Origin of the sequence: Algoriphagus sp. oki45 (assembly GCF_036245605.1) — a bacterium.
Lineage (GTDB): Bacteria > Bacteroidota > Bacteroidia > Cytophagales > Cyclobacteriaceae > Algoriphagus.
Map to the genome: position 1 here is coordinate 711323 of NZ_BTPC01000002.1, position 57671 is coordinate 768993.

Here is a 57671-nt window from a genome sequence, read left to right on the forward strand (position 1 = left end):
CTTGGAATCAATCCCGCAGTTTTCCAGCACGTTTGGATCGACCATTCCAGATCCTCCGATTTCTACCCAACCGCTTCCTTTGCAGACATTGCAGCCTTTTCCTCCGCAGATCAGGCAGGAAATATCGATCTCTGCGCTTGGTTCTGTAAAAGGGAAGAAAGAAGGTCGGAACCTTACTTTGGTCTCCTTGCCAAACATCTCCTTGGCGAAGTGGTACAAGGTGTTTTTCAAATCGGCGAAACCCACATTTTCATCCACATAGAGTCCTTCTACCTGATGGAAGATGCAGTGCGCACGTGCAGAAATGGCTTCGTTTCGGTAAACCCTTCCCGGCGAAAGTGTACGTATTGGAGGTTTTTGGTTTTCCATCACGCGCACCTGCACAGAGGAGGTATGCGTACGAAGCGCGATATCCGGATTCTTCTCGATGAAAAAGGTATCCTGCATTTCGCGTGCAGGGTGATTTTCAGGGAAGTTTAGCGCGGTAAAGTTATGCCAGTCATCCTCGATCTCTGGTCCTTCGGATAGGTTGAACCCGATGCGCTCAAAGATCTCGATGATGTGCTGACGTGTCGCTGTAAGCGGATGAATACCTCCCAAAGACTGATTGGACGGGGGCAAAGTCAAGTCCAAATCCGCACTTTTCGCCTTTTTGTTTGCAGAATTGACTTTTTCAATCAACTCTTGAAACTTGGCTTCAGCAAGCTGCTTGACACCATTGATCAGCTGTCCATAGGCTCGCTTTTCCTCATTGGGGATTTGTCCCATGACAGCAAATAGCTCTCCTACCACACTTTTCTTGGAAATATATTCCATTCGGTAGGCTTCCAGTTCATCCGGGGTAGTAGCATCCGCAGCGGCAATGGCGGCTTTGATCGCGTCGATTCTTTCCTGACTCATGCGTTGAAAATCTTGAAGGCACAAAGCTACCATTTTTGAGGTTTTTTGGGCAAAGGTCCCTGTGGGATGTCCAAGCTATCCTGTCAATTCTTTCAAATTTTTTTATAAAGCGTAAAATCCAAGTTGGTTTTGGGCTGCGTAAGTGCTTCCAAATTCGAAACCAAAATAAATCAAATCATGAACAAACTATTTAAAGTGGCTTTCGCAGCCTTCGTTTTCTTGTCAGCTCACATGGCTTTCGCTCAAATGGAAAAAACCGTGGAAGTAGGCGGTGCACCGATGTATCCATCCAAAAACATTGTCGAAAATGCGGTGAACTCTGCAGACCATACCACCTTGGTAGCAGCCGTAAAAGCTGCGGGATTGGCGGAGACGCTTCAGGGAAAAGGACCATTTACTGTTTTTGCTCCTGACAATTCTGCCTTCGCCAAGCTTCCTGCGGGGACGGTGGAAACCCTTCTAAAGCCTGAAAACAAAGGTCAATTGACCGCAGTGCTGACTTACCATGTAGTGGCTGGCAAAATGGGTTCTAAAGACATCGCTGACGCGATCAAAAAAGGAAACGGAAAAGCTATCCTGACCACCGTACAGGGCGGAAAACTGACTGCTTGGATGAAGGGCAAATACCTTTACCTCACAGACGAAAACGGTGGTCAGTCTAAAGTAACCATCGCCGATGTTTGGCAGTCCAATGGGGTGATTCACTCCGTGGATTCCTTGGTGCTTCCTAAGATGTAAACCAAACATTTCAGAGTAAAAAAGCCGCTTGAAATTTCTTTCAGGCGGCTTTTTTCATTTCTCAAGCAGATCTTTTGGGATATCAAATACCGCGATTCCGGGGTCGGCATCGGTAGTAATTCCGTAGATTTTTCCCATGGTTTCGTCCACCGAAATACTCCTCAAAGATCGATCGAGATTCAACTTTGCTACCATCTCACCTTTGTCTGTGAGGACAAATATAGTCTTAGCAATCACATTTGATTGTTGAATTTGTGCTTCGTTGAATCCTCCATATAGGTCGTATATATAGGATTCCCCAAAGGCGATATCACGATGACCATACGCTTCTTCGGGATTAAAAATTAAAGCTGAATTTGCCCCAGATCCTGAAATTTTAAATTTGGGAAGTTCTAATCTTGGCCCATCAACTAGTACAAACTCTTTGGTCCGGTAGTCGAAAATTTCAAGTCTATCTCTGAAAATACTGGCTTTGACATAAATTGTTTTTTTAGAATTGGCTCGAAACCAACCCTTGTTTAATTCACCAAGCAGGTAATCATCTAAATCTGACCTATCGGCTATTTTCTCCCATGTTCCATAGGCATTTACTCGATTTCCTGAATAGTCTAATTCTATCAATCTATTTGGATCTGAAGCAGAGATTCCTAAAAAGGTACTGTCCTTGGTGAAGTACAGATTGTAAATCATGAACATTCCTTCTGGTTGCCTAAATTCAGAAATAGAAAGTCTATTCGTATCGAGTAGAGAAAATTCAGACATTCTTTTGCTTCTTGAACTATAAATCCAAAAGGTGTTAGGATCAAACCCAGGGTCAAAAAGTTCTGCATTCGCAATCTCATTCGGCCCAAATCCTGTTATTCCTTTTGCCGAAAAATAACTAAGTGTGGTTTTGTTGATTAAATGGATAAGAGGCTTTTCAGGCGGTATTCTGTATATCTCCATTAAAATAAGATATTCCCCTTTTTGCTTTACATGCATAGGATTTAATACCTCAGGATAGTAGTATTTTTTACTTGATAAATTGAATTCTGGAAGTCCATTTGCCGGAAAATCAAATGGGGAATTAGGAGTATTGGGAGCGCACGCTACACTTAATAGTAGGATGAGGAAGTTATTTAGGTAATTTTTTCTTTTCACCTTTTTCACGAAAAAAAGCTGTGGGATTGATTCCCACAGCAAGATTGATTTGTTACAGAGAGGCATCATTTGTACAGCTAGTCGCCTCTCTCCTTTCATCTGTATCCCATCTATCGCCCAACCGATCTGTACAGCCTGAGGAATTGGATGCACAACAAATGTGACTTCCAGGTAATGGTCCTGCTCCCTGTGCCTGCGTTTCTGGGCTGTTAAACATAAGGGCTGCTCCAAGACAAAATAGCCCTCCAACTAGTAAATGCTTAATTTTTCTCATTTTATGAAAATTTAGTGGTTAATAACTACATCAAGTTTACAGAATTCTCGTTGAGCTATTCTTAAAAATACAGGAATGGCTTTTTTTTTTTTTTTGAATGGAGGATTTTATCTTTTAGGTGAGGTGAATAGGTTTGATTTTGAATTTTAGATCCCGGTTAAATAAATAGTAATATCCTTTGTTGCAAATCCTAAGAAAACGATTTATTCCAGGATAATCTGGCTACAATTTTCAATAAAAAAACCGCCTTGAATAATTTCAAAGCGGCTTTTTTAGCTTTCTCACTTTTGCTTTCTAAATTTTTACCAAGTCCTTCCTCCTGAGGGCCTGCCCATCTGCCAAGGCTGCTGAGGGGTCTCGGGCTCCTTGAAATTGCCGATAATGTAGGTGAAAGTCAGCATCCCGTATCGGGTCAGCACGTTGGTGAAGACATCGGTTACTGCCACGTCGGAGACCGTTCGGCTGATGCTGTTGTTCTGATTGAGCAAGTCGAAGATGACCACTTTCAGCTCTGCCTTGTTGTTTTTGGCAAAGCGGTATCCTCCTTCGATATTCCATAACCAAAAGCTTTGATTGAATCCATCAGAAAGCCCTCGGAAAAAGGTATGACCGATGTTGTTACCGACAAAAAGCTTTCCGTTGTTAGGCGAATAGTAGAGTCGGAGGCTGGATTCCTGCTGATAGAAGTTGTTGTCCAAGTCCTGCTGCAGGCTTGAATTCACGATGTTGTAGGTACCGGTGACCTGCAGCGTAAAGTCAAAATTCTTGCTGATGTTTGAGCTGAAAGTCACTCCTTCGCTCAGGGAAAGGTTGTCATTCAGGTTGAGCTCCCCGTTGATAATCCCTGGAATCCGGTTAAAAGCCACCCGGGTGTTGGTGTTGAAATTGGTTTTGACCTTTTTGATTGGAGCCCCATAGGTAAGAAAGAAGGTAGTTCTCCAGTTGCCGTCCAGATTGACCGGCTGGGAAATCTGTCCTCCCGGTCTTAGCAAAACTTCCCCGTTGATTAGTGTGTCCTGAGCGGTGATAAAGGTGCTGTTGCCGATGAAATCACTCGTAGCGGAATAGTTCAAGAACATAAACAGGGTTCGGGATTTTTCCAGATTGATCTTGCTGATGTTGGCGAAGATGTTGTGATTGAAGCTTTGTCCGAGTTCAGGATTACCCACCCTCAGGTTGAGCGGATTTTGATTGTTGACTACGTTTTGAAGCTCAGACACACTGGGTTCATCGGTATCGGTCCGGTAGCGGACTCTCCAGGAAAATCCGGTCTCCCGGTTTCTGAAATTAATGTTTGCGCTGGGCAGGAAGTTGTTGAAATCCCGCTTGAATACTCCGGATTCAGGGAAGAAGGCCTGATTGTCCAAGCGTGCATTTTGGTAGTCCAGATTCAGATTGACACTGTATCCGCCTTTGTTGTAGGCATAGCCGGATCTCAGTCTTTGGGTGATGAATTTGTTGTCAAATTCATTGGAAAGCGCTGTATCCAGCACCGGTCTTCGCTCATCATCAAGGACAAAAGTCTTTTGGTCTGCCCGGGTTTTGTTGTTGCCAATCTGGTAGCCGAAGGTTCCGATGGAGTTTTCTCCCAGTTTTTCTGTAAAGGTCAGATTGATACGATAGTTGAAACCGTCGTTGAGCGCAAAAGTCTCCTGTAGTGTGGTATCCAGCCTGTTCCTTTGAAAATCCCTACTTGCTGCCAAGAGGTCGGAAGTTTGGTCCCGATCGTTCCAGGCAGTGAAAATTTCTGTCGAAAGGGTTCTGCCCGGCTTGTCAAACTTGTATCGATAGGTCAGGTTATTGGAAATATTCAAAGCCTGGGTTTCCGCATTGCTGATCGACCGAAGTGCAGACAGGGAATCTCCCGTGCTAGCTGTAGTCAAGGCATCCCTGTCGCTGAAGGTTTGATTGTTTTGGAAAGAAATGCTGGGAGTCAGGATGATTGAATTTTTCTCATTGATATCTGCTTCAATCCGTGCATTGGCCCGGTGGTTGAAATTATCCACGGTATTAATCAGGCTTTCCTGATAGAATTGGCGGATATCTTCATTCACTACCGTTTCCCGGTTGGTGATTTGCTGAAGGGCATTGGTGGTATTGTTGAAGAAATAGCTTCCGGTGAAGTTGACTTTTTTGCCCCATTTATCAGAGTAGTTGAGGCCTAGGGCATTGGTAGTGACGATTCCACTTTCATTGCCTACGAAGAAGTTATTGTTTCCTCCTCCGCCCCATCGGCCACCACCGCCACCTCCGGGTCTCCTTCCTCCACCTCCGGAGGCATTGGCAGTGACTCCTGCCAGGTCTTGACTGGAGAAGTTTTGCTGGTTGATGTTGTTAAACAAGCCCAAAATTGATAGGCGCTGATCTCCTTTGAATAGGTTGATACTACCTCCTGCGGAGTACCGCTCATCTGTACCATAGCCTCCATAGGCTCTGCCAAAGGATCCGTTTTTCCGGTCTTCTCTCAGAATGATATTGATTGTTTTGGTATAGTTGCCGTCATCAAATCCCGTGAGTCGGCTTTGGTCAGAGCGCTGGTCCAGTACTTCCACTCGGTCGATGGCGTCTGCGGGCAGATTTCTGAGGGCAATACTGGGATCATTCCCGAAAAACTCCCGTCCATCAACCAGAATTCGCTGCACATTTTCGCCTTGTGCCTGCAGCTGTCCACCCTGCATGGTGATGCCGGGCATTTTGCGGATAAGATCTTCGGCTTGGGCATTCTCCTGAGTCTTAAAGGCATTGGCGTTGAAAGAAGTGGTATCGCCTCTTTGTTCTCCCACTACACTGACGCCTTCGATCACTACTTCTCCGAGGACCTTGGCATCTTCGAGAAGAATGAGTTCGCCCAAATCTACCGGATCTCTGAAGGTGTTGACTTGGGAAATGGTTTTGTATCCCAAAAAGGAGATCTCGACCTTTACCTGAGGTACTCTCGGTCTTTCGATCTCGAAGCCCCCATCTGCTCCGGTCACTGTCCCGCGAAGTAGGGAGTCAGTCATCGTTTTGATCAGGACATTGGCCCCGATCATCGGGGTTTTGGCTACTCCGTCAATGACTTTTCCGGTCAATTTTCGGACTTGCTGTGACTGCTCGGCAGGCCGTTGAGCCATGGCTGAAAAATTCAGCAATAAGCTAAAAATCAATAAACTAAGTAAATGTTTTTTTTTCATAGATATGCAAAGTTCTTACTTTGACCTATCTGATGAATGAAAGGTTTAACCCCTTTTTTGACAAAAAATTGGAACGGAAAATCTAGGGGATAAATGGTCGAATTCGCCTATCGAACAGCAGTTTTTGCTTAAGAAATTTTCGACATGATTTCCGGATAGGAAATTCCAAAATGGCTATTTTCGTAAACGGCCGTACCGTCTTTGATCAAAAGGACCTGAGGGCTTTGGTGGGGTACTCCAAAAAAGTCTTCAATCTGATCGGAAAGGTTTCGATACGCAATCAAATCTAAAAAGAAAGGCTCTACTTTTTCCTTGTCCTCCTCCTTCCAGTTACGAAGCAGGCGGTCAAGAGACATGCTGCTGATCGAGCATCGGGTGCTGTGTTTGAAAATCAGCACAGGCTTTTCAAAGCTCAGGGCCTTGATTTCCTCTAATTGTGAGGGAATGGTAAGTTTATTCCAATTCATTTTCTCTCAATCCTTACTTTTGGGGCAATTCTTGCTGGATAAATTTAGTTCCATTTGGATAAAACAGATGATAAGATTGAGCAAAACGCGTGAATTTTTAGGATTTTTTCTGGGGATACTATGGGTAATTTCCGGCTGCAAAAGTTTGGACCCCACTGCTACCCCTCCATCTCCGGCAGTACCCAATGCGTATTCCCGTGTCAATGTCCCCTTGGAGATTCCTTTTGAAACGCTGAGTCAGTTGGTCAATCAACGGATTCCTCCGGTTTTGTTTGCGGAGGAAGGCTTGGATTTGGGTAGCGGTGTTCTGGGAGATTTGAGTTTTTCCCGAGATGGTTGGATTCAGGTGAGAGGAGTGGATTCTTCCCGATTGGAGTTGACCGTGCCCCTGAAAGTCACCGGAGAGGTGGGCCTTAAGCCGGGAGGACTTAGGAACCTTTTTCAGAATAAAATACCGATCAATCAGTCTATGAGCCCTGTTTTTCAGGTCGATCCCCAAGTGTTCCCCAATTGGGCTTTGGGTGTTTCGGGTTTTGAATTACTGGATTTGGGAGGGAAAATGGCACTCAATATCATGGGTTTGGAACTGGATTTGACCAACCTCATCCAAAAAGAGGTCAGTGCTTTTGCTTCTGAAAAGCTAGTGGGGAAGAAGGATCTTTTGCAGCTGAAGCCGATCGTGGATCAAGCCTGGAGTGAGGCAGGGAAGCCTGTATTTGTGGATTTGTTGGGAAAGGAGATGGCCTTTTCTATCCAGCCCGATTCCATCAAAATCCATGAAAAAGTCGATGCAGAGCGGGGGTATCAGCTATTTCTTGGGCTTAGCGGGAAGGTCAATCCTCATCCGGCCGCTGCAGCGCCTTCCAGGGCATTTCCTTTGCCCCCTCTTTCTGAAAATTCGAGGGAGGACAATTTCCTTGAAATTAGGGTCCCTTTCTTTTTGAGCTATGCTGAACTGAATGAGCTACTGGATAGCAATTTTGAAAATCAGCGCATCCGGATCAGCAAATCGGCCTACTTTATCCCGAGTCATTTCCAGACTCAAGCCTTTGGTGAGAAGTTGGGGATTTGGATGGATTTTGTGGCAGTGGAAAAAGGGGATAAAGAAATCACAGGAAGGCTCTTTTTGGTAGGAAAGCCGGATTTTGACCCAGGGGAAAAGGCGTTGATCTTTCGGGATGTGGATTTCTATCTGGAAAGTGAAAGCGGGAAGGCAAAGCTGGGAGCGAAGCTAAAAAGAGGAAAAATAATCCGTCAGCTTAATTCCAAAATGAGATTCCCTCTGGAAGAAACATTTGCCATGGGTCTTGCAGGAATCGAGAATCGACTGGGATTGCAAACTCCAATTGCGGATTTGAAAGTGGTGGGTTTGGAGATGGTGCCTGAGGGATTTTATCCGGGCAAGCTCGGGTTGAGCATCCATCTCATGGCTACCGGTGAGGTAGAAGTTCGCTGGAAGTAGCTAGCGGATGAGTTTGGAAAAGGTGTCAATCCCCTTTTTTTCTGCCAAAATCAATAATTTCTGAAGTAACTGAGCGGTCAAAAATGCATCTCCCGAAGCCGTATGTCTATCGTCGGTCTCAATTCTAAACCGTTGACAAAGGCTGTCCAGGCTGTAATCCTCAGCTTTGATCTGCGAATAATCTGCCAATGGACCATGGTCTAGCCTCATGCAAAGGCTTAGCGTATCCAGCACAGGATTGGGGAATTGGCCAAGTCCAAAGGGTCGATAGACTTGAAGTAGCATCTCCAAGTCAAATTGAACATGGTGGCCTACCAAAATTGAGTTTCCAATAATTCGGATGGATTTTTCCGCAAATTCTTCAGGCGAAAGGGCTTTTTCGTCTCCCAAAATCCCATGAATCCTCACCGATTGGCTGACCGGAGACTTTTGCTTTAGGCGGAGTTCAACACTTTCCGAAACCTGAATTTTTCTGTTTTTGATTTTCACCGCACCGAAAGAGATCAGCTGATCTTTTTTTAGGTCAAAGCCTGTCGTTTCAGTGTCCAAGACCACAAATTCCAGTTGATCGAGGGTTCTGATCCCCGGAATTTTCTGTGCATTTCTCTCCAGATATTCCTTTATGAAATCCGGTTTTTTCGGTTCACTTTGCCAAAATTTCCACCCACTCATCTTCGGAAGTAGTCAAGCTGAAAGCGGATTTCGACGATCTGCTGAAGCTCAGCAATGGGAGAAAAGGTGTTTTTCAGCAATTGCCTTTGCAGTTTGCCAAGAGTTTTAGGGTTTAAAAACCGTCCATTGTTGCCTTGCTGCAGTCCTTCAAGGGCGCGCATGCGCATAAGGATTTCGTAGGCGGTTCCTGCCTGAGTGAAGAGATCGGTGTAGTTGGGTTCCAATTCAGCGAGCTTTTCGAATCGATGAAAAGTATTGTTGATCCCGACTACCTCATGACTGAGGATAAGAAGACGGGCCAGGTCAGTCAGAGGCATCATAGCCCGGGTTTTGATGTCAAACTGATCCCGATGTTCACCTGATTTTTCCACCACAAAATCCTTGAAGAATCCTAGTGGAGGAGGTGTATTGAGTGCATTTTGACCCAGGAAACTCAAGAAAGATTTGTGCTTTCGGATTTCTTGGAAGATATGCTGAGAAAGCTCTTCTGCCAGCGATGGATTCCCCGTGACGGCGCGGAAATCAAAGAAAATGGAGGATTTGAGTAGGGCTTCCGGGGTAGGGGTCACGATCCACTGACTGAAGTAGGACTTCCAAATCGAAAGAGGCTGAACCCAGTCCGGATTGTTGGCCATGATTTTTGCCGGGCAGGGCTCAAATCCACAGGCCAGCAAGGCTTCGATCACCGATTCGCCCAATCGAAGGAAGTAAGATTTTGCTTTTTCCTGAAACTCTTTTGGGACGTCCTCGAAGACGATGGCATTGTCCAAGTCTGTTCTGAGGAGCTGCTCTTCTCTTCCTTCGCTTCCCAGAGAAAGGAAGGTGAATTTGATTTCTGGCAAATCCGGAAACTCAGTTTTCAGCTGTTGTTGAGACCATTTCACCGCCTTTTTAATGATTACATCGTTGATCTCGGTCATCACAGAAGCCACGAATTCCATCGCCACTTCATTTTCCAGATAATACTTCAGCATGGCCTCAGCCCTATCACGAATCCCACGCATCTCTGAAACTTCCTTGGCATTGATCAGTGCGTGGATGAGGATAGCGGGGCTGTTGCCCATGGACAGGAAGATATCATGGTCAGAAATCAATCCCTTCACTTCGGATTGGTCCGTCCCATCTTCGGTGAGCACGAGATGGTGAAGCTGATTTCGTATCATGGTCAGGTAGAGGTTAGAAAAATTCTCCTTCCTCTTTCTGGTGATTACAGGACTGGTCATGATGTCTTGAATAGGGCTAGCCGGATCCAGATTTTTGGCTAAAACCCGGGTCCGCAAGTCCTTGTCCGTCACGATTCCTAAGGGATTCAGATCAGGAGAGCAAACCACAATACTGCTCACCTGGGCTTCTGTCATCCGCATAGCGGCTTCGCTGATGGTCAATTCCGGTGCGCAGGTGAGGATATTTTCGCTGATCTTCAAAGAGGACTCGTCGCTGAAAATCAGCAGAGAATGATCATTGGAGGGAGAGCGAAGTTCATTTCTCGCCTTTTGACCTTGGGAAAGATCCTGCCTGACCACTACCTGTCCTGCTGCAAATCCGGCGGCAAAGAATAGGGCTACCTTGCCGTTTTTTTCCAGAATTTTTTCAAAAATCGAAACCGGAATCGCGTAGACTAGACTGTTTTCGGTGATTTTGGCGGTCAGCAAATAAGGTCTTTTGCCCAAAAGTGCCAAAACCCCAAAGACATCCCCCTCATCGCACACTTCCCGGATTTCTTCTCCTGTAGTAGTGGACTCGACCAAGTGGATGGTCCCTTCTTTCAGGACATAAAAGTTGGGTCGGGCAGGTTCTCCTTGATGGAAGAAAATCCGATCCTTTTCCAGGTAATGAATTTCAACCTGTCCAGCCACAAGAAAAAGCTCCTCCTTTTCCAAAAATGAAAAAGGAGGGAATCTTTTGAGAAATTCTGCGACTCGGTTGACAATGACATTCATAGTAGAGGCAAGAGGCTAGATGGAAGAATCACGAGGTAAGATGCTAGACAAAAGACATTAGAATGAAGATTAAAGTGTTATGTTCAGTTTTTACTTGGCACTTTTTTTCTTTTTCATTTAATCCTTTTGAGCAGAACCTAAATCTGCTTTTGAGCTTTTCCAAAGTTTCAAACTTTGGAAAAGCTTCGGCAGTCAGTTCTTCCAAGGTCTAGCGTCTTGTGTCTCGAGTCTAAAATCTATTTTTATTTTCTTCCTTCAATGATTTTCTCAACCACTTCCGGATCGAGCAAGGTAGAGGTATCTCCCATGGAATCAAGCGCGCCTTCGGCTACTTTTCTCAGGATTCGACGCATGATTTTCCCTGATCTGGTCTTTGGCAAACCAGGTACGATCTGAATTTTATCCGGCTTGGCAATCGGACCGATGATTTTGGATACCGTATCCTTGATTTCGTTGACCAAGTTGTCCTCGGTTCGGTTTTTCATGTCGCAAATGACATAGGCGTAGATACCTTGGCCTTTTACTTCATGAGGATAGCCTACCACCGCTGATTCGATAACCAATGGATGCTCATTGATGGCATTTTCCACCTCAGCAGTTCCCATTCGGTGGCCGGAAACATTGATCACATCATCTACTCTACCCAAGATTCGGTAGTATCCATCGTGGTCCCGCTTCACTCCGTCTCCGGTGAAGTACATGTTTTTGTAGGTGGAAAAATAGGTCTGTCGGCATCGCTCATGATCCCCATAAGTGGTTCGGATCATAGAAGGCCAGGGAAATTTGACACAAAGATTACCTTCCACCCCGTTGCCAGTCAGTTCATTTCCTTCACTGTCCACGATGCAAAGCTGTATTCCGGGGAGAGGCAAAGTCGCATAAGCTGGCTTGGTGGGAGTGATACCTGCCAAAGGGGAAACCATAATCCCGCCCGTTTCGGTCTGCCACCAAGTATCCACAATCGGGCATTTTCCCTTTCCGATATGCGTATGATACCAGTGCCAGGCTTCCTCGTTGATTGGCTCCCCGACGGAGCCCAGGACTTTCAGTGAGCTCAGATCATAACCTTCAATCGGTTCGGTACCAAAGGCCTGCAGCGCCCGGATGGCAGTCGGGGCAGTGTAAAACTGATTGACCTTGTGCTTTTCCACTATAGCCCAGAAGCGTCCCGCATCCGGATAGGTAGGGACTCCTTCAAACATTACCGTGGTAGCCCCGGCCAACAGCGGTCCATAGACGATGTAGGAGTGTCCTGTAATCCAGCCGATATCAGCCGTGCACCAATACACGTCTCCAGGGGAGTATTGGAAGACATTTTCGAAAGAGTATTTGGTATAGACCATGTAGCCTGCGGTGGTGTGGACCACTCCTTTAGGCTTACCGGTGGATCCTGAGGTATAAAGGATAAAGAGCATGTCCTCGGCATCCATTACTTCGGCTTTGTTGGTAGAAGAAACTCCCTCTATGACCTCGTGCCACCAATAGTCCCTTCCTGCAGTCATGACGACTTCCTGCTGGGTTCTTTGGTAGACGATGACCGTTTCTACCGGAGCTTTTTCCAAAGCCTCATCCACGACAGCCTTGACGGAAATTTTTTTATTCCCACGGAAATTCCCGTCGGAAGTCAGGACAGCTTTTGCCTTGCAGTCCAAGATTCGATCAGCCAGAGAAGTGCTGGAAAATCCCGCAAAAACTACCGAGTGGATAGCTCCGATTCGGGCACAGGCAAGCATAGCTACCGCCGCTTCCGGGACCATGGGCATGTAGATGATGACCCGGTCACCCTTTTGGATTCCTTTGGCCTTGAGTGCATTGGCAAATTTTCCCACTTCCTCATACAGCTCACGGTAGGTAATGGTTCGGCTGGCTTCATTGGGATCATTGGGTTCCCAGATGATGGCGGGAGTATCTTCCAAGGTGAAAAGCTGTTTTTCGAAGATATTTTCTGTGATATTCAATTTGCCTCCTTCAAACCAGCGGATATCAGGATCCTGGAAGTTCCATTTCAGGGTTTTGGTCCAGCGTTTTCTCCAGAAAAATGAGTCCGCGATTCGAGCCCAGAATTCTTCAGGCTGGGCTATGCTTTTTTGGTATTCATATAGATACCCGCTCAGGGTGTGCAGTCTATCGCTCATGGTTACTGTATTTTGGATTTATGGTTAGTTTACTAATTCTTTTACTTTGGATACAATTTCCTTGGTAGAAAAAGGCTTGGTGAGGTAAAGGTCTGCACCTAGGCTGAGCCCTTTTTCTTTGTCCTTGGCTTTTCCCTTCGCAGTCAGGAAAATAACCTTGATCTGAGGGTATTCTTTTTTGATATAAGCGCATACTTCATAGCCATCTACCAAAGGCATCATGATGTCCAGCAGGACCAAATTGGGCTGATGCTCCTGAACCAAGGCCATGGCTTCTTCGCCATTTCTGCCGATAAAAACCTCATAGCCCTCTTTTTTGAACAAAAAGTCAAGGGACAAGAGGATGTTGGGCTCATCATCTACAATCAAAATCTTACTCATGGGCTACTTGGTTTTGAGGTACTTTGAACGAGGTTTCCAGGGGGATTTCCATCCAAAATCTTGTTTTCCCCTTCTTGCTTTCCAGTCTAAGCTGTCCTCCATGGTATTCGGCAATTTTCTTTGAAATCGCCAATCCCAAACCGGAGCCGACAGGCTTTTTGGAAGTTTGGTTTTTGGCCTGGAAAAACTTGTCGAAAACAAAGGGCTGATCCTCCTCGGGGATGCCCAGACCATCATCCAATACTTCTACAATCACTTGGTCGGCAGATTCAAATACGGAAAGTCTGACCTCAGACTTGGCAAATTTTGCGGCATTGGACAAGAGATTGAGAATGACCTGCTTGATGCGGTCTTCATCCAGAAAGAGCGTGTTTTGGGAAGTGGAGATCCGTGAAATCAGTCGGATATTTTTGTCCGAAAATACCTGAGCCATACTGGAAATGGAGCTTTCGACGAGCTCGGAAAGGGATACCCGTTCGAAATTGAGTTTTTGCCTACCTGAATCAAATCTCTCCAAATCCAATACCTGATCGATCAGTCTTGTCATCCGGTCTGTTTCGTCAATGATGATCTGCAAAAATCTTTTTTTATCCTCCTCCTGTATGCTTTCATCCTGGAGAATCTCAGAAAATGCCCGGATGGAGGTGATGGGAGTCTTCATCTCATGCGTGACGGTAGAGATAAATTCATCTTTAAGCATATCGGATATTTTTAAGGCTTCGTTGGCCTCCTGAAGATTTTCGGAGGCTTTTTGGAGGGCTTTGGATTTGGACTTTAATTCTAGATTTAGGTTTTTCAGTTCTTGTGTTTCACGGAGAATTCCCATGACCTCCTCCATGCTGATTTCTTCCTCATTGACGATGGATTCGATCATGATTCGGGCCGCAGCCGAGCCTATGTGCCCGGAAAGTAAGCGCTGGCAGTAGTTGACCAGTTCTGGGTCGGCCCAGCGTCTTTCATTGGCCGGAATCCCCTTGGATTGGAAGAATTTTTCCATTGCTTTTTGGGCTTTTTTCTTTCCCAAAAAGGTCTCGAGCAGATTTTGTAATGCTTCCTGAGTGGCCTGTCCTCTCCAGATGGTGGATCGGTCTGGATTGTCTCCCAATTTGAAAATATCGACAAAAATCAAAGCCTGATTATGCTCTCTTGAGGTCTGATGAGTAAAAAGGGATACTCCGGCATAAATCAGTGTGTTGAAGAATACACTGAAAAAGAAAGCATGAGTGATCGAACTCATCCCTTCCATTCCAAAAAGTGAGGTAGGTTTTAGCCATACAATTCCAAACAAACCCTGAGACAATACCGATGGGTCCCAATATCCGTTTTGGATTAAAATAGGCAGGATCAAAGTGAAAAACCAAACCAAAATACCTGTCCACAAGCCCAGTATTGCGCCGAGTTTGGAGCCGTTTTTCCAGTAAATCCCTCCCAAAATGGAAGGAGCCAGCTGTGCCACCGCAACAAAGGAAATGAGTCCGGTGGAGACCAAGGTGGCGTTATTTCCCAGTTTTCTGAAATAGAAATAAGCCAGCAGGATGATGGATAGGATAATACCTCGTCGAGTCCATGCCAAAATCTGTGGAAGGCGGGTGCGAAGTCGATCCTGAAGTCTCCGATTGGATACCAGAATAGGCATGATCAGATTGTTGCTCAGCATGGTGCTGAGGGAAATGGTAGAGACAATGATCATGGAGGTAGCTGCTGCAAACCCTCCCAAATATCCCAACAGGGCCAATCCATGCGCATTCTTGGACATAGGAATAGCCAGGAGGAAGGTGTCGGGATTGACCGTCCCGGAAGGGAAAAGCAGGAGGCCTGCCAATGCAATGGGAAGAACAAACAAATTGATCAAAATGAGATAGAGCGGAAAAAGCCACATGGCGGTATCAATGTGTTTTTCGGAGGTATTTTCAATTACAGCCATGTGAAATTGTCTTGGCAAAAACATCACCGCAACCATGGATAGGAGACCCAGCCAGAACCAATCCGATACTGCATCCCCATTCAGTACGAATAGTCTGTCCAGTCCAGCTGCACTTGCCTGGGTGAATAGATCCCCAAGTCCGTCAAAAAGGAAGAACGTTATGAAAATCCCTATGGCAAGAAAGGCCAATAATTTAAAAACGGATTCAAAGGTGACAGCCATGACCAAACCTTCATGCCTTAGTGTGGCATCGAGATTTCTGGTCCCAAAGAATATGGTAAAACCAGCCAAGCCCAAGGCTACATAAAATGCCGTGTCGTTCCAGAAATTAAAGTCGCTTTGAGAAAATTCGGCAAGGTTCAGTACTTCGAGCGAGTTTTCAATCCCTTTGATCTGAATAGAGATATAGGGTAAGATTCCGATGATGCAGAAAATGCTAACCAAGATTCCCAAATGAGCCGATTTGCCGTATCGGGAAGAGATAAAGTCGGCAATGGAGGTGATCTTGAGGGCTTTGGAAATCCGGATGGTTTTCCGCAGGATGATCCACCAAAGAGGAGCAATCAGGCAAGGGCCGATATAGATAGTCAGGAACTCCAATCCGTTGGTAGAGGCCCGGCCTACTGATCCGAAGTAGGTCCAAGCTGTACAATAAACCGCCAGCGAAAGCGCATAGACCCAAGGGTGTGCACTTCGGGATTTTCCTTTGGCAGCTTCTCGCTCGGTATACCAAGCCAATGCGATCAATAATCCCAAATAGCAAAAAGTGGCCGCTATGATCCACTCTCTACTCAGCATCGGAGGATTTGTTGAATTTTTTCACAGTAAAAAAAGTCAAACCAGTCAAAACCAAAAGCCAAAGGAAAATAAACAAGAAGGAAGCTGGAATTCCCGCAATGCTTTTAGGGGTATTGTAAAGCAGGAGAATGGGGTAGTTCAACAGAGCAAAACCCAAAATAAATACAAAAATCAAAGCTTGCTTTTTCATCTTTGGCTGAGGTAGAAACCCAATTTATAGTTTTTAGGTGGGGAAGAAAAGGAGCGGAAGTAGTCTGTCCCGCTCCTTTTGTTCATTAATGATCATGAGCAGCTCCCGCTCCTCTTGGGATTCGAATTTCCTGTACCATGTCTTGCACCGATTGAGGTGGTGCGGGGGTAAACTTCGACACCACAATACAGACGAGCAGATTCAGTATCATGCCTACTGATCCGATCCCCTCGGGGGAAATTCCAAACCACCAATGCTCAGCGGTATTGATTTCGGGGCTGATAAATTTGAAGAAAATAATGTAGGCCAAGGTAAATACCAAGCCAACAATCATCCCTGAGATAGCGCCTTCTTTATTGATCCTGCTGGAAAATATCCCCATAATAATCACAGGGAAGAAGGAAGCGGCAGCCAATCCAAAGGCGAATGCCACCACTTGGGCTACAAATCCGGGAGGGTTTACACCAAAGTATCCTGCCAAAATCACCGCACCTGCGGCAGCGATTCTTGCAATTCTCAGCTCTTTTTTCTCGGAAATCTCGGGTTTGAAGGTCTTGAAAAGATCTCTGGAAACTGAGGTGGAAATAACCAACAAAAGCCCCGCAGCGGTGGATAAGGCTGCCGCCATAGCTCCCGCAGCCACTAGCCCCACGACCCAGTTGGGCAATTGGGCGATCTCAGGGCTAGCCAAGACCATGATGTCCCGGTCTATAGTTAGTTCGTTGGTGGAGGGATCTGCTACATACTGTACTTTTCCATCTCCGTTTTTGTCTTCTACTTGAATGAGGTCGGTCTTTTGCCATGTTGAAATCCAGGCTGGAAGTTCGCTGATGTTTTTCTCCGAAGTGGAATTGATGGCATTGTAGATGCCAAACGCCGCTACTGCAGGAGCAGTGGTGTAAAGAATGGCTATGAAAACCAAAGCATATCCAGCCGAAAGTCGAGCATCTTTTACTTTTGGCACGGTAAAAAACCGAACGATGACGTGGGGAAGACCTGCAGTACCCACCATCAGGGCCAAGGTGATCATGAAGATATCCGTCATGCCTTTTCTTCCTGATGTGTATTCCGCAAAGCCCAGCTCGGTCAGTACTCCATCCAGTTTTTCTAGAAGTGGAGTGCCATCAGCCAAGGATCCCCCCAATCCCAATTGGGGAATTGGATTGCCTGTCAGCTGCATGGAGATGAAGATAGCAGGGACCATATAGGCAAAGATCAACACACAGTATTGTGCCACCTGAGTGTAGGTGATTCCTTTCATGCCACCCAATACTGCGTAGAAAAACACAATACACATCCCTATCACTACCCCCCACTCAATGGGTACTTCGAGATATCTGGAGAAAACGATCCCCACCCCACGCATTTGTCCTGCCACATAGGTGAAGGAAATGAACAGAGCACAGATAACAGCAACGATTTTGGCGGTCTTTGAATAATAGCGGTCTCCTACAAAATCAGGGACAGTAAATTTTCCGAATTTTCTCAGATAAGGTGCCAATAGCAAAGCAAGCAAAACATATCCTCCAGTCCATCCCATGAGGTAGACCGAGCCGTCATAGCCGGCAAAGGAAATAATCCCCGCCATGGAGATAAATGAGGCGGCTGACATCCAGTCCGCTGCTGTGGCCATGCCGTTGGCAAGAGGAGATACTCCCCCTCCGGCTACGTAGAATTCTTTGGTGGAGCCTGCCCGAGTCCAAATAGCGATCCCGATGTAGAGTGCGAATGTGGCTCCGACAAGTATATAAGTCCAGGTTAAAATGTCCATTTCTTGGTGTGTTTAGTGTGGGGATTAATCTTCGTTTACGTCGAATTCTTTGTCCAGCTTGTTCATCCGCCATACATAGACGAAGATCAGGATAACAAAAACATAGATGGAGCCTTGTTGGGCAAACCAGAATCCGAGTTTGTATCCACCCAGATAGATGGAATTGAGTGGTTCGACGAGTAATACACCGAATCCGAAGGAGACCAAAAACCAGATTAGAAGCAGGACCGTCAACGTCTGAAGGTTCTTTTTCCAATAGGCTTTCATTTTTTGTGATTGGTTTGACATGGTGGTTTTGGGTTTAGAGAAATATTTGTGTTTGAAGGATAAATTCACCGGCTGAGCCAGTTTTCATGAAATTTTCGAATAATGGCCTTTGGCTGTATTGGAAGGTAATCTTTGCCTGGTGTCCGTTGATGTAGTAGTTCATCCCAAGATCATACTGCAGGCTGGAATCTTGGTGAAATTCAAAGTCTTTGTAGGTGAGGGCCACAAAGGGCTGAAGTCTGCCTTTGTCTTTCAGAATATTGCTAGGTAATAGGAGTCCATGAAGGGTATAAAAAATCGATCCTGTACCAATGGTAGGCTGAGCATTTCCGGGACCATTTTGGGTTGTCCCTGCTCCAAATCCCACATTCATGATTCCGATGTTTCTGAGATAATTTGGCCCAAAATCATAGGAATACCAGACCGCATAGGAGGTGAGAGCTAGCCCGTTGGGTGAAAGCGGCATGTCCAGAAATGCGTCCAAACCATACAATCGGGTATCGTGCATTTTTACTTGCCCTGAAGCGTCCTTTGAGGAAGTAGATTCCGGGTGAAAATACCATCCTGCACCCAGATTAAAGACTTTTTTGGTGCCAAGGTATGAGCCGACGAAGTAGGGAAGCTTATTGCTTTCTTTGTCCAAAAATTCAAAAGATAAATATCCTTGGGTAGCCCAATTATCTGTAGCAAGATTGAAGGCGATTTCCCTCTGATTTACTTCGTCATATCTTCCTCCGGCTCCTGCGGCAAAGGGTTTGTTAAGGGCTACCCGATAGTTGATTTTACTCAGGTTGCCTTTGGCATAGAATCCAAACTGCCGGGCAAATTGATCCGTCAACTCAATGTTTGGCCAGTTGAAAATCGGAGCGTCCACAGCCATAAAATTGAGTGTGGAGTGAGAAGAAAACCTGGAAATCCCGTTCCAATAGTGAAGTCCCGCACCTGCGTAGAGCCAATCTGAAATTTTGTATTCAGTCCAGACATCATGCATAAACATCTGGGGCTTCTTTGAGGAGCTGAGCGCGATACTGCCTGTTCCCGTATCTGGATTCACCGCAACAGGGAAGGTTCCCCCATTTCCTGTGGTTCCTCCGGCTGGAGCCCCACCATTGGCAAAGGTTTGATTATTGATCCCAAAATGGGTTAAAATCAGGAACCGTGGGGAAACTTGGGCCACTGCCAAGACTCTGGCCCGACGAATGCCAATATCAGTAATAGTCCCCGAAGGATTGCCCTGAATATCCAAAGTGCCAGGGTTGGGCTGGGTAGCATGTGCCCAAATCTGGTTCCAAATGATGAATCGGACGTATTTGGAACCATCCTCACTCATTTTCAGAGTCAAGGGCTTGTAGGAATGATCAATGGGTGGGTCTTGGTTTTTGTCCCCTTGAGCATATGAATGACCTGAGATTCCCCAAAGGAAAAGGAGAATTCCTGTGATTATTTTGGGTTTCATAGTTTTGGGTTATTGTTCTTGACTAGGAAGTCGGGCCCGAACAACAGGAGCTAATATGAAAAGTCTGATTATCAATGGAAAAATTGAGCTATATTTTTGTTAAAAAAGTATAGTAATCCGAATTTAATTTGATTTAGAATTTTTTGAATCTCTCCCAGCGGATGACCATGTACTTGTCACCCAACTCGGTGATCATCATGCCCATGCCCTTTATTTGATCTTTGGAGCTCAAATATTTGATCAATTCTTCATGAGAATAGACCTGGTAGCTGGGGCGGTAGTTGTAGTTCTCCGGGCTTTTGATTCCATACTGTTTGATCCAATTGTGGACTGAGACGTGGCTGATTCCCAGGATTCTCTCTATTTCTCTCAATGAAACACCTTCCAGATGGAGTTGCATGGCCTTGATCACGTAGTAGGAGTCGATGGATTTGCCCTTTTTATTTACCGAAAAGTGATATCCGCATTCTTTGCATTTATAGCGCTGACGGTTATTTACGGCACCACTTCGGATGATTTGGTTGCCTTGGCATTTGGGGCACTGGGTTTCCATCTTAATGCAGAATTTGATTTACTATATCAATTTAGCATAAATATATTTATTTAGCATAGTTCTTTATAAAAATCAAATTTGAGTTAAAAAACAAAATAAAATTTGGATTTATTCTCCATTCGCTAAGCAAATAACCAATGGTTCTTATTTTGAGGAAAATCTTTTTTTTTAAGAAAAAGTCAGGACTTTCCTATCTAGGTTCTCTAGAAAAAACACGATAAAGACCGGATCAAATGAGGTATTCTGACACCATTGCCAGACCGGCTGCAAGAAAGGTTACCAAAAGCTTATTGAGCTGGAATTTGTGATGCGGGCTGCTTTCAAAAAAGATGGTGGTCGAAATGTGCAAAAACCCTCCTGTCACCAGTCCATACAAAATGGAGATTCCTTCCTTGGAAAGTAGGCCGTTACTGATGAACCAAGAGCTGAAAAACATACCCAAAGGGGAAGCAAGCGCAAATATCGCCAGCAAGATTATTGTCCATCGCTTACTCAAGGAAGCTGAAAGAACAGCTGCTAGGGCAAATGCTGCTGGACCCTTGTGCATGATGATTCCAAGGAGTACAGATTGATTACTGTGGTTGTGCCCGACCAATTCATGTCCATCTCCCCCAATCACCGCTCCATGGGAAAGTAAGGTTCCCTCCAGAAATGCATGGATAAACAAGCCCAGCATCAGAGTCAAAACTCCTTTAGAAGTCTCAGAAGTGTGCTTGTGGATATGTCCATGCTCCACACCTGAGGACCAAAATTCCAGAACCTGCTGCAGCAAAAACCCGATCAGGATAAATAAGCCCATTCTGCCGTGGGAAAGCCCTTCTGAGAACAATTCGGGGAGGATGTGCAATACGGTAATTGAAAAAAGATAAGACCCGGCAAATACCAGCACCAACTTAAAATACCGCTCTCTGAAAACCGGAGAAAAGAAAACTACCAAGCCGGAGGCTATGGCAGTCAAGAAGAGTAGCAGAAAGTTTAAAATCATCGATTGGTGTGCCTAGACCTCTTTTTCAGAAGTCTTGCCGGTGATAACGAGCACAAAGGTAAAAAAATTCAATAATGTTGCATTTATTCTTTATTGGATTGGAAAAGAGAGGAAAGGTTGGATTTCAGGGCTAGCATAGATTTTTAGCAGACTTCCTTTTTCACTATGGATCAAAATCATTTCCAGCTCAGTATCCAAAGAGTCCATTTTCATCGCTTCCCTTGGTCCCAAGATCATGAGAACTTCAGCCAAGGCATCCGCTTTTTTGCTTTCTGAAGTAATGGCCCAAGCTGCTAGTAGACCATGTCGTACCGGCAGGCCTGTTCTTGGATCTAGGGTAAAACTGATTCGGGTGGAATCTCTGACATAAAACTCCTCCCAATTACCCGCGGGTGAGATGGTTTTGTTTTCCAAAGCCAAGACTCCCTCATTAGCTTCTCCTGTAGACAGGTCAGGATATCTAATTCCTGCCTTCCAGAGTTCACCACGTTCGTTCTGACCATTGGCGCGGATTTGCCCTCCGATTTGAATCCAATAATCAGAGATTCCCAGCTTTTCCAAATAATTTCCAACTCCCTCGATTGCCCATCCTAAGGCGGAAGGATTGAAATCCAGCAGAGTGCCTGGATTGGATTTGTGGATCAAGGTATCTGAAACGTTCAACTTTTGGATACCCACTGAAGGCATCACGAAGGCGATCTCAGTGCTGTCTTTTCGAAAAGGCCCGTTTTTACTGAATTCCCAAAGATTTTCCAAAGGCTTTTGGGTGGGTTCAAATGCTCCAAAAGTTTTGGAATTGAGGTCTTTTGAAAAAACGAGCATGTCAAGAAAATCAGCTGATGGGCTTGCCAAGGAATCGTTCAAATTAAACCGATTTACCTCGGAGTTAACCTCATAGGATGAAAAAGCTAGTGTAATCCTGCTGAAAATGGAATCAATTTTTGATTGGAAATTTTCATTCCTGTTGGTTTTGAATTTGACTTGGTAGGAAGCTCCCATGGTCTGCCCGGACAGGGTGACCCATCCTGAAAGAGGCGATTCATTTTGGCTTTCGGTTGGGCTGACATCTCTGTTTCGATAGAGATATACCGCGCCTATCAAAACAACAAGAACCAAGGAGTAGATCAGATTTTTTCTGGAATTGGAAACCATAGCTGGTAAAGTTTGCTTCAAATTTAGTCCAATTTTTAGCAATGGTATGAATTCCAGAGCCGCTTAGGCATTGGCTTTTGTCTATATTTGTTGAGTATCAATCACACCATGAGAGAAGATTACCTGAGAGGAGACGAAGAGAATTTGAGTCCCAAAGACCGGGAGTTTGAGCGTGCTTTGCGGCCGCTGAGCTTCGAGGATTTTACCGGGCAGGCCAAAATAGTGGAGAATCTCCGGGTTTTTGTCCATGCTGCCAAAAAGCGGAATGAGCCTTTGGATCATGTGCTTTTGCATGGCCCTCCCGGCTTGGGCAAAACTACCTTAAGTAATATCATTGCCAATGAGCTGCAGGCAGGAATCAAGATTACCTCTGGACCGGTATTGGACAAGCCTTCCGACTTGGCGGGTTTGCTGACCAATCTGGAAGAGGGCGATGTGCTTTTTATCGATGAGATTCACCGGCTCAATCCCGTGGTGGAGGAATACCTCTATTCGGCTATGGAGGATTTCCGGATCGATATCATGCTGGACAGTGGGCCCAATGCCCGGTCTGTGCAGATTTCCCTGAGTCCATTTACCCTGATCGGCGCTACTACGCGCTCCGGATTACTTACTTCGCCTCTTCGGGCAAGATTTGGGATCAATTCCAGGCTTGAGTACTACGATGCCAAGTTGCTTACGGATATTGTGACTCGTTCGGCCAGTATTTTACAAACACCTATTGATGAGCTGGCGGCTTTTGAAATAGCCCGCAGGAGCAGGGGCACGCCGAGAATTGCTAATATGTTGCTACGTCGTACGCGTGACTTTGCAGAAGTCAAAGGCAATGGGACGATCACTCTGGATATTGCCAAGTTTGCCTTGAATGCCTTGGACGTGGATGAAAACGGGCTGGACGAAATGGACAACCGGATCCTTTTGACCATTATCGAAAAGTTTAAAGGAGGTCCCGTAGGCTTGGGGACCATTGCCACGGCCTGCGGAGAGGAAGCCGAGACTATTGAGGAAGTGTATGAGCCGTTTCTGATTCAGGAAGGGTATATGAAGCGAACCTCCCGGGGAAGGATGGCTACGGAATTGGCTTATAAACATTTGAAAATTAAGCCGAATGGTGCCAGCGGAACTTTGTTTGATCTATAAAGAAAAAGGCGGTGATTACACCGCCTTTGCTGTTTCCATCTGATTGATTATGTCCTCGTAGTCGAGTTTATTCCAGTTTTCGGTGATCAGCGGGTCTGCCATCACCTTGTTCATGATGGCTTCCTGCAGCTTCCCCTGTGCATACGCTTCTGAATAACTCATGTCGGAGAAAGTCACCATAGTGTAGAGAGGAATCCACTCTTTCGGGTACAAATCATGGAGCTTGGCTTCGATTTTTTTGCGAAGCAAAAACTTAGGATCGGCCACACTGTCCCGCATTTCGATAAAATTCTCCATTGCCAGCTGGCAAATGGCATCGGTATCCGGCTTGCGTTTTTTCTGGAATTTCTCAAAAACCAGGTTCCAGGCACTGTCTCCGTACTTTTCGATCAGTTCATTGAGAATAAAACAGTCTTCAAATCCACAGTTCATACCTTGTCCATAGAATGGCACCATTGCGTGTGAAGCATCTCCGATAAGCAGGGAATTGCCCTGTACCCAAGGATAGCATTCAATATTGATCAAAGCCGAGGTTGGATTGCGGAAAAACTCCTGCTTCAGATCCGGCATCAGGTGGTAGGCATCGTCAAAATAGTTTCGGAAGATGCTTTCCAAATCCCGGTCGTCCTGAATTTTGTCAAAGCAGACTTTGGTTCCCTCAAAAGGAAGGAAAAGTGTACAAGTAAAAGACTTGTCCGGATTGGGCAAAGCAATCAGCATAAACTTTCCTCTCGGCCAGATATGCAAGGCATTGGGATCCATGGCAAATTCTCCATCAGCAGTCGCCGGTATGGTCAGTTCTTTGTAGCCGTGAGAAATGTATTCCTGTTTGTAATTGAATCGAATCTGACGAATCATAGACATCCTCAGGGCGGAATAGGCTCCATCAGCACCAAAAATTACCTGCGGCTCTAGTTTCTTTTCTCCCTCGGGGGATTCAAAGGTAATCTGACCGCTTCGGAAATCGACTTGTTGGCAGAGATGCTCAAAGTGCATATTAGCTCCGAGGCGCTCAGCTTCTTCGACTAAAAGTTGATTGAATTTTCCTCTGGAAATGGAATAAATGGCCTGATCTGCTTTTCCGTAGGGGATAAAGGTCGTGCCTCCGTGTTCGTCATGGATTTTTCGACCATACATGGGAATGGCCAAAGGAAGAACTTGCTCTTTAAGTCCTACTTTTTCAAGACTTTTCCAGCCTCTGTAGCTCAGCGCCATATTGATACTCCGTCCGCCTTCAAAGTACTTGGTCTTGCGGGTATCCGGCCTTTTATCGTATACAGACACATCCAGGCCTTGACGCTTCAGGTATATCGCCAAAAGGCTACCGATCAGTCCGGCGCCTAGAATGGTCACATTGTTGTTTTTCATGAATTTGGTATTGAACCGCTTCTATTAAGCGAATTTCTCCAAGGATTGTTCCAAAATCTTCGCGAAGCGGTACACATCCAAGAAGCTGTTGTACAAAGGAGTAGGGGCCAGACGGATTACATTGGGGTTTCTCCAGTCTCCTACCACACCGTGCTTGTAAAACTCATCGAAGACGGCTTTTCCACCCCGATGAATCAGCAAAGATAGCTGGCAACCTCTTTCTGCAGGATTTTTGGGCGTAATAATTTCCAAAACCCCTGATTTTCCGCTGATTTGCTCGATCAGAAACTCTAGATAGCCCGTGAGCTTTTCACTCTTTTTTCGGAGATTTTCCATGCCTGCTTCCTGGAAAATATCCAATGAAGCCTGATGAGCTGCCAAAGCCAAGACATTTGAATTGGCGAGCTGCCAGCCATCGGCACCATACATGGGTACAAAGCCCTTTTCCATTTTGAAGCGCTCGCCCTCATCGTGTCCCCACCATCCGGCAAACCGGGGTAAATCCGGACGCTCGGCATATTTTTCATGGACAAAAATCCCCGAAACATTGCCTGGTCCTGAGTTCATGTACTTGTAACTGCACCAAGTGGCGAAGTCGACCTCCCAATCATGAAGTTTCAAAATGGCATTCCCAGCCGCATGAGCCAGATCAAATCCGGCCACGGCGCCTACTTCATGTGCGGCTTCAGTGATGGCTTGGAGGTCAAAAAGCTGTCCGGTGTAGTATTGGATTCCGGCCATATTAACCATGGCTAGAGAGTTTCCCTGCTTTCGGATTTCTTCTAAAATATCATCTGTCCTCAGAGTATGCTCTCCCGGTCTTGGGTTGATTTCCACCAAGGCGTCAGCAGGATCCAATCCATGAAATTTGATCTGGGTTTCCAGCATGTATTGGTCAGAAGGGAAGGCTCCAGCTTCGACGATGATTTTGTACCGCTCTTTTGTCGGACGATAAAAAGAAACCATGAGCAGGTGAAGATTGACCGATAGGTTGTTCATCGCCACGACCTCATGCTCCTGGGCGCCGAGGATATCGGCGAGCGCGGGTTTAGACTTTTTCCGAACATGATACCAAGCATCTTCCCCGTGAAAATGCCCATCCACTGCCAAATCTGCCCAGTTGCTCAAATCTTTTCCCAAATAATCCTGAACCGATTTGGGTTGAAGGCCAAGAGAGTTGCCACAGAAATAAATCGCTTCTTTTCCGTCTACTTTAGGAAAATGAAATCGGGATCGGAAATGGGCCAAGGTGTCTAGGGCATCCATTTCTTGGGCAAAGGCTTCGGTGTATTGGTATGGAGTGTCAGTCATAGTCGGTTGATTAGGTTGCAAGGTTATAAAGTGGCGAAGTGGAGGATTCCTAAAAGGCAAACTTTACCACCTTCCTACTTTACCACTTTTCAACTTTTCAACTTTTATTTTTCCATCACAGTCCCGCAGCTTTTACAGGTCCTCAGATCTTGGTTGGACCAAAAGCGTTCCATAATCGGAGGCAGTTGGGTGACGATGTCGGTCAGCTCGACGTATTCTTCATGGAGGAGATTGCCGCAGTTTTCGCAGTGCCAGAGGAAACCGTCTTTTTCTCCTGGTCTTCGGTATCGCTCCATCACCAAGCCTACCGTATTGGCCGGTCTGCGGGGAGAATGAGGCACTTTAGGAGGCAAAAGGAAGATTTCTCCTTCTTTGATCTCAATGTCTTTAGGCTTCCCGTCTTCAATGATTTTGAGCACGATATCTCCCTCCAACTGGTAGAAAAACTCCTCTCCTTCGTCGTAGTGGTAGTCTTTTCTGGAGTTGGGCCCCCCAACCACCATGACAATAAAGTCATCGTTGCCTTTGTACACTTGCTGATTGCCTACCGGAGGCTTGAGCAAATGCCGGTTTTCGTCGATCCACTTTTTGAAATTGAAGGGTTTTGCTACAGCCATTTTTTGATGGATTTGAATTAGGATAAACTCAAAGATAGGTATTGAATACAAATGCAGCGGCGAGATAGTTTTGGAAAAGCGCTTCCATTGGAAAAAGTTTAACTTTGGATTCCTGTTTGAGGAGCAGCAACTTCTCGTAAATCGACATTCGTAGATCGTAAATTAATCCTTCCCATGCCTTTTCCCATTGCTGATATGCACTGCGATCTTTTGTCTTTTCTGGCCAAAGTGCCCGGAGCAGATCCTTTTGACCAAAGGCAAATTGCCTGTGCTTTTCCTTGGTTAAAAGAAGGAGGAGTCAAAATGCAAGTCATGGCGATCTACACAGATGTCAATCCGGGAAGCATGGACTTGGCTGGCAGGCAAGCGGATATTTTTGCAGACTTGCTTCGCAATGAACAGAAAACAGTAAGCCGTTTTGACTTGGGATTTTTACAAAATCAGGAAAAAGAAACGTCCATCGGCATCATCGCCTCGGTAGAAAACGCCGCAGGTTTTGGAAATGAATCGGCCTCTTGGCAGGAGATTTACCGGCAGTTTGACTCTATAGTGAATAAAGTCGGGCAGTTGGCCTACATCAGCCTTACCCATCATACCGAGAATCGCTTTGGCGGAGGAAACTATACGGAGGGCATCGGCCTGAAAGAGGATGGAAAGCGACTATTGGACTACATGGCTGGGAAAAAGATTCCTATCGATCTTTCCCATACCTCGGACTTGTTGGCTGAGGGGATTTTAAAGCACATCGATCGACATCACCTTCCCATTCCGGTGATTGCATCTCATTCCAATTTCCGGGCAATTTGGGATCATAAACGGAATTTGAATGATGAATTTGCCCAAGAGATCATTCATCGGGGAGGAATAATCGGAGTGAATTTCCTCAGGGAATTTTTAGACCGAGAAGTACCGGAGCGATTGTTTGAACACCTAGAATACGGAGCAAAAATGGGCGAAAATGCCATCAGCTTTGGAGCGGATTTCTTTTATACCAAGGATTTTCCCGATCCCAGACGACATCCTTTTTATTTTCCTTTGGCAGAAAACTCAGGCAAATACCCGGATATTCTGGTGCATTTGAGTTCTAGCCTGTCAGAAGTACAGCTTCGCAAACTGGCTATTGAAAACGTGTTTAACTTCTACCAAAAACTCTGGAACTGATGTCCAGTCATCATTTTGTCAAAGAGCAGCAGGAGCCGGCTGTGTTTATTTTGAACACAGAAGGTCTAAGTTTTGATATCATCTCCCCACTGTTGGAGTGGGTGCCTACCGTCTTGGTCTGGCAGGAATGCCTGGATCAGGTGCTCAGCTGGGGGATCAAAGTGGATGTGATATTGGCAGAGGAAGCTTTCCAGAGAGCTAATCTTTATCTCTTAGAAGAGCAGTATCCGGTAAAGTTTCTCACGGCTGAAAAGGCCAATTTCCTAAAGGGAGGACTTCACTATTTGCAAGCTACCCAACACAAAGGAGCGCATTTGGTTGGTTTTTCGCATCAGAATTGGGGAAGTCTGGGTCCGGAAACCGAGTTTTTGGATTTAACGATTCTGGACGGCGGGTGGAAGTATTATCCGGTAAAAAATGGGACATTCAAAAAATGGTTTGTGGCTTCTACCATTCGGATTTTGGGAACAGAAGGTATGCCTTTGGAAATCAGCAATGCGGAAGGAAAGCTGTTTTTGCCCTTGATTTACCTTACTCAAGTGGGGGTTCCAGAAGGGATTACTGAAATCAAGGGGGCTGATGTTTTTTGGGTGGGGGAAGAGGTTTGAGAATTGAAAGATTGGACGATTTAAACATTTAAAAAAAAGAAGGAAATACAAACTAGATGAAAAACCTGCTTTTTGTCTATTACATCATTTTCAAATTTTGGAATTTACTTTTTTTCGGAATAAGGGGAATGGAATTCAGGACGGTAGCCACACTCTTTTTATTTTTAATTCTAAACATTACTTGTTTAGCTGCCCATTTTGGATTGAGAGTTGGTTTTTATAGAAACTATTGGATCCCAGCTATTTTGGTCTCCGTTCTCGCCTTGATAATTTTTTTATTTGATAAATACCAAGTCCATAAAGTTATTATGGATCGATTTGAAGGTATTAGTCAAAGACGATACATAGTCTTTGTATTGTTGACTTTAATCTATATGGTTTTTTCAATACACTTTTTCATAAAACTGTTGTAAGCAGCAATTTCATTCAAGACTTTACATCTTTAAATCCTATCCTGATTGCTAAATAAAGAAAGAAAAAAAGGAAGGCGAGAGCCTTCCTTTTTCCAATAACTCAATAACTCACAACTTTTTACTCCCTTACCCAATTGACTTTTTCAGCAATCGGCTCGCGCTTTCCTGCAGGCCAGTTGTCAGTTGCGGGCTTGGCAACATAGAAAAAGCCCATCAGCATATCTTCGCCTTCCAGTCCAAAGTCTTCTCTCGCTTCGGGCCAAAAAGTGGGTCCGCCGGTTCCCCAGTAGCAAGCCAACCCATGGGCACAGGCAGTGAGATACATATTTTGTACTGCCATTGCTGTGGCGGCAATTTCCTCCATTACCGGAATGCCAGAACCTTCGGTCCGCTTCATCAGGATGGCGATCACATGAGAGGCTTTGGTTGGGTTTTCTTTAAACTTTTGGTAGGTCGCTTCGATAAATGGAGTACCGTTCTTCTCCGCACGCATCTTGTACATTTCGGCCTGATAGTCACCAAATTTCTTCAAACCCTCACCGGTGTAGACAATAAATCTCCAAGGTTGGGTCAGTTTGTGGGTAGGTGCCCAGTTGGCGTTTTCGAGCATTTCCTCGATGATGGAGTCGGCTACAGGATCATTTTCTTTGAATTGAGCGACAAACATGGATCGACGGCCACGGATAATTTTGGTAACCTCTTCGGTATTAAAATCGGGTTTTTGCATGGTTTGGTTGATTGATTTTTTTTGAGAAGTTTTTTTAGTCTACAAAAGTTTCCTTGATCAAGCTTTTGATTGACTCAATTTCAGAAGTTGACAATCGACCTAATATTTTTTGAACTCTTAATTTGTCTACAGATCTAATTTGATCTAAGGCGATCATTCCTTTTTTTCCATTGTGCAATACAGGAACTCTACTCGGGTAAGATCTTTTGGAGGTGGTCATTGGAGCAATGACAATCGTCTTCAAATACTGGTTCATTTCATTTGGAGAAATCACAACACAGGGTCGAGTTTTTTTGATTTCGTGTCCTAAAGTTGGATCAAGATTAACTAAGACAATTTGATATTGAGTTATTTCCATTCTTCAAAATCTTCGTCTTCAAAAACATCTGGGATCAAAAGTTCATCATCTCCATTTTCGTGCATCTTTTTGAATGCATCTGCCCAACCTTGTCTGGGTTGTTTTATTGGTCTTAGGATGATTTGATCCTTTTCGAGTATCACCTCAACCTTCTCACCGATTTCATATTTTTCAAGGATTGTTTTGCTTAACCTTACTCCCTTTGAATTTCCGATTTTTATAATGTTTGCTTCCATAACCCTTTCAAAATGTGATCACAATGTAATAACAAATTCGAAATATTTACTTTCATTCTTCCAAGTAATCTAACGGCTATTAAGAAATTTTGGGTTCCGACTTAAGGATTCTTCGGTCTTCTGTCTTCCTACCATTTCTGTAAATGAGATTCAATTTGAGGTGAAATTAGGAGTAATTGGAAAAATTAATTCTTCAACATCCCCTCCAAAAACTTCCTCACATCTTTTGCCAAGGCGTCGAAATCCTCTTGTCGGTTGTACATCATGTGGCCTGCCTCGTAGTAGGTCATTTCGATCCGTTCCTGAGGAAAATTATGGCGTGCAAAGGTATATTCCGCGTCAAAAAACGGGGTGATCAAGTCATAATACCCATTGGCAACCATCACTTTCATCTGAGTATTTCTGTGCATTGCTTCACTTAGAGCTCTTGCGGTACTCACATAGCTGGGTTCCCAATAGGCTCCATCCGGTACCGGCTTCCAGTTCCAACTGCCCCCCATTCCCTCTGCAGAAGTAAAATAGGGGCGATCCAGCGTCACTTTCAGATCTCGCATCAGGTAGTCGTTGAAAACGGCAGTATAAGCAGCTCCTGTCATGTAGCCGGCCGGGTCTCCCAAAACCGGGCCTTCGGCCACTTTGTCTGTCTCGGAGGCCAAATACCTTCCGTCCAAGGTTCCGATGGCTTTTCCTTCAGCACGAAGGAGTTCCTTTTTGAAGCGATGCATCAGAATCTGATTATCCGAGCGGAGAATGTATGCCTTGTCTAAACCGGTGAAGTAAGCTAATTTTTCTGCAATGGCTTCTTTCTGTGCTTGCGTTTGTTTTTCTCCGAGGAAAAGAGAAGTCAAATAATCGCCGTAAGCAAATTCTCTCGCCTCTTGGGCAAATTCTTCAATCGTTTTTCCCTTTCCGGCTTTGCCATGGTACCAAGCTGTCACCGCCTGAGAAGGGAGGTAGGTGAAAAAGGAGGTCAGATTATCTGCCCAGCTTGAGGAGCCTGCATAGTCCAAAGCCTGAGAAATCAAGATGATTCCATTCAAAGCCATGGTCTGTCCACCTTCCTCGAGGACCTCAGCCACTTTGGCGGCGCGGGTGGTGCCAAAGCTTTCTCCGGCTATGAACTTTGGAGCTTGCCATCGGCCATGTTGTGTCACCCAAATTCGCATAAACTGGGCAACGGATGACGCATCCTAATTCAATCCCCAGAAATCTGAGGTCTTGCCTACGCCTTCTACTTGGCTAAATCCTGTTCCGATCGGATCGATAAAAACCAAATCCGTGATGTCCAAAAGTGCCTGTGTGTTTTCCACAAATCGGTAGGGAGCGGCACCGTCATCTACTTTGGCTTCAGAGTCGGTTTTCACCACTTTCGGTCCAAAGAATCCCACATGAAGCCAAATTGATGCAGATCCCGGACCTCCATTGAAGATGAAAAGTACCGGTCTTTTGGAAGAGTCAACACCCTCGCGGATATAGGAAGTAGACCATAGTGATCCGGTCACTTCTCCCTTGGAGTTTTTCAGAAAAGTCTCCCCAACGAGCGCTTTGTAGGTGATTTTTTGACCATTGAAAGTTCCGCTATGGGTAGTTTCAAACTTCTGAGGATCCCGAGGAACCCACTTGGACTCAGTTTTTTCTTCTTGGGAAAAGGAAGAAATTGAGATTAGGACTGCTATTAAAAGGAGAGTATATTTTTTCATATTAAAACAGAAATACTATTGAAATATAGTGGAAATACCATGGAAATAGATTCTGATAAATCAGGATGAAATACTTGAGATCATGTCGATTTTCTATTTCACTGAGCGAAGCGAAGTTTATTTCAATTGTTTTTCAATCGTATTTCCAAAGATTAATAATTCAACCCCAACTTAACTCCCCCATACCAATTCCTTGTCGGTGCCGGCTGATAAAACCGTCCACCGAAAGCATTCAAGTCATTGCCCAAGGAATAGGCCTCGTCCAGCAAATTGTCTACCCCAGCAAATACCTCCAAGTCAAAATTCCCCAGACTTTTCACCCAACCCATCCTAAGATTGACTAGTTGGAAAGTATCCTGATAAACTGTGTTCGCATCGTTAAGCGGAATTTCGTCGGTAAACTGATGGGTAAAATTCAGGTAAATTCCAGGACGGGTTCTTAGGTCGATTCTGCTGACCAGATTGTGTGGAGGAACTCCCGTCAGGTCATTTCCGGAGAAGTCATTCGCTCCTTTGCTATAGTCTGTAAAAGTGAAAAATTGGCCCGTATAGGCTGTTCCGATCAGGAAGTCTTTGATGAATCCATCGGCATTTCTCAGGATGGCATAGTCCAAAGAAGCTTCGATGCCCTTTTGATCCGTGGAACCGGCATTTCGGAAAAGCACCACTCCATTTTCATTGGTGAAGGTGGTGATCGTTTCGTCTAGCTTGAGGTAGTAAGCGATGAGTTCGAGGTTGAATTTCTCTTTTCCCAGACGATAACCGATTTCGTAATTCACGCCTTTTTCAGCTTCCAGATCCAGATTTAAGCTTCCCTCGTTGGTTCGGACTTCATCGATCGTCGGTGGGGAAAAGCCACTGCTGATCGAGCCATAGACCGAACTGAATGGATTCAGTCGATAATTCAGTGCGACTCTGGGTACCACGATCGGGTCGAAGGTTCGGGTTTGAAGTCCTGTCGGCCCGCCCGCAGCATCGATTTGTCGGTCGATTTCGTAGCCAGAGAAGTTTTCACTTAGGCCAAGGGTGAACAATAGCTTTTCGGTGAGATTCAACTCAGCCTGCTGGAAAAGGAATCCTTGATAAGCCCGAAGCTTGTCCGCAAAGCGAACTGTATCAGCCACCCCGTTTCGGTTGCCGAAGTTCTGTGCATCTGTGATTCCGTTTTGGTATTCTGCACCAGCAATCAGGCGAAGCGCTTTTCCTCCCAATCTGCCCTCATGGGTAAATTTGGTGCGGAGTCCATAGCCAAAGCCCAATTCCTTTTTATAATCCAGAATGAATGGGTTTTCGAAATTATTCGCGTTGAGGTAAATCGTGGTGCTATTGCTGGTTTTCTCTGAAAAGCGATACAAGTGTCCCAAAGAAAGCAAGACCGATTGTTGGGAAATGGAGCTGTTTTGGTTGACCGAACCCGGACGGGCTTGCGTCGGGTCCTCTGCCAATTGGTCTGCATTGAGTGCACCGGGGATTTGATAATCTAAATCTGAAATCAGCAATTGGGTTCGGATTTCCTGCTTTTCTGAGACTGGAAAGAATCCTCCCAACTGAAACACTTGTCTATCCACTGCCGAATGCTCCCGATAGCCATCAGATTTTTGGCTGACAAAAGAAGCCTCGATCCCACCTTCTCCCACTTGCTGGGAAATTCCCAGTCGAAATCGCGAAAGTCCAAAATCTCCAGTCAAAAAGTCGGTAGAAATGCGGTTTTCTGCCGCATTCGGCTGAGAGTACAGCGAAATCGCCCCACCGTTTCCTGCTCCATAAATGCTTCCAGAAGGGCCTTTTACCACTTCCGAAGTGTGGATATTGGACAAATCCAGCAGATTTAAAGCCGTAGTCCCATCGGGTGAAGTAAAAGGCACCTCATTCCAATACACTTTTACATTTCGCACTCCAAAAGGTGACCGAAGGGAACTCCCACGGATGGACACCCGATAGCTTGCGGGTGCTCGTTCTTCGATGCGCACACCCGCCTTTTGATTGAAGGCATTGACAGGAGAAATCTCGTTGAATCGGCTAAAGTCCCGCTCAGAAACGGTCACAACCGCAGCTGATTGCTCCAAAAGAGGGCGCTCGGATTCAAAAGCAGTCACTGTTACGGCGGAAAGATTCAGTACACTTGGGATCAGCTGCACTTCAAATTCACCACTGGAAAAGGTTTTTTCCAAGGTCTCATAGCCTTCAAGGGCAAAAGTGATTTTTAGATTTTCTTCTGCAAAAGCAACAATTCCAGAAGCGTTGGTCCGCTGTATGGTTTTGTCGGCTTTAACGCGGACATTTTCCAGAGGAAGACCGGTGATCTGATCGGAGATTTTAAGTTGGATTTGTGCTTTTAGACCGAGAGAAATCAGGAAAAAGAGAAGGGTGATTGCTTTTTTCATGTGGGGAAATTACTAGGAAAGACATTGACAAAAGCCGATTTTCTGCGCAAAGGTTTCCAAACTCAGTCATCGGTCAATTTTTGTTTCCGATTCCCGGGCAAAATCGGTAGGTTTTGAGCCAAATTCCCTCTTTATGAAGAAGTATGTTTGGCCGCTTTTAGCCCTTGGATTGAGTTTTTGTGCAGAAAAGGTCACCCCACCGGAACCCATTTTACCCATACCAAGCGAGCGTCAGATTGCCTGGCAGGAGCTTCAGTTTTACGGCTTTGTGCATTTTAACATGAATACCTTCTCCGACCGGGAATGGGGATTTGGGGATGAAAAGCCGGAGCAGTTCAATCCTACCGCTCTCGATGCCAGACAATGGGCAAGAATCGCCAAAGAAGGCGGAATGAAAGGGCTGATCATCACGGCCAAACATCACGATGGATTTGTCCTTTGGCCGTCAAAGTACACCGAGCATTCGGTGAAAAATAGCCCTTGGCGAGATGGAAAAGGGGATTTGATCCAAGAGTTTGTGGATGCCTGTCGGGAATATGGATTGAAAGTTGGCATTTACTATTCCCCTTGGGACCGAAATCATCCCGATTATGGCAAGCCAGAATACATCACCTACATGCGCAATCAGCTGAGGGAGTTGCTGACCAATTACGGAGAAATCTACGAGGTCTGGTTTGATGGTGCCAATGGCGGAACAGGTTGGTATGGGGGAGCCAATGAAGACCGCAAAGTGGACAAATTCAGCTATTACGACTGGCCAACTACCCAAGCACTAGTTCGAGAGCTGCAACCCAATGCGATGATGTTTTCCGATGCGGGGCCTGATGTACGCTGGGTGGGGAATGAACATGGTTTTGCTTACCAGACTACTTGGTCCAATCTGATGCGGGATTCGGTTTATGCAGGCATGCCGGATTTTGACCGATGGGCGTCGGGTCAGGAAAATGGGACCCATTGGGTGCCCGCCGAATCTGATGTGAGCATCCGTCCGGGTTGGTATTACCATGCCTACGAAGATCATAAGGTGAAAACGCTCCCCGAATTGATGGAGATCTACTACAAAAGCATCGGGCAAAACAGCTCCCTGTTGATCAATTTCCCCGTAGATACCCGAGGCTTGATCCATGAAAAAGACGAAGAAGCCATTTTGAAGATGGCGGCTAAAGTCAAGGAAGATTTTGCGGTCAATCTCGCTAAAGATGTCTCTTTCGAAGCAAGCGCAGATCGAGGCAAAGGATATACGGCAGATTTGCTAAATGATGGGGATTTCAATACCTATTGGACGACTCCCGATGGGCAATTTCAGGCTTCCGTCGTGGTGGATTTTGGAAAATCAGTTTCCTTCAACCGTCTCCTGATTCAGGAATTTGTCAACCTTGGGCAACGTGTGAAAGCCTTTTCCCTAGAAAAAGAAGTAAACGGCAGCTGGGAAAAAATCACAGAAGGGACCACGGTCGGGTACAAGCGGATTCTGAGATTTGCGGATACCGAAGCCCAGAAAATCCGAATCAACTTCCTGAATGGAAAAGGCATTCCTGTGATTTCTGAAATTGGGGTCTATTCCGCACCTGCCTTGCTTTTTCCTCCCAAAATCACCCGAACTCCCCAAGGAAAAGTAACCATCCAAGCCGCAGAGTCTGAGTTGGATGTCTTCTTCACCACGGATGGATCTGCTCCTAAAGTTGGGCAAAATGCCTATTCAGGTGAGTTTGACCTTCTTCAGCCCGTTACTGTTCAGGCTATCACGGTAGATTCCAAAACCGGAAAAACCTCCGATCCTGCCCGAGTGGATTTTGATTTGGCCAAAGGCAGCTGGAAAGTAATTTCATCCGACACGCTTGCCATTCGCTCCATTGATGAGCAGGCTAATTCTTATTGGACTTCAAAAACCAATGATTTGACAATCGATTTGGGACAGGAAGTTGAGTTGAAAGGCTTTACCTATCTACCCATGCAGGCCCGATACCCGAGTGGCTATATCGCTGAGTATGCCCTAGAAGTCAGTGGAGATGGGAAAAGCTGGAAGCGGGTTGCCCAAGGTGAATTTTCCAATATCAAAAACAGCCCGATCGAACAAATGATCCGAGTGGACGCAGTCCCAGCCCGCTATGTAAGATTAAGAGCACTACGCACAGTGGACGGGAATCCAGCTACATTTGGAGAGTTTGGGGTGATTACCCGATAAGCTGCCATATGTAAAATTCAGGTAGGGATTTTTCGATAAAATCCCTACTTTCTACCCTCAATTGCTTTAACCCAATCTATCTATTTCCTTAATTATGAACCGACGTCATGCTTTGCGGCATATTGCGCTGATATCCGGAGGTCTTGCCCTGATTCCTTCCTGCGACTTCAGCAAAGAAGACATCCTCGCCGCCTACCAAAACCTAAAGATCACCCAGTCCCAAAAGGACCTGCTAGGGGCAGTATCCGATACCATTATTCCCGCTGGCGAGATCAAAGGGGCACTCAATCTGGAAGTCCACGATTTTATCCTGGTGATGGTCAATGATTGCTTTACCAAAGAAAATCAAGAGAAATTCACCGCAGGATTGACGGCTTTTCCAGATTATGTCAAGGAATCAAAAGGCAAGAAATACACCGAGCTTTCGACCAAGGAAAAAGAGCAACTTATTCTCGATGCGGCTAAGCTGGAAGGAGATGATTCCGAAGAAGGTAAACGAAAAGCAGCGATCGCCTATTTCGTCAATTCCACCAAGCGATTCACCATCCAAGGCTACATGGCTTCCGAATACATTCAAACCGAAATCATTCCTTACTCTCTGATCCCTGGTGAATACAATGGCGCCGTATTGATCAATGACCTTCAAAAACCACGCATCAATGGCTAATCTGAATATCCGCAGCAAACAGGAACGAACCTATCAAGCCATCGTCATCGGTTCGGGCATCAGCGGGGCATGGGCTGCTAAAGAACTTTGTGACTTGGGTGTAAAAACCCTGATGCTGGAGCGCGGCCGCAATGTGGAACACGTCAAGGACTACCCTACGACCAATATGCTTCCCTACGAATTTCCTCATCGGAACCAGATTCCTCAGGACATTCAGGAGGCCAATCCGGTCATCAGCCGATGCTATGCTTTCCGTGAAGATGCGATGCACTTTTTCGTCAAAGACACCGACCATCCTTATGTGCAGGAGAAGCCTTTTGACTGGATTCGTGGGTATCAGGTAGGCGGTAAATCCCTGCTTTGGGCCAGACAGGTACAGCGTTGGTCTGACTTTGATTTTGACGGGCCGGCTCGTGACGGATTTGCCGTAGATTGGCCGATTCGATACAAAGACATCGAAAAGTGGTACAGCCATGTGGAGAAATTTGCTGGGGTTTCCGGCTTCAAAGACGGCATTCCACATCTTCCCGACGGGGAGTTTTTGCCAGGCTATGAATTGAATGTGGTGGAAAAATACTTTGCGGAGCAGCTTAAAAAGCACTACGGCAATGACCGACACATGATCTCGGCCCGCTGTGCGCACATCCATGGCAATACCGAATACTACGCCCAGCAGGGTCGGGCCATGTGCCAAAACCGAAACCTCTGTCAGCGAGGATGTCCGTTTGGGGGCTATTTCAGTTCCAACTCATCGACCATTCCTTGGGCGTTGAAAACAGGCAACCTGACTCTTCGGCCTGATGCGGTGGTTCACTCCATTATCTATGATGAGGAAAAAGGAAAAGCAACCGGGGTACGCATAATCGACCGCCTGACTAAGGAAACTGAGGAATTTTATGCTGATGTGATCTTTGTGAATGCCGCAGCGTTGAATACCAATGCGATATTACTCAACTCGACTTCAAACCGGTTCCCGAATGGACTGGGTAATGACAATGGTCTGCTTGGCAAATACGTGGCTTTCCATAATTACAGAGCCCGAGTATCCGGGGAGTACGAAGGTCATTCCGAATTCACCACTTCCGGCGGTAGACCGACTAGCGGCTATTTCCCAAGATTCAGAAACGTGTACAAGCAGGAGACTGACTTTCTTCGTGGCTATGCAGCGGGATTCTCTGCCAGCCGTGGAGTAGGACCGGATACCAGTGGCATCGGCATGGACTTGAAAAACAGTCTCCTCAATCCGGATAAGTATGGACCGTGGCGAGTGGGCTCGCACATGATGGGAGAGACTATTCCTAAAGAAAGCAATTACGTAGCTTTGGACCCGAACTTGAAAGACGAATGGGGCATGCCTCAGCTCAAAATCTCTGTAGACTACGACGATAATGATGAGAAAATGGTCAAAGACTACATCGAGCAGATGACGGAGATGTTTACCAAGGCTGGATTTACCAATATCCATTCCAGCGACAGCAAGCAGGCACCTGGCTTGGACATTCACGAGATGGGTGGGGTACGAATGGGCAAGGATCCCAAAACCTCCCTACTCAATGCCAACCATCAGCTGCACGCCGTGCCGAATGTCTATGTGACCGATGGAGCTTCCATGACTTCCACTTCTACCCAAAATCCATCCTTGACTTATATGGCTTTTGCGGCAAGAGCGGCACATCATGCAGTGGCGGAAAGTAAAAAGTAAAGTTTGAATTCAGAAGTTAGAAATCAGAAAGCTGAAAAATGGCCCAAGTCGAGAGATTTGGGCTTTTTTTGTTTCTTAAATTTTTATTTTTCCTTTTTTTAGCCTAAATAACTCGTAATAAAAAAAGACTTTGAAATATGATTAGACTGGTACTCTTTATTGTGATTTTTTCAGCTACTATCTGTGGCTCATATTCCCAAAATTTTACCTATTCAAAAGACTATCCTAAGCTATTCTTAGACTCGGAATCAAACGAAAGTCCTTATTTATATCCATCCTTAAAAACCAGATTTTTGAAAGAAGGTGAAAATTTTTCAAAAGAAGAGATGTTGGCTTTACTAGTAAGACAAACAGCTCAAAAAAGCTACAATACCTAAGATATGGTTGGGTTAGAAAAGTCCTTTTTGATGGCAGAACAATTCCCTGCTGATACCATCTTAAAATACGGAGATAAGGTGCTTGAACTTAATCCTGTAAGTCTTTCTTTAAATTTTGGTCTTTGGAAAACCTATCAAAAAATTCAAGATCTAGCCGAAGCCAATATCTTTAAAATGCGTTTTGAAATGCTTTGTGAGACGATCCTTTACACTGGCGACGGGACAAAAAAACAATCCGTATTTTGTGATTTCTCCAATAGATGGGATGGTAATTATTACCAAAAACAAGGAATATGAAGTAACTACAATGGGTTCAGGAGAAAATGAAGAAGGATATTTTTGGTTTTAAAAGTGAAGTACAGGAGTGGACATTTCATTTTGTAATCGATCACGGAATGGGTGGTTTGAGTAAAATGTTGATGGAAATAAGGCAGAGAAGATGAAGTTTACCATTCTTATTATCGTGTGTTTATTCTTTTCTGTGGGTTTAACCAAAGCCCAAAATCAACATTTAAGAGAAATTGAATTGCTTAATTACCTGGTATGTACTGTAGAAGAAAATGCCCTTGTTGATTCAAGGTTGATCTCCTGGAAAAGCTTGGGATATAATTCCTTCAGCAAGATCAATCCTATAAATTTCAATTTAGGACTTAATCAGGGCGAGGAGAAAAGAATGGACTTTCAAAGCCTCTTTCATCAAGATCAAATTCTAAGAATTAATGAAGTGCTGGAATCTGAGCTTCCTTTGGAAATAGATTCCGAGATTTTGTATTGTAACGCTAAACTAAATTATGCTAAGAGCATTGTTCCCAAAAAGACGATTTACTCTTACTCTTTTCCGATAGTAATAAATGGAAAAGATCAGGAACTCTATGGTCTAATTTTGGGGGGAGAAACTTTTGAGCTCAATTATGAATTGAAATTGAAGTTATATGTAAAGCGAAAAGATTCTTGGGAGTTGATTTATGAAGAATTACTTGGTTTTTCCTAAGAATAAGAAATCTGAAAGGCCCAAATCTCTCGACTTGGGCCTTTCGATTTTAGCAGTAGAGGATCATGGATTACCGAAAAATAGTAATCATGATTCCAATTTTCTTTCAAATTGGGGAAAGTTATAATTGCAAATACAACTTTTTAAACCTCCTTAAAAAGGCAACTTCCCTAAATCCACATTGCCACCGGAGAGGATGATTCCGACTTTTTTACCTGCAAAGCGATCCTTGTTTGCCAATAAGGCCGCCAATGGAACTGCACAGGAAGGCTCGATCACGATTTTCATTCGCTCATAGACCAGCCGCATGGCTTCGATGATCTGTGGGTCGGTGGCAAGCAGGATGTCATCCACATAGGCTTGAATCAACTCAAAGTTCAACTTTCCCAGTGAAGTCAAAAGCCCGTCGGCGATGGTGTTTGGGCCGGTTTGAGGGATAATATGTCCGGCATGGAAAGATCGGAAAGCATCATCCGCACCAGCGGGTTCGCCCGCTATAACTTCGATTTCAGGATTAAGGTAGTGGGTTGTCAAAGCTGTGCCTCCTAGCAATCCGCCTCCACCCACCGGGGCCATGACAATATCGAGATCGGGTTGGTCTTCCAAAAGTTCGAGCGCGCAAGTCGCCTGACCTTCGATCACATCCATGAAATCATAAGGAGGAATAAAGGTCGCTCCAGTTCGCGCTACGACTGCTTCGAGGGTAGTTTCCCTAGCTTTCAAATTCGGTTCGCACTCGATGATTTCACCTCCATAGCCCTTCACCGCTTTCTTTTTGATTTCGGGTGCATTGGAAGGCATGACGATATAGGATGGGATTCCAGCCACGCTAGCTGCTCTGGCTAAGGCAGCGGCATGATTTCCTGAGCTATGTGTGGCCACTCCTTTGGCTCTTTCCTCTGGAGTCAATTTCATCACGGCATTGGCTGCTCCCCGGGCTTTGAAGGCGCCGACTTTCTGGAAATTTTCACACTTGAAAAAGATTTCGCAACCTGCGATTTCATTAATAGCGGTGGAAGTTAGAATTGGCGTGCGATGAATAAAGGGCTGAATGCGGGCATGTACCGCTCGGATATCGGAAAGGGAAGGGAAGTTCATGGGTTAAAGATAGGGGAAGGGAAATACAATGGAAATACTGTTGAAATACACTTCGCTGCGCTCCGTGAAATAAGTTGACTTTTTGTATTCAATCGGCTCAAAAACTTTAAAATAGGGGATAAATACGGCTCAATCTTATTAGGATTTGAGCCGTATTTTTGACAGATTTGAGCCGATTCAATTTGAAGATGAAAGCCAATTCATTAGAAATTCTGTCTTTAATCCAACTCAGAAAGAGACTTTCAAGGCAAGAAATTGCGGAGAGTATTTCTTTTTTGGCAAGTCCTGCTACGCTCAAAAGACTTCTTCAGACTCTTCAGGATGAAGGCTGGATTACAGTTGAGGGAAAAGGGAAAGCTACCACTTATGTCTCCTCAGCGAAATTGGAAGTATGTTTTCCGATTGATCTGGAGACCTACTTTAGCAAAGAACAGGATGATCGGAATGTTAAAAGAAACTTTGATTTTGAGGTCTTTGAAAAACTGAAACAAGTTCAAGTTTTCAACGAAGACGAAACTTTTTCTTTGAATGAAATCCGAGAAAAGTTTCAGGGGCGATCTTCCGAATTAGCTCCTGATGAATACCACAAGGAAATGGAGCGCTTGGCGATAGACCTGAGTTGGAAATCTTCTCAAATTGAGGGCAATACGTATTCGCTTTTGGAAACCGAACTTCTTTTGAAAGAAAAAAGAACTGCATCAGGAAAGACAAAAGATGAAGCTACCATGCTTCTGAACCATAAAGAGGCAATTGATTTTCTAGTCTCGAATTCAGATTATGCTGAGGAGATTTCTGTGAGAGCTATAGAGGAACTGCATGCTATTCTGATCCGAGAATTAGGAATAAATAAAAATATCAGGAGAAGAAGAGTGGGTATCACAGGTACCAACTACCAACCCTTGGATAATGAATTTCAGATTCGGGAGGCATTGGAAAAAACCTGTGACCTGATCAACTCTGCTCAAAATGGCTATGAAAAAGCATTTTTAGCGCTTCTGTTAGTCAGTTACATTCAGCCATTTTCGGACGGAAACAAGCGAACTGCACGGATCCTATCCAATGCCCTACTCTTGGCAAATGGACTTTGCCCGATTTCCTTTCGAACTGTCGATCCCTTGGATTACAAAAAAGCCATGCTGGTTTTTTACGAGCAAACTAACCTGAGTCCGATGAAAAGGATATTTATCGAACAGGCTGAATTTGCAGTCAGGACTTACTTTTAGGTTTGATTCGGCTCAAAAACGGTCTGAAATCAAGCAAATACGGCTCAATTTTATTAGGATTTGAGCCGTATTCCTTGTGAAAATGAGCCGATCAAAACTATTACACCCCGATTTATCGGGACTTATTTCCATAGTATTTCAACTGTGTTTCCATTTATCCCTTCCACTTAAAGCTTTTCTCATCAATCGCCCGCATAGTACAGAGCACCCCATCGAGATGGTCGTATTCGTGCTGGATGAGTTCAGAGATCGCCCCCTCCACAGTCCAGCTTTGTTTTTCCCAGTTTTCGTCTAAATATTCCAAAGTCAGACTTTGGTGCCGTTTCACTTTTACCAGCAGATTGGGAAAGCTCATGCAGTCGTCCCACAGCTCAAAAAGCTCTTCACTGAGCCCCTTCAGTTCGGGATTGAGAATGATATATGGCCGATCCAGATTCAGATAAAACATCCGCTTCATAATCCCCAACTGCGGGGCCGCGATTCCCCTTCCAAATCCATACACCCGGCGAATGTCCTCCATGGCTTCGTGCAGCTGCTGAGTCCACTCGGGAACCATGGGAAGGTCAGATTTCAGGACGGGTTCGCAGACTTCGTAAAGTCTTGGGTCACCTAGTTTGAGGATATCGTGGATGGATTTCATGGTGCTAAAATAAATATGCTTTGCGAAATACATTAGAAATAAACCTCCCTACGGTCGGTGAAATAAGTTGAACCAGCTTTTGTTTCAGAGTGGAATTTCGCCAAATATTTCGTCCGACGAAGGAGGACCTAATTCAATTGTATTTCTACCGTGTTTCAGCAGTAATTCCCTTACTTTTGCCCCATGAATTACCTTTCAGTTGAGAATCTCAGTAAGGCTTTCGGGGAACGGAAGCTTTTTTCCAATATCTCTTTCGGCATTTCCCAGGGACAAAAAATTGCCCTAGTCGGTATCAATGGCGCAGGTAAGTCTACTTTGATGAAAATCATCATGGGCCAGGAAATTCCCGATACAGGACAGGTGGCTATTAACAATTCCGTTAAGATTGCCTATGTGCATCAGAACCCGGTGTTTGACTCCAACCTGACCATCTATAAGACCATTTTTGACCAGAGCAATTCAGAGGTATTGCGTGTGATCGAAGACTACCAGGAAGCCATGCTGGACTCCGAGCGTGGCATTGACAATTCCGCTGAGATGGCTAAGCTGTTTGAGAAAATGGATGCGCTTCAGGCTTGGGATTTTGAATATCAGGTGAAAGAGGTCTTAGGAAAGTTAGGTCTCCACGATACCGAACTGCCCGTGGGAAATCTCTCAGGTGGTCAGCGAAAGCGGGTGGCTTTGGCTAAAGCCATTTTGGAGAAGCCGGATTTGCTCCTGCTCGACGAGCCTACCAACCACCTCGACTTGGAAACGATCGAATGGCTGGAAGATTACTTGGCCAAGGCCAACTTGTCCATCTTTATGGTTACGCACGACCGTTACTTTTTGGATAAAGTGACCAACGAAATCCTCGAACTCGATCAGGGAAAAATCCATCGCTATCAAGGCAACTATGGCTACTTTTTGGACAAAAAAGCCGAGCGACTTCAGATCGAAGACATTGAGATCGAAAAAGCTAAAAGTTTGTACAAGAAGGAGCTCGACTGGATTCGCCGTCAACCCAAAGCCCGAGGAACAAAGGCTAAATACCGCGTGGATGCATTCGAAGAAACCAAAGAAAAAGCTTTCACCAAGCGGGAGGAGCGAGATATCGAACTGACGGTTTCCACACAACGGCTAGGAAACAAGATCCTGGAGATCGAAAAAATCAGCAAATCCTTTGATGAAAAAACACTCGTCAAAGACTTTTCCTACATCTTCAAAAAGAAAGACCGAATCGGTATCGTCGGACCCAATGGTGCAGGAAAGACGACTTTTCTGAAAATGATCACCGGACTGCTAGATCCTGATGCAGGTAAAATCTCCGTAGGCCAGACTACAGCTTTTGGCTACTACCGTCAGGAAGAAGACCGATTTGACGAGGAAAAGCGACTGATCGATGTGGTGAAGGAAGTGGCCGAAGTGGTGGTGTTGGACAAAGGACAGACGATCACCGTGAGTCAGTTTTTGACGCAGTTTGGTTTTCCACCCAAGCAACAATTCACACCGATTGGAAAGATGAGTGGAGGTGAGCGCCGCCGACTTCAGCTTCTAATGGTGTTGATCAAGAATCCAAACTTCCTGATCCTGGACGAACCGACCAACGATCTGGATTTGATGACCCTGAATATCTTGGAGGAATTTCTGGATACGTTTCCGGGTTGCTTGATCATTGTTTCTCACGATCGATACTTTATGGATCGACTGGTGGAGCACTTGTTTGTATTTGAAGGCGAGGGTGTAATACGGGATTTCCCTGGGAATTATACTGATTTCAGGGAATGGGAGAAGGAAAACAGTATCAAGTATCAAGACGCAAGTATCAAGTCTGAAGAGGCAAGAAGCGAGAAGCAAGAACCAATAGTCGAGAAGTCTGAGGCTGCACCAAAAATCAAGGCAAGCTATAAGCAGAAGCAAGAATTCAAAAAAATCAATGAGACCATCGCCAAGCTGGAAGGAGAAAAGGCCAAGATCACGGATCAAATCGCTGTCGGCACCACAGATATGGATCAATTGATGACTTGGACCAATCGACTGCAAGCCATTGACGGAGAATTGGAAGAATTGGAATTGGCTTGGTTGGAACTGAGCGAATTGGATGGGATAGAGGATTAGGGTATTTCTCGCCAAGCCGCAAGTGCGCAAAGAGAGAAAAGTCTTAGCGTCTTTCCGTCTTTGCGAGGCATTTTTTTCAAATTTCAAAATGTGAAATTCTCTTCTTTTTTTACTCAGTTTAAATTAGCAAAACGGGTCACTTTAATCTTCTTTTAATTACAAGCTTCTTTTTCAAAATTCCCCTGCCCCTTTTTATTGAATCTTCAATTTCATATTGACAATGCGATCCAAAAGAGAGTTCGTTTCTCGTAATGTCCTATTTATTAAGCTATCGCTGCTGAATTGTAAGATTTGAAATCGACTGAGTTTAGCGGTTTGAACATTTTAAAATTTAGAAATACGCACTATACAATCCGGTAGTCATAGTCAAAATAGTAATGAATACCGAAAGCTCGCTTTTTGTATTTGAGCGCAAGGCATAAAACAGTAATGAGAGTGAAATAATTAGGTTGACTACCAGAGATATCGTTTTTAAAGAATCACTGATTAAGAAAATCATTTGAAATGAAAAGATGATCGCAATAGCCCAAAGAATTCCGAAATTTATCAAACTTGAATCTTCATTTTTTATGAGCGTCAAAAATCCTTGGAAAGCAAAATATAGCATGAAAAGCATAATACCTGTGATAATAGGAAAAGTCGAGATTTTGTTAATCTCAAATAGGAAAACTGTGATTACTGCAAAAACCGAATAAATAATACCCGCTTTTTTTAAATATTTAACTTTCATGACTTTACGTTTTTTTGCAAAATTATTAGCTAATTGATGCATCCCAAACACAAGATGCCCATGCAACCGGGAAAGAATAAGGGAGGGAATAAAAATTGTAAAGTAAATCAATCCAATTGACATCAGATCCAAATTGCTCTTCCAACTTTCCTTCCATACACCCCAACACATCACATTCCCACTGTGAGTCGCACATGATGCGTTTATTTAGAATATGTAGATTTTTGAAAGCGCTTATAGCTTTCAAGGTAGCCAGCTCTTTTAACAGAAAATCCTTTTTAACATCAGAAAAAGCAGAATTTAGAATTTCTAGCTCCACAGCATAGGCCAATTTATTAAACTTCTCATTAGAAATTATTTTGCTTTCTTGAATTAGCATTCTAACAATTTTTTGATAGTCAATACTTGTTTGAATAAGTTCATCAGGGATTACTAAATTTTCAGAAATTTGAGTTTGAATTCTAGCACCTCCTTTTTCTAGCTTAGGAATCTTCAGATCAAACTCAAATGGATTGATTTTTTCAGGATTCAACAAATTATAGCTGGATGGATTTTTTACAATTCCATTTATTCGATTAAAAAAACTGTATCCATGCTTGAATTCTGATTTTCCTGATCCAGAGAGCAAGAATTTAATAATAGGAAGGCTAGGCAAAATACTTTTACAATATGTTTCATGGTTATATTTTAAAAAGCCCTTTTCGAAAGATTCAGGTTAGAGCAATAAGACCTCTAAAAATCTTTTACTGATACCCTTAGAATTTGAACTAATCTACCCCCCCCCCCCTATTGACTAAAACAAATGTTTTTAAGTTTTTTTTAAAAAAAGTTCTACCTCCAAATTGTTGTTTTATGTGAAGAACCAAAATTGCTAACATCAAAGCCTATTTTAGGCTTAAACCCTAGGTTTTTAAACTCGTCATCTCAAACCCTTCCCTTCAAAAAATCTTGCCTCAAGTCTTCTGGGAATTTCTCAATCGCATAGCGCAAAGCTGTCCTTGGCATAGTTTGGTAGTGTTCTTTCAAAAACCCCAGTTCTACCTCAAAATCCCGATTGCCGATCTCCCGAAGCATCCAGCCAACAGCCTTATGCATCAGGTCGTGGGAATGGTTTTTTAACTTTTCGGCTAAGGCCAAGGCATCGGCAAACTCTCCTTTTTTGATCCAAAAATAGCTACTGATCATTGCTATTCTCTGACTCCAAAGGTGACCGGAATCAGCCAATTCGTAAAAAAGGGATTTGTCCCGCTTCCGGAAAAAATGACCAAGAATGTGATGGCAAGAGCTGTCAACTAAATCCCAGTTATTGACATGGTCCAAATGGGAAAGGTAAAAGTCCACCAAATCCTTTTGATTCGCTTCAGACTTGGTCTTTTCATACCGATAGACCAAGGCCAAAAGTCCGGTGAGACGGACCTCATGGTAGGGGTGTTGAATCAGTTTTGAAAGCTCATCCAATTCGATAAATCGATAAACTTTTTTTGCCACCTTTCGCTGATGGGGTACTTTGACTCCCAAAAAGAGATCTCCTTCTCCGTATCCCCCTGGGAAAGCCTTAAAAAATTTGGGAAAGAAAGAAGCTTTTTCGGGGATAGAGTGATTCTTCAACTCTTCGATCACGTAGGCAAGGCTTGGAGACATTGATTGGAATTAATAAGGATACTTCTCCGAATAATTTTGCTGGAATGAGGTTGAAAGTAACCTTTTTTTAGCTGCTGAGTTAAAAAATCTGTTTTCCTGTATTTCAATTGATATCTTTAACTATGCAATTGAATAATATCAAACTTTTTATTTGCTGCCTTTTTTTTGCTCCTCTAGCTGCTGTTTTTGCCCAAAAAAGAGACAGCTTAGGACAAGTTTTGGAAGGAGGTAATCTTACTAGCCAAGAGGAGCTTTCTACTCTCGAAATGCTTTATCAAGAGACTACTGAAGAAGATTCTCTTTCTGGAGTTTATTTGAGAAGGCTTTTGGAATTGACCCGAAAACTGGATGATAAGGATAAGTTTGGAAGTTGGGCGGTTGCTTTTTTTCACTCCCAATCCCCAGGAGTACAATCTGTAGAAGAGAAAATTAAGTTTCTGAAGGAAGCCGCATCCCAAGAAGAAAAAATTCAGGATTCACGGATCAAAGGAAATGTTTACCTCAAACTAGGGGGTGCCTTTTTTAACCTTTCCCGATTTGATTCTGCCATTTATTATTACCAGGAATCTATCTCACGATTTGGACCCGGGGATTCAATATTTGTTGCGGACGCAGAGTTTTTTACCGGTCAAGCTTATGATTACCAGGGAGATTTGCTCAATGCGATGGAAAAGTACCAGCAAGCCAGAGATATCTATGAGTTGCTGGATGATAAAGACTATGTAAACTATGTGACTGGAGGGATGGCCATTCTTTTTAGCCGTTTTGGCATTTATGAAGAAGCCGATAAGATAAGAGAGACCTTGATTGAAGCCTATCGGGAATCAAATGAGTCTGGGGAAATCGGAATCCAGCTTTACAATCGAGCAGAGGATTTGCGAAAGCAAAACCGATACGATGAACAATTGGCCACACTTCTCCAAATTGAAAAAATGAGGCCTTTAGAGCCCGAAAGGCCCTATTTTGACCTTATGCTTACCATTGCATTTGCTAACTATTTTGGGAAAAAAGAGGATATTCAACAGCAACTTTCCTATTATAAAAAGGCAAAGGAGCTGATCCCCTCCGTTCCGCAATTCCTCGAAAACAATCCCTCTTGGCTCTACATGGAGGCTTTGTTAATGAGAAATCAAAGAAAAACTGAAGAAGCTAATCAACTGGCTATCGCCTACTTGAAAAAAGTCAAACCTACCAATGATATGGACCACATTATCCGAGGCATGGAGATAGTGGCTCAAACTTATGAGGATCTAGGTAGAACGAAGGAGGCCGCTGCCACCTGGAAGAACCTAAACAGCTTTAAAGATTCCCTCAACTCAGCGAATAAAACCACCACATTTGCCTACTATCAGACGCTCTATGAGACAGAGAAGAAAGAAAGGGAAATTCTGGACAAAACCAGGGAATTGGAAGAGGTCAGTCTCAAATCCGAAGCAAGAACCCGCTTGTTTCTGTTCGTAATCGGTGGATTGCTTATTGTAGGAGGTGGGGGATTTTTGACAAAAAGTCTTCAGCAAGCCAAAAAAGAGAAAAAACTTCAGGAAAGATTTTCCCATGAGTTGCTCATCAGTCAAGAAGAGGAAAGAAAACGAATATCCAAGGATTTACATGATGGCTTGGGCCAAAGTCTTCTTTTGATCAAAAACAGAGTAGCCCTTAGCCGCGACGAAAATACAGGGGAAATGCTGGATTCGGCTATTTCTGAGTTACGGGCGATTGCAAGGTCTCTTCATCCCATGCAGTTGGAGAAATTGGGCTTGTCCAAAGCTACAGAGCAGCTTTTGGATCAGATAGACCGGGAAACAGAGCTATTTGTCAGCGCTGAGATTGATCAGCTGAATGACACTCTTACCAAGGTGCAGGAACTCCACCTCTACCGGATTTTGCAGGAATGTCTGAATAATATTCTCAAACATGCGGAGGCTACTGCAATTCGGGTATGTCTCGGCCAAAAGGAAAATGAAATCCAGCTAAAAATCGAAGACAATGGAAAGGGCTTTGATTTTTCAGAGAGGTACCACGACTTCCAGAGTTTGGGATTAAAGACCCTAAAGGAGCGAACTGCGGCTATTCAGGGGATAATGAAGGTAAGCAGCGAAAAGGGGAAGGGGTGTCAATTTACATTTACGGTTTATGCCTGAGTCAATCACTACCATAATCATAGCAGACGATCATCCGATTCTGTTGAAAGGATTAAAAGATTTTCTTCAGGACTTGGGGCTTCATGTTTTGGCCACCGCCAGTGATGGAAAAGAATTGCTGGAACAGGTTCTGGAATTGAAACCGGAAATTGTTCTGATGGATTTGGAAATGCCTGAAATGACGGGATTGGAAGTCGGTGAAAAAATGAATGAACTTAGACTGCCTACCAAGAAAATTCTTCTGACACTTCATAAGGAGCTTTTCATTCTTCAGAAAGCAAAGGACCTTCAGTTTTCAGGATATATACTAAAGGAATTTGCTTTGGGAGAGCTTTCCGAGGCGATCAAAATCATCAATAATGGAGGGCAGTTTTTCAGCGAGAAGATTTGGGGAAACGAAAGAAAACAAAAATTGGAAGAGCTCTCAGAACCTCTTACCCCTTCCGAAACCAAAATTCTTAGACTAATTGCAGATGGGCTTTCGTCCAAGGAAATAGCTGATAAACTTTTTATCTCCGAACGGACCGTAGACAAGCACAGAAGTAATGTGATATCGAAGCTGAATCTGGAAAAAAAGCATAATTCTCTTCTTCTGTGGGCTCAGAGAAATCGGGATATTATTGGATGAAATCCAAAAAAAATGGTTTAAACGTGAAAAATACGTGATTATACGTATTGAATAGGAAAAGGTCTGGATGTAGTTTTACCTATATAATCAAACTTTTTCCGGCCATGAATATTTCTTCACTCAACGGGTCATTCAAAATAATCCAAACTGTAAAAAACCAAGACGAATTGCTTGTTTTGGGTTCATGGGCAGATTTGATAAAGATTTTCGACAGCAAGCGTACTTTCTGCGTGGATAAACAAAAGGGGATTTTTGGAATCTATCTCTGCAAACAGGAATGTGCAGATCTTCTAGCTTATTTAGTTCAAAATATCGACTACCATGAATGGGAAGACTTCAGTTTGGAAAAAGTCTCTCCTACCTCCCGATATCTAGCTTAAGGGTGATGATTTTTATCGGAGCAACTTGAGTGCTGCCTGGATCAGTCGATCCACGGATTTTTCAGCCTCCTTATCAAACTTCTTTAAAGGCCGATTAGCTACTATGGCATTTAGGCTGAGCATTTCATGACCAAGTAATTTGCCTAGTGCATAATATCCTGCAGTTTCCATTTCAAAGTTCGTCAACCGTTTATCTCCGAATCTTAATCCTGCAAGTCGCTCGATCATCCTTTCTAATCTGGGTTTTAGCCGAACTTCTCTTCCCTGAGGCGCATAAAATCCCGGGCAGGTAAGCGTTACTCCTTTTACAATTTCCTCATCAAGTTTATCCAAAAGTATCGCCGATGCAGCTGCTTGATAGGGCAAAAAGGGTAAGCCCAACTCTTTCTGGATTATTTTGGCCATGCTTTGATCCTCGTTTATTTCCGGATAATAAGTCATCAAGGTGTCCATGCCAACTCCAATCTCAGAAGCCAGCATGGTCCCTACCGGCAAATCTGCCTGCATGCTTCCGGAAGTGCCGATTCGGATGATTTGCAGGCTGGTTTTTTCGGCTTTGATCAGCCGGGTTTCCAAATCCACATTGACCAAAGCATCCAGCTCGGTCATCAGAATCTCAATATTGTCTGTCCCCATTCCGGTACTCATCACAGTTACCCTTTTCCCATTTTTCCATCCGGTATGGGTGACAAACTCCCTTTTTTGAGTTTTGAAGTCGATCTGGTCAAAATACTGGGAAACCAAAGCTACCCGATCTGGATCGCCTACGGTAAAAACAGTTGAAGCCAGGTGTTCTGGCTTCAAATGCAAATGATAAATACTCCCGTCAGGATTGATGATCAGTTCAGACGCAGGAATGGGTTGATTCTCCATGGAGTTTTTGGATTAGGTCCTTACTGGGCTTACGGTGAAGACCTTTGTAAGGATTATAGCCATTGGTGTTTTTCTGATAGTATCCGGTGCCGTCATAGGGACGTTTCTCGGGATGCTCTTTGCATTCTGGGGAACAAGCCCCTTCAAGTTCCCAACCGCATTTTTCACAAATCGCCAAGTGTTCATTGCACTTAGGATTAGCACAGTTGACCATTCGATCGCTGGCAGTACCACATACATGACATTTGGAGACGATGGTAGGGTTGACTTTATTGACATCCACTGCGATTCGGTTGTCAAAGACATAACACTTGCCTTCGAAGTCTTCTCCACCGGCTTCCATCCCGTATTTGATGATTCCTCCGTGAAGCTGGTACACATCTTCGAAACCCTGTTCTAAAAGGAAAGCAGAAGCTTTTTCGCACTTGATTCCTCCTGTGCAGTAGGTAAGAACTTTCTTATTCTTTAGATGCTCAAGTTCTTTTACTTTCTCCGGAAAATCCCGGAAGTTGTCGATATCAAGCGTGATGGCGTTTTTGAATCGGCCGAGTTCATGCTCGTAATTGGAGCGAACGTCCAGAATCACCACATCCTCCTGATCTTTCATTTTTTTGAATTCCTCAGGCTCCAGATGCTTGCCAGTTTTAACATTTGGATCCAAGTGGCGGAGTGAGGAGTGCACGATCTCAGGCTTATAGCGCACATGAATTTTGGCAAAAGTATGCGCCTGGTGATAGTCAATTTTGAATTCCGTCTTCGCAAATCGAGGATCGGCATGGATATAGGCCATGTACTTTTCGCAGTCTTCGATCAGACCGGAAACGGTACCATTCAGGCCTTCGTCAGAGATTATGATTCGACCTCGGATGTTGTTTTCTACACAGAAGAGGTGGTGTTCTTCCCGATATTCTTCAGGATTTGTGATCTGCGCATAGCAGTAGTACAGCAATACGCTGTAGGGTTTGTTTTGTGTGTTTTCCATAACTAGAGCCCTGTTTCGGCAGGGTGTTTTGGGGTTTGAGATTTGATATTTAAGATTTGAAATTCACGTGTAAGACAGGCCTAAATGGATGATTAGATGTCGTAAATCGTAAATCCAAAATCGTACTTCTACTTCACTTTGGCGGCCGGGTTTCCGAATACTGTTTCATTTTTTCCAACAGAGGAAATCACCACGGAACCCGCACCCACTCTGGCACCTTTTCCGATGGTCACTCCGGTTACGATAGTCACGCCTGAACCGATGAATGCACCCTCTTCGATCGTCACCTCAGCATTGATAATCGATCCCGCACCGATTTGGACAAAGTCCTCAATTTTTGTCTGATGATCAATAATCGCGCCCGTGTGGAAGATGCAATGGCTTCCCACTTTGGCTCCAGCTCCTACCGTGACTTGAGCATTGATGAAGTTCCCGTGCCCTATTTCGGCATCTGTGGAAATATAGGCCCTCTGATGGATGGCGTTGACTGGCTGGACTTTTCTTTTCTCATGAAGCATCTCCACCAGGAATTTTCTGTACTTGGAATCGTCCACAGCGACAAAGGCCTCGGTTTTTTTACCGATCAGCTTAAGGAAGCCATCATCTTCGGGATGTCCCAAAACCGGGACATTGTTGATTTCTGTGCTATGAAGCGACTCGTCTTCATCCAGCAGACCATAAACAATGACCTGATTGCTGTTGAAAATTTCCAACGCAGGGTGGGCGATTCCTTTTGCTCCCAGAATGATCACTGGATTTTCCATGAATTGATTGAAGTTTGGCCTGCAAAAGTACGGCAAATCACCCGCTTCCGCAATGGATCACTTAGATTGTCCCTTGAGCAGACTTTGGCCGATCTTGCAGTTGAGGCATTTTTGAGGCTGACAATAGCTTCTGTAAAGCCCGATCATTCCTTGGGAATCGAAGGCATTTTGGGCTTTCCAAGCCTTCTCGGCAAACTTCCTGATGATAAAATTATTCTCCGCCGGGATGGTCTGCATCAGATCAAAGCATCGCTCCTGCCATTCCGGTTGCTCAAAAAATCGTCCGTAGGCAAACCAGAGAGGAATCACAAAATTGATGATCAACAGTTCCAAAGTCTGGCCAGAAATCCCTCTGGAGGCTTTTTTTTCCGAGGGTTTACCAAAATTATAGTGATACAGCCAATAGTCAGAAGGCTTGACTTGGAGAAGTTTTTTGAATGCAGAAAACTCCCGACTGTCTTCCATTACGGCTTGCAAAAGGTTGGGTGCATGAGACAAAATAGAAGCCAGCTGGGCGATTCGAAGGGTGGGGAAATTGGTGGGTCTGGCACCCATAAAAGACCAATGCTGCCGGGTGAGTTTTTGAGACCAATTGAACTTTTTCTGATAAAAATCATACTCCCGAATCAGATGTTGGGCGTAAGGTTCCTCCGATTTTTCGGGCAAAAGTCCGGCTTGCCCCAAAAGCATAGCTTCAAGAGCTGAAACTTGAGTACGGTGTTTTTGAAGGGTTTTGTAAGGAACCAAAGCTGCCAGCTCACTCATAGGGAGTGAATTCACCTTGAATCCAAAGCAGGTAAAAAGCCAGCGGTAGGCTGTTTCCTCCCAGTCTCCTTTGGTCTGATCTAGCATGGAAAGGATAAGCTTGGACTTTTCGACCAATCGGTCTACCAGAGCCTTTTCCAAGGCAGAAAAACGAATGATTTCCGGTACGGATTGGAGGGCATGGGCACAGGGAAGATCGGACTTGAAGTCCAGGAGGTTCTCGTAGTTTCTCCAGATTTCCAAAAAAATCTTCCCTTTCAGTTCCAGAGTCGGCATTGGTGTGCCATCATTTCGAAATACTTCCCGGTCATTTTCCCAAACTACATGCAGGATGACCGAATTGTAAGCCGGGTCTCCTCCGTGAGCATGTTGCTTCCACTCCGATGCAAGTCGATGTACTTCCACATGTCCATGGAAAGTAACTCCGTCCAAGACTAGTGAAGCATCTCGGAAGTCAGGTCCCTCTCCTTGGTTGTGAAACCCCACATTGTGGATTTGCAAATGCTGCCCATCTACGGTTTGTAGATCTTTACGGTCGAAGTATTGATACTTCCAGACCAGCTGTAAAAAGTCTTCCCTGAAGTTCATAAAAGTAGTTGACTAAAAGTTTATGGAATTTAGGGAGAAAAAATAAATGAGTCAACCCCAAAATAAACAGGACTTTAGAGATACTTATTCAGGAGAATTTTCATTTCCTCTTGAAGCTTTTTCGCTTCATTTCTTGCAGCTTTTGCAAAGTCCTTTTCCCCGGAAGCATAAATAATCCCCCGACTGGAATTCACTAAAAGTCCGCAGGTGGAATTCATCCCATACTTGGCTACATCTGCAAGGCTTCCTCCCTGGGCACCCACTCCCGGAACCAAAAAGAAATGTTCAGGACCGACTTTCCGCACTTCTCCAATCAACTCACCTCGGGTAGCGCCAACGACATACATGAGATTCTCCGGGCTTCCCCAATTTTGACTTTTTTCCAGCACAGACTGATAAAGGGGCTTTCCGAATTGGTCCTCGATCAGCTGAAAATCCAAAGAGCCCACATTGGAAGTCAAGGCCAAAAGAATGACCCACTTGTTTTCAAACTCCAAGAATGGAGTCACCGAGTCCTTTCCCATATAAGGAGCCACAGTCACCGAATCAAAGTTCATGGTTTCAAAAAAGGCCTTTGCGTAGAGTTTGGAGGTATTTCCGATGTCTCCCCGCTTGGCATCGGCAATGGTAAAGACGTCATTAGGCATGATCTCAGCGACCTTTGCCAAGGTATCCCATCCTTTAGCACCCAAGGCCTCGAAAAAGGCGATATTTGGCTTATAGGCCACCGCATAATCCGCAGTTTCCTCAATGATGGCTTTGCAAAAACTGAAGATCGGATCAGGTTCTGATCGCAGATGAGCCGGAATTTTCTCCAAATCAGGATCTAAGCCTACGCAGAGAAAGGATGATTTTTGTTGGATTTGGGAGAAAAGTTCGGAGCGGGTCATGGGTTGTAGATTTTGGGCAAAGGTATTGATTTAAAAAATTTAGGCTAGCCTTGATCCTGGCAGATTTAAAGTGTCATTTTAAATTGGTAGGAATGATTTGAATAAAAACAATTGAAATACAGCTAGTTGTGATTTTTGTTTAAATCAACTTTGATAAAGGCTCCAGCCATGGAGACTCCGGCTGAAATCAGGAAAAAGATCAAGCTGAAAGCCACGGCTGCTGTCTCTTCGATTCCTGCATACGTGTGGGCATAGACGAATACCAATTCCCGGGCACCCACTCCTCCGATGGTCAAAGGAAGTACAGCCACGATGGAAGAAAGCAAAAAGACTAGCTGATAGGCCAAGATTTTTTCCTCAATTCCCAAAGCCAAAAGAATAGACCAAGCACAGATGAGCTGAGCGAGCTGACCAGCAAATGACCAAACATTGGCCGGCCAGAAGGAGGGAAGGAAGTCCCGGAAAAGGAACTTTTGAAGCAACCAAAAGGCAGGGACCGTCAAAATCAAACCGGCAACCATCAGCCCGTTCCAAAACCCGCTTTCCAAAAAATCAATTTGGATATCCACTACTAAGAAAAGCGCAAACAAAAGAAAAAAGATAGCCACCAATCCACCCAATCGATCCAAAAGAGCAGCCTGAATCAGTTTTTTAACAGGAGTTTTGAAATGCTTGTTAAGTAGGTACACTTTGTAGCCGTCTCCGCCTATTCCTCCGGGAAGAAAAAGATTGTAAAACATCCCGATCAGGTAAAGCCTCCAGTTTTGCTGTTCGGAAAGACGGATTCCGATGTTTTTGAAATACAGATTAAGGCGGATTGCTGTGGCTACTTTGCTCAGGATAAAAAGAACGATGGCAGGAATGATCCAAATCAACTGGATTTTTTGGGCTAAATCCCAAAGTTGAGCTGTATCTATTTTGCGGAAAACCAGAAAAAGAGCCAATCCGGTCAGCAGGAGTTTTCCTGCTGTTTTTGTCTTTTTCAAAAGAGAGTTTTTCGCTTCCAAGGGATTGATTTTACTTCTCTTCTGTGGTGGAAATCACCACCTGGGTGACTTCTGCTGAAGATTGCTGACCTTGAAAAATGGAGCGTATGGTATAAGTCTTCTTGTTTTGAGACTCAAAATAGGTCCGGACAATAATCTCTGCGATGATCCCGGTGGTAATCAACTGAATCCCTCCCAAAATCAGGATAAATCCCAGAATCATGATCGGTCTGCCCCAGATGTCTTCGCCCATGATTTTAAGAATGAGTAAATACATACTGATCAATGAGCCCAGAAAAAAGGAAATCAGACCCAAGCCCCCGAAAAGGTGGATCGGACGCTGAAAATATTTCTGGAAGAAGAGCATTAGGATCAAATCCGCCAGAACCTTAAATGTCCGACTCAATCCGTATTTGGAAGTGCCGTGAATTCTTGGATGATGTTTCACATCCACTTCGGTCATTTTGGCACCCTGCTGCTTGGCCAAAACCGGGATAAAGCGGTGGAGTTCTCCATACAAGCCCATGTTTTGGGCGATTTCTGCTTTGTACACCCGAAGGGTACAGCCGTAATCATTGAGGTAGACTTTGGTTGTATTTCGAATGACCCAATTGGCGATTTTAGAGGGGATTTTCCTCAGGACAAATCCGTCCTTTCGTTTTGCCCGGCGTCCAGCCACCACATCCCATTCTTCATCGATAGCCTTTTGAAGCATGGTTGGGATGTCGGTGGGGTCGTTTTGAAGATCCCCGTCCATAGTGGCTATGTAGGTGCCTACTGCGCTGTCGATACCCGCTGCCAAGGCGGTGGTTTGCCCATAGTTTCTGTTGAAAATAATCAGCCGGGTTCGGTCATTCGCGTATTTCTTTACTTCCTTCACGGTTCCATCTGTGGACCCATCTTCGATCAAAATCACCTCGTA

52 protein-coding genes (2 of these 52 running past the window's edge) are annotated in these 57671 nt (G+C 44.6%); 15 read left to right on the forward strand and 37 right to left on the reverse strand.

Translation table 11 applies throughout. The annotated features are described in order from the left end of the window. Positions 1-900, reverse strand: the 5' portion of a protein-coding gene (locus tag AAA942_RS12595) for a phenylalanine--tRNA ligase subunit alpha (protein WP_338220629.1). 129 nt of this gene lie to the left of the window's left edge; only the first 900 of its 1029 coding nucleotides appear in the window; the start codon lies at positions 898-900; its stop codon lies beyond the left edge, outside the window. 177 nt (positions 901-1077) lie between these two features. Between AAA942_RS12595 and AAA942_RS12600 the strand changes: the two genes are divergently transcribed. Then, entirely contained in the window at positions 1078-1638 is a 561-nt protein-coding gene (locus AAA942_RS12600; protein WP_338220630.1) for a fasciclin domain-containing protein, read from the forward strand. Between the two features lie 54 nt (positions 1639-1692). On the opposite strand, the gene AAA942_RS12605 is transcribed toward AAA942_RS12600, so the two are convergent. The 3 genes from AAA942_RS12605 to ytxJ all read right to left on the reverse strand — a co-directional run bounded on the left by AAA942_RS12605 (position 1693) and on the right by ytxJ (position 6692). Continuing rightward, a complete protein-coding gene (locus tag AAA942_RS12605; RefSeq protein WP_338220631.1) occupies positions 1693-3009 on the reverse strand; it encodes a BF3164 family lipoprotein in 1317 nt (438 codons plus the stop codon). A gap of 345 nt (positions 3010-3354) precedes the next feature. Next, entirely contained in the window at positions 3355-6225 is a 2871-nt protein-coding gene (locus tag AAA942_RS12610) for an outer membrane beta-barrel protein (RefSeq protein ID WP_338220632.1), read from the reverse strand. Between the two features lie 128 nt (positions 6226-6353). Then, on the reverse strand, positions 6354-6692 hold the full coding sequence (gene ytxJ, locus AAA942_RS12615; RefSeq protein WP_338220633.1) for a bacillithiol system redox-active protein YtxJ: 339 nt from the start codon (positions 6690-6692) through the stop codon (positions 6354-6356). Between the two features lie 76 nt (positions 6693-6768). Between ytxJ and AAA942_RS12620 the strand changes: the two genes are divergently transcribed. Next, positions 6769-8154 (forward strand): DUF4403 family protein, encoded by a 1386-nt coding sequence (locus AAA942_RS12620; protein WP_338220634.1) that lies wholly within the window; start codon positions 6769-6771, stop codon positions 8152-8154. Here the strand turns inward: AAA942_RS12620 and AAA942_RS12625 are convergent, their stop codons facing one another. The 12 genes from AAA942_RS12625 to AAA942_RS12680 form a co-directional block, all read right to left on the reverse strand. Then, positions 8155-8826 (reverse strand): 3'-5' exonuclease, encoded by a 672-nt coding sequence (locus AAA942_RS12625; protein ID WP_338220635.1) that lies wholly within the window; start codon positions 8824-8826, stop codon positions 8155-8157. Further along, positions 8823-10766, reverse strand: a complete 1944-nt coding sequence (locus tag AAA942_RS12630; RefSeq protein WP_338220636.1) for a DUF294 nucleotidyltransferase-like domain-containing protein — start codon at positions 10764-10766, stop codon at positions 8823-8825. The genes AAA942_RS12625 and AAA942_RS12630 overlap by 4 nt, the downstream gene beginning before the upstream one ends. Before the next feature lie 242 nt (positions 10767-11008). Further along, entirely contained in the window at positions 11009-12901 is a 1893-nt protein-coding gene (acs, locus tag AAA942_RS12635; protein ID WP_338220637.1) for an acetate--CoA ligase, read from the reverse strand. 24 nt (positions 12902-12925) lie between these two features. After that, positions 12926-13282: a response regulator transcription factor gene (locus AAA942_RS12640; RefSeq protein WP_338220638.1), complete on the reverse strand. Its 357-nt coding sequence runs from the start codon at positions 13280-13282 to the stop codon at positions 12926-12928. Further along, positions 13275-16004, reverse strand: coding sequence for a sensor histidine kinase (locus AAA942_RS12645; RefSeq protein WP_338220639.1), 2730 nt, complete (start codon positions 16002-16004; stop codon positions 13275-13277). The genes AAA942_RS12640 and AAA942_RS12645 overlap by 8 nt, the downstream gene beginning before the upstream one ends. After that, the gene (locus tag AAA942_RS12650; RefSeq protein ID WP_338220640.1) at positions 15994-16194 is read right to left on the reverse strand and encodes a hypothetical protein; all 201 of its coding nucleotides are present in this window, start codon (positions 16192-16194) and stop codon (positions 15994-15996) included. The genes AAA942_RS12645 and AAA942_RS12650 overlap by 11 nt, the downstream gene beginning before the upstream one ends. Before the next feature lie 85 nt (positions 16195-16279). Next, positions 16280-17965 (reverse strand): sodium:solute symporter family protein, encoded by a 1686-nt coding sequence (locus tag AAA942_RS12655; protein ID WP_338220641.1) that lies wholly within the window; start codon positions 17963-17965, stop codon positions 16280-16282. 24 nt (positions 17966-17989) lie between these two features. Further along, entirely contained in the window at positions 17990-18253 is a 264-nt protein-coding gene (locus tag AAA942_RS12660; protein WP_338220642.1) for a DUF4212 domain-containing protein, read from the reverse strand. Positions 18254-18266: 13 nt separating this feature from the next. Continuing rightward, positions 18267-19688, reverse strand: coding sequence for a porin (locus tag AAA942_RS12665; RefSeq protein ID WP_338220643.1), 1422 nt, complete (start codon positions 19686-19688; stop codon positions 18267-18269). A gap of 133 nt (positions 19689-19821) precedes the next feature. Beyond that, on the reverse strand, positions 19822-20241 hold the full coding sequence (locus AAA942_RS12670) for an IS1/IS1595 family N-terminal zinc-binding domain-containing protein (protein ID WP_338220644.1): 420 nt from the start codon (positions 20239-20241) through the stop codon (positions 19822-19824). Between the two features lie 229 nt (positions 20242-20470). After that, entirely contained in the window at positions 20471-21226 is a 756-nt protein-coding gene (locus tag AAA942_RS12675) for a ZIP family metal transporter (protein WP_338220645.1), read from the reverse strand. 90 nt (positions 21227-21316) lie between these two features. Next, the gene (locus AAA942_RS12680) at positions 21317-22378 is read right to left on the reverse strand and encodes an FAD:protein FMN transferase (protein ID WP_338220646.1); all 1062 of its coding nucleotides are present in this window, start codon (positions 22376-22378) and stop codon (positions 21317-21319) included. A 108-nt stretch (positions 22379-22486) separates the two neighbouring features. Here AAA942_RS12680 and ruvB point away from each other — a divergent pair, with 108 nt between their 5' ends. Then, positions 22487-23518, forward strand: a complete 1032-nt coding sequence (gene ruvB, locus AAA942_RS12685) for a Holliday junction branch migration DNA helicase RuvB (RefSeq protein ID WP_338220647.1) — start codon at positions 22487-22489, stop codon at positions 23516-23518. 15 nt (positions 23519-23533) lie between these two features. Here ruvB and AAA942_RS12690 read toward each other — a convergent pair whose 3' ends face one another. The 3 genes from AAA942_RS12690 to AAA942_RS12700 all read right to left on the reverse strand — a co-directional run bounded on the left by AAA942_RS12690 (position 23534) and on the right by AAA942_RS12700 (position 26814). Continuing rightward, positions 23534-24886, reverse strand: coding sequence for an FAD-dependent oxidoreductase (locus AAA942_RS12690; RefSeq protein ID WP_338220648.1), 1353 nt, complete (start codon positions 24884-24886; stop codon positions 23534-23536). Positions 24887-24910: 24 nt separating this feature from the next. Further along, positions 24911-26197 (reverse strand): kynureninase, encoded by a 1287-nt coding sequence (gene kynU / locus AAA942_RS12695; protein ID WP_338220649.1) that lies wholly within the window; start codon positions 26195-26197, stop codon positions 24911-24913. Positions 26198-26301: 104 nt separating this feature from the next. Next, the gene (locus tag AAA942_RS12700) at positions 26302-26814 is read right to left on the reverse strand and encodes a 3-hydroxyanthranilate 3,4-dioxygenase (protein WP_338220650.1); all 513 of its coding nucleotides are present in this window, start codon (positions 26812-26814) and stop codon (positions 26302-26304) included. Between the two features lie 174 nt (positions 26815-26988). On the opposite strand from AAA942_RS12700, the gene AAA942_RS12705 reads away from it, so the two are divergent. Further along, the gene (locus AAA942_RS12705) at positions 26989-27975 is read left to right on the forward strand and encodes a dipeptidase (protein ID WP_338220651.1); all 987 of its coding nucleotides are present in this window, start codon (positions 26989-26991) and stop codon (positions 27973-27975) included. After that, positions 27975-28583, forward strand: a complete 609-nt coding sequence (locus AAA942_RS12710) for a thiamine pyrophosphokinase (protein WP_338220652.1) — start codon at positions 27975-27977, stop codon at positions 28581-28583. The genes AAA942_RS12705 and AAA942_RS12710 overlap by 1 nt, the downstream gene beginning before the upstream one ends. Positions 28584-29114: 531 nt before the next feature. Here the strand turns inward: AAA942_RS12710 and AAA942_RS12715 are convergent. The 6 genes from AAA942_RS12715 to AAA942_RS12740 all read right to left on the reverse strand — a co-directional run bounded on the left by AAA942_RS12715 (position 29115) and on the right by AAA942_RS12740 (position 34401). Further along, positions 29115-29723: a nitroreductase family protein gene (locus AAA942_RS12715; protein ID WP_338220653.1), complete on the reverse strand. Its 609-nt coding sequence runs from the start codon at positions 29721-29723 to the stop codon at positions 29115-29117. A gap of 34 nt (positions 29724-29757) precedes the next feature. Then, entirely contained in the window at positions 29758-30081 is a 324-nt protein-coding gene (locus AAA942_RS12720) for a type II toxin-antitoxin system PemK/MazF family toxin (protein ID WP_338220654.1), read from the reverse strand. Then, positions 30072-30317 (reverse strand): AbrB/MazE/SpoVT family DNA-binding domain-containing protein, encoded by a 246-nt coding sequence (locus tag AAA942_RS12725; RefSeq protein WP_338220655.1) that lies wholly within the window; start codon positions 30315-30317, stop codon positions 30072-30074. Before AAA942_RS12725 ends, AAA942_RS12720 begins: the two co-directional genes overlap by 10 nt. A gap of 185 nt (positions 30318-30502) precedes the next feature. Then, the gene (locus AAA942_RS12730) at positions 30503-31483 is read right to left on the reverse strand and encodes a hypothetical protein (protein WP_338220656.1); all 981 of its coding nucleotides are present in this window, start codon (positions 31481-31483) and stop codon (positions 30503-30505) included. 24 nt (positions 31484-31507) lie between these two features. After that, positions 31508-32017: a S10 family serine carboxypeptidase-like protein gene (locus AAA942_RS12735; protein WP_338220657.1), complete on the reverse strand. Its 510-nt coding sequence runs from the start codon at positions 32015-32017 to the stop codon at positions 31508-31510. Positions 32018-32169: 152 nt separating this feature from the next. After that, a complete protein-coding gene (locus tag AAA942_RS12740; protein WP_338220658.1) occupies positions 32170-34401 on the reverse strand; it encodes a TonB-dependent receptor family protein in 2232 nt (743 codons plus the stop codon). A 133-nt stretch (positions 34402-34534) separates the two neighbouring features. Between AAA942_RS12740 and AAA942_RS12745 the strand changes: the two genes are divergently transcribed. The 5 genes from AAA942_RS12745 to AAA942_RS12765 all read left to right on the forward strand — a co-directional run bounded on the left by AAA942_RS12745 (position 34535) and on the right by AAA942_RS12765 (position 40323). Next, entirely contained in the window at positions 34535-36586 is a 2052-nt protein-coding gene (locus tag AAA942_RS12745; RefSeq protein ID WP_338220659.1) for an alpha-L-fucosidase, read from the forward strand. A 94-nt stretch (positions 36587-36680) separates the two neighbouring features. After that, entirely contained in the window at positions 36681-37253 is a 573-nt protein-coding gene (locus tag AAA942_RS12750) for a gluconate 2-dehydrogenase subunit 3 family protein (RefSeq protein WP_338220660.1), read from the forward strand. Then, on the forward strand, positions 37246-38955 hold the full coding sequence (locus AAA942_RS12755; RefSeq protein ID WP_338220661.1) for a GMC family oxidoreductase: 1710 nt from the start codon (positions 37246-37248) through the stop codon (positions 38953-38955). The genes AAA942_RS12750 and AAA942_RS12755 overlap by 8 nt, the downstream gene beginning before the upstream one ends. 407 nt (positions 38956-39362) lie before the next feature. Beyond that, positions 39363-39629, forward strand: a complete 267-nt coding sequence (locus tag AAA942_RS12760) for a DUF4919 domain-containing protein (protein WP_338220662.1) — start codon at positions 39363-39365, stop codon at positions 39627-39629. A 142-nt stretch (positions 39630-39771) separates the two neighbouring features. Next, positions 39772-40323, forward strand: a complete 552-nt coding sequence (locus tag AAA942_RS12765) for a hypothetical protein (protein WP_338220663.1) — start codon at positions 39772-39774, stop codon at positions 40321-40323. A gap of 153 nt (positions 40324-40476) precedes the next feature. Here AAA942_RS12765 and AAA942_RS12770 read toward each other — a convergent pair whose 3' ends face one another. Next, positions 40477-41421 (reverse strand): pyridoxal-phosphate dependent enzyme, encoded by a 945-nt coding sequence (locus AAA942_RS12770; RefSeq protein WP_338220664.1) that lies wholly within the window; start codon positions 41419-41421, stop codon positions 40477-40479. Between the two features lie 188 nt (positions 41422-41609). On the opposite strand from AAA942_RS12770, the gene AAA942_RS12775 reads away from it, so the two are divergent. Then, positions 41610-42644, forward strand: coding sequence for a Fic family protein (locus tag AAA942_RS12775; RefSeq protein ID WP_338220665.1), 1035 nt, complete (start codon positions 41610-41612; stop codon positions 42642-42644). Between the two features lie 154 nt (positions 42645-42798). Here AAA942_RS12775 and AAA942_RS12780 read toward each other — a convergent pair whose 3' ends face one another. Next, on the reverse strand, positions 42799-43284 hold the full coding sequence (locus tag AAA942_RS12780; protein WP_338220666.1) for a peptide deformylase: 486 nt from the start codon (positions 43282-43284) through the stop codon (positions 42799-42801). Between the two features lie 183 nt (positions 43285-43467). Between AAA942_RS12780 and AAA942_RS12785 the strand changes: the two genes are divergently transcribed. Then, the gene (locus tag AAA942_RS12785; RefSeq protein WP_338220667.1) at positions 43468-45381 is read left to right on the forward strand and encodes an ABC-F family ATP-binding cassette domain-containing protein; all 1914 of its coding nucleotides are present in this window, start codon (positions 43468-43470) and stop codon (positions 45379-45381) included. A 331-nt stretch (positions 45382-45712) separates the two neighbouring features. Here the strand turns inward: AAA942_RS12785 and AAA942_RS12790 are convergent, their stop codons facing one another. From AAA942_RS12790 to AAA942_RS12800, 3 genes are all read right to left on the reverse strand, one after another. Continuing rightward, entirely contained in the window at positions 45713-46111 is a 399-nt protein-coding gene (locus tag AAA942_RS12790) for a hypothetical protein (RefSeq protein WP_338220668.1), read from the reverse strand. A gap of 25 nt (positions 46112-46136) precedes the next feature. Continuing rightward, positions 46137-46739, reverse strand: coding sequence for a hypothetical protein (locus tag AAA942_RS12795; RefSeq protein WP_338220669.1), 603 nt, complete (start codon positions 46737-46739; stop codon positions 46137-46139). A gap of 296 nt (positions 46740-47035) precedes the next feature. Next, a complete protein-coding gene (locus AAA942_RS12800; RefSeq protein WP_338220670.1) occupies positions 47036-47752 on the reverse strand; it encodes a DNA alkylation repair protein in 717 nt (238 codons plus the stop codon). 122 nt (positions 47753-47874) lie between these two features. Here AAA942_RS12800 and AAA942_RS12805 point away from each other — a divergent pair, with 122 nt between their 5' ends. The 3 genes from AAA942_RS12805 (at position 47875) to AAA942_RS12815 (ending at position 50901) form a co-directional block, all read left to right on the forward strand. Next, on the forward strand, positions 47875-49893 hold the full coding sequence (locus AAA942_RS12805; RefSeq protein ID WP_338220671.1) for an ATP-binding protein: 2019 nt from the start codon (positions 47875-47877) through the stop codon (positions 49891-49893). Continuing rightward, positions 49886-50521: a response regulator transcription factor gene (locus tag AAA942_RS12810; RefSeq protein WP_338220672.1), complete on the forward strand. Its 636-nt coding sequence runs from the start codon at positions 49886-49888 to the stop codon at positions 50519-50521. Before AAA942_RS12805 ends, AAA942_RS12810 begins: the two co-directional genes overlap by 8 nt. Positions 50522-50625: 104 nt before the next feature. After that, on the forward strand, positions 50626-50901 hold the full coding sequence (locus tag AAA942_RS12815; protein ID WP_338220673.1) for a hypothetical protein: 276 nt from the start codon (positions 50626-50628) through the stop codon (positions 50899-50901). A gap of 12 nt (positions 50902-50913) precedes the next feature. On the opposite strand, the gene AAA942_RS12820 is transcribed toward AAA942_RS12815, so the two are convergent. From AAA942_RS12820 to AAA942_RS12850, 7 genes are all read right to left on the reverse strand, one after another. Then, the gene (locus tag AAA942_RS12820) at positions 50914-51774 is read right to left on the reverse strand and encodes a nucleoside phosphorylase (protein ID WP_338220674.1); all 861 of its coding nucleotides are present in this window, start codon (positions 51772-51774) and stop codon (positions 50914-50916) included. After that, a complete protein-coding gene (gene trhO, locus AAA942_RS12825) occupies positions 51746-52756 on the reverse strand; it encodes an oxygen-dependent tRNA uridine(34) hydroxylase TrhO (RefSeq protein ID WP_338220675.1) in 1011 nt (336 codons plus the stop codon). Before trhO ends, AAA942_RS12820 begins: the two co-directional genes overlap by 29 nt. Positions 52757-52884: 128 nt before the next feature. Then, entirely contained in the window at positions 52885-53520 is a 636-nt protein-coding gene (locus AAA942_RS12830) for an acetyltransferase (RefSeq protein WP_338220676.1), read from the reverse strand. Between the two features lie 57 nt (positions 53521-53577). Beyond that, the gene (locus tag AAA942_RS12835; protein ID WP_338220677.1) at positions 53578-54873 is read right to left on the reverse strand and encodes a DUF2851 family protein; all 1296 of its coding nucleotides are present in this window, start codon (positions 54871-54873) and stop codon (positions 53578-53580) included. Between the two features lie 74 nt (positions 54874-54947). Continuing rightward, positions 54948-55763, reverse strand: a complete 816-nt coding sequence (gene pyrF / locus AAA942_RS12840; protein ID WP_338220678.1) for an orotidine-5'-phosphate decarboxylase — start codon at positions 55761-55763, stop codon at positions 54948-54950. A 122-nt stretch (positions 55764-55885) separates the two neighbouring features. Next, the gene (locus AAA942_RS12845) at positions 55886-56749 is read right to left on the reverse strand and encodes a lysylphosphatidylglycerol synthase transmembrane domain-containing protein (RefSeq protein WP_338220679.1); all 864 of its coding nucleotides are present in this window, start codon (positions 56747-56749) and stop codon (positions 55886-55888) included. Between the two features lie 31 nt (positions 56750-56780). Continuing rightward, positions 56781-57671, reverse strand: the 3' portion of a protein-coding gene (locus tag AAA942_RS12850) for a glycosyltransferase family 2 protein (protein ID WP_338220680.1). It continues 102 nt past the right edge of the window; 891 of the gene's 993 nt are visible here — the last part of the coding sequence; the start codon falls outside the window, past its right edge; it ends in the stop codon at positions 56781-56783.

What these genes read in the sequence shown, in the direction of transcription:
- AAA942_RS12600 (WP_338220630.1), top strand. Translation starts at nt 1,078, where the DNA reads ATGAACAAACTATTTAAAGTGGCTTTCGCAGCCTTCGTTTTCTTGTCA.
- AAA942_RS12610 (WP_338220632.1), bottom strand. Translation starts at nt 6,225, where the DNA reads ATGAAAAAAAAACATTTACTTAGTTTATTGATTTTTAGCTTATTGCTG.
- ytxJ (WP_338220633.1), bottom strand. Translation starts at nt 6,692, where the DNA reads ATGAATTGGAATAAACTTACCATTCCCTCACAATTAGAGGAAATCAAG.
- AAA942_RS12625 (WP_338220635.1), bottom strand. Translation starts at nt 8,826, where the DNA reads ATGAGTGGGTGGAAATTTTGGCAAAGTGAACCGAAAAAACCGGATTTC.
- AAA942_RS12630 (WP_338220636.1), bottom strand. Translation starts at nt 10,766, where the DNA reads ATGAATGTCATTGTCAACCGAGTCGCAGAATTTCTCAAAAGATTCCCT.
- acs (WP_338220637.1), bottom strand. Translation starts at nt 12,901, where the DNA reads ATGAGCGATAGACTGCACACCCTGAGCGGGTATCTATATGAATACCAA.
- AAA942_RS12640 (WP_338220638.1), bottom strand. Translation starts at nt 13,282, where the DNA reads ATGAGTAAGATTTTGATTGTAGATGATGAGCCCAACATCCTCTTGTCC.
- AAA942_RS12645 (WP_338220639.1), bottom strand. Translation starts at nt 16,004, where the DNA reads ATGCTGAGTAGAGAGTGGATCATAGCGGCCACTTTTTGCTATTTGGGA.
- AAA942_RS12650 (WP_338220640.1), bottom strand. Translation starts at nt 16,194, where the DNA reads ATGAAAAAGCAAGCTTTGATTTTTGTATTTATTTTGGGTTTTGCTCTG.
- AAA942_RS12655 (WP_338220641.1), bottom strand. Translation starts at nt 17,965, where the DNA reads ATGGACATTTTAACCTGGACTTATATACTTGTCGGAGCCACATTCGCA.
- AAA942_RS12660 (WP_338220642.1), bottom strand. Translation starts at nt 18,253, where the DNA reads ATGTCAAACCAATCACAAAAAATGAAAGCCTATTGGAAAAAGAACCTT.
- AAA942_RS12665 (WP_338220643.1), bottom strand. Translation starts at nt 19,688, where the DNA reads ATGAAACCCAAAATAATCACAGGAATTCTCCTTTTCCTTTGGGGAATC.
- AAA942_RS12670 (WP_338220644.1), bottom strand. Translation starts at nt 20,241, where the DNA reads ATGGAAACCCAGTGCCCCAAATGCCAAGGCAACCAAATCATCCGAAGT.
- AAA942_RS12675 (WP_338220645.1), bottom strand. Translation starts at nt 21,226, where the DNA reads ATGATTTTAAACTTTCTGCTACTCTTCTTGACTGCCATAGCCTCCGGC.
- AAA942_RS12680 (WP_338220646.1), bottom strand. Translation starts at nt 22,378, where the DNA reads ATGGTTTCCAATTCCAGAAAAAATCTGATCTACTCCTTGGTTCTTGTT.
- ruvB (WP_338220647.1), top strand. Translation starts at nt 22,487, where the DNA reads ATGAGAGAAGATTACCTGAGAGGAGACGAAGAGAATTTGAGTCCCAAA.
- AAA942_RS12690 (WP_338220648.1), bottom strand. Translation starts at nt 24,886, where the DNA reads ATGAAAAACAACAATGTGACCATTCTAGGCGCCGGACTGATCGGTAGC.
- kynU (WP_338220649.1), bottom strand. Translation starts at nt 26,197, where the DNA reads ATGACTGACACTCCATACCAATACACCGAAGCCTTTGCCCAAGAAATG.
- AAA942_RS12700 (WP_338220650.1), bottom strand. Translation starts at nt 26,814, where the DNA reads ATGGCTGTAGCAAAACCCTTCAATTTCAAAAAGTGGATCGACGAAAAC.
- AAA942_RS12705 (WP_338220651.1), top strand. Translation starts at nt 26,989, where the DNA reads ATGCCTTTTCCCATTGCTGATATGCACTGCGATCTTTTGTCTTTTCTG.
- AAA942_RS12710 (WP_338220652.1), top strand. Translation starts at nt 27,975, where the DNA reads ATGTCCAGTCATCATTTTGTCAAAGAGCAGCAGGAGCCGGCTGTGTTT.
- AAA942_RS12715 (WP_338220653.1), bottom strand. Translation starts at nt 29,723, where the DNA reads ATGCAAAAACCCGATTTTAATACCGAAGAGGTTACCAAAATTATCCGT.
- AAA942_RS12720 (WP_338220654.1), bottom strand. Translation starts at nt 30,081, where the DNA reads ATGGAAATAACTCAATATCAAATTGTCTTAGTTAATCTTGATCCAACT.
- AAA942_RS12725 (WP_338220655.1), bottom strand. Translation starts at nt 30,317, where the DNA reads ATGGAAGCAAACATTATAAAAATCGGAAATTCAAAGGGAGTAAGGTTA.
- AAA942_RS12730 (WP_338220656.1), bottom strand. Translation starts at nt 31,483, where the DNA reads ATGCGAATTTGGGTGACACAACATGGCCGATGGCAAGCTCCAAAGTTC.
- AAA942_RS12735 (WP_338220657.1), bottom strand. Translation starts at nt 32,017, where the DNA reads ATGAAAAAATATACTCTCCTTTTAATAGCAGTCCTAATCTCAATTTCT.
- AAA942_RS12740 (WP_338220658.1), bottom strand. Translation starts at nt 34,401, where the DNA reads ATGAAAAAAGCAATCACCCTTCTCTTTTTCCTGATTTCTCTCGGTCTA.
- AAA942_RS12745 (WP_338220659.1), top strand. Translation starts at nt 34,535, where the DNA reads ATGAAGAAGTATGTTTGGCCGCTTTTAGCCCTTGGATTGAGTTTTTGT.
- AAA942_RS12750 (WP_338220660.1), top strand. Translation starts at nt 36,681, where the DNA reads ATGAACCGACGTCATGCTTTGCGGCATATTGCGCTGATATCCGGAGGT.
- AAA942_RS12755 (WP_338220661.1), top strand. Translation starts at nt 37,246, where the DNA reads ATGGCTAATCTGAATATCCGCAGCAAACAGGAACGAACCTATCAAGCC.
- AAA942_RS12760 (WP_338220662.1), top strand. Translation starts at nt 39,363, where the DNA reads ATGGCAGAACAATTCCCTGCTGATACCATCTTAAAATACGGAGATAAG.
- AAA942_RS12765 (WP_338220663.1), top strand. Translation starts at nt 39,772, where the DNA reads ATGAAGTTTACCATTCTTATTATCGTGTGTTTATTCTTTTCTGTGGGT.
- AAA942_RS12770 (WP_338220664.1), bottom strand. Translation starts at nt 41,421, where the DNA reads ATGAACTTCCCTTCCCTTTCCGATATCCGAGCGGTACATGCCCGCATT.
- AAA942_RS12775 (WP_338220665.1), top strand. Translation starts at nt 41,610, where the DNA reads ATGAAAGCCAATTCATTAGAAATTCTGTCTTTAATCCAACTCAGAAAG.
- AAA942_RS12780 (WP_338220666.1), bottom strand. Translation starts at nt 43,284, where the DNA reads ATGAAATCCATCCACGATATCCTCAAACTAGGTGACCCAAGACTTTAC.
- AAA942_RS12785 (WP_338220667.1), top strand. Translation starts at nt 43,468, where the DNA reads ATGAATTACCTTTCAGTTGAGAATCTCAGTAAGGCTTTCGGGGAACGG.
- AAA942_RS12790 (WP_338220668.1), bottom strand. Translation starts at nt 46,111, where the DNA reads ATGAAAGTTAAATATTTAAAAAAAGCGGGTATTATTTATTCGGTTTTT.
- AAA942_RS12800 (WP_338220670.1), bottom strand. Translation starts at nt 47,752, where the DNA reads ATGTCTCCAAGCCTTGCCTACGTGATCGAAGAGTTGAAGAATCACTCT.
- AAA942_RS12805 (WP_338220671.1), top strand. Translation starts at nt 47,875, where the DNA reads ATGCAATTGAATAATATCAAACTTTTTATTTGCTGCCTTTTTTTTGCT.
- AAA942_RS12810 (WP_338220672.1), top strand. Translation starts at nt 49,886, where the DNA reads ATGCCTGAGTCAATCACTACCATAATCATAGCAGACGATCATCCGATT.
- AAA942_RS12815 (WP_338220673.1), top strand. Translation starts at nt 50,626, where the DNA reads ATGAATATTTCTTCACTCAACGGGTCATTCAAAATAATCCAAACTGTA.
- AAA942_RS12820 (WP_338220674.1), bottom strand. Translation starts at nt 51,774, where the DNA reads ATGGAGAATCAACCCATTCCTGCGTCTGAACTGATCATCAATCCTGAC.
- trhO (WP_338220675.1), bottom strand. Translation starts at nt 52,756, where the DNA reads ATGGAAAACACACAAAACAAACCCTACAGCGTATTGCTGTACTACTGC.
- AAA942_RS12830 (WP_338220676.1), bottom strand. Translation starts at nt 53,520, where the DNA reads ATGGAAAATCCAGTGATCATTCTGGGAGCAAAAGGAATCGCCCACCCT.
- AAA942_RS12835 (WP_338220677.1), bottom strand. Translation starts at nt 54,873, where the DNA reads ATGAACTTCAGGGAAGACTTTTTACAGCTGGTCTGGAAGTATCAATAC.
- pyrF (WP_338220678.1), bottom strand. Translation starts at nt 55,763, where the DNA reads ATGACCCGCTCCGAACTTTTCTCCCAAATCCAACAAAAATCATCCTTT.